The following is a 56,712-nucleotide window of genomic DNA, read 5'->3' as shown; positions in this document are numbered from 1 at the left end:
CCATCGTGTTCATCAGCCATGACATGAACGTGGTGCGTTACCTGTGCGACCGGGTGGCGGTGATGTATCTGGGCGAGATCGTCGAGCTGAACGACAGCGCCCGGCTGTTCGCGGCCCCCGCCCATCCCTACACCCGCGCCCTGATCGCGGCGGTGCCCGATCTGCGCGCCCCGGCCGCGGGTGGCGCCCCGATCCGCGGCGAAGTGCCCGATCCCTTCGCCGTCATCCCCGGCTGCCGCTTCGCGCCGCGCTGTCCGCTTGCCGATACCGCCTGCGCGGCGGTGCAGGCGCTCCATCCGGTGCCGCCCGCGGGGCTGGTGCGCTGCTGCAAGGCCTGAACCCCGAAACCGCCCGAGAATTTCCGAAAACGAAAGCGATATCATGTTCTTCCCTGACTCCCCCGACTGGACCCAGCGTTGCGAGGCCCTGGTTCAGCGCCTGATCGGACGGTTCAGCCCCGAGGGGCTCGACCCGGCCGCCTTCGGTCTGGTGGCGCTGCGCGAAGGGGCGAGCCCCGCGGGGTTCGCGCATCGCGGCGACTGGCGCTGTTACCCGTGCAGTCTGGTCAAGGCGTTCCACCTCGTCCATGTGCTCAACCGCATCGAGGCCGGCGCCATCGCCGAGCATGACGATCTGATCCGCGCGATGCACGACATGATCACCTGGTCGTCGAACACCGCGACGAATTACATCATCGACCTGATCACCGGCACCACCGGCGACACGCTGCTCGATCCGGCGGAATTCGCTGAGTGGCGCGACCGGCGCGAGGGGCTGAACCGCTTCTTCCTGGCGCTCGGCTGGGGCGAATTCGCGGGCTGCAACATCACGCAAAAGCTGATGGACGACACCCGTTACGGCCGCGAGGCGCAATATGCCGGCCGCGACGGGCATTACCTGAACGCGCTGACGCCCTTGGCCGCCGCGCGGCTGTTTTCCGAGCTGTTCACCGGCGCGGTGCCGCTTTCCGACGGCGCGCGCGCCCGCGCTCAGGCGCATCTGCTGCGCGACCGGGCGTCGGAAAACGCCGCGCTGCCGCATTTCCAGGTGGCCGATTACCTCGGCGGCGGAATGCCCCCCGAGGCCACGATCTGGAGCAAGGCCGGCCGCAATTCCTGGACCGGCGATCCGCGCGCGTCCTACTACAAGCACGACCTGATCCGCGTCGCGATGCCGGGGCAGGCGCCGGTGACGCTGTGCCTGATGACGCAGGGCAAGACGATCTGCGAGGACCGGCCGGACCTGTTCCCGCAGATCGGCGCCGAGATCGCGGCGGCGCTTCTCGACTGAGCCGTTCAGGCGCCCGGCGGGCCGTCTGCCGGGCGCTCATGGCGAAACAGCCGCGCGATCTGGCGGCCGATGTCCTCGGGGCTCAGCCGCCCGGCGCGATACCAGCCCGAGACATTGTTCAGAAGCGTCAGCAGCAGCAGCCGATAAACGTCGCGGTCGATGTCGTCGGCCAGCGGAAGATCGGCGATCAGCCGGGCATAGATCGCCTCGATCGCGTCGCGCTGCGGCACCAGCCGGGCGCGGACCTCGGCGGGCAGGACGCGCATCTCGTTCATCATCGGCATGGTCAGCGACTGCGGATCGAGCTGGATTTCCAGCATCGTGACACAGGCGAGGGTCAGCCGCTCCCACGGGTCGCTTGCCCCGGCAATGGCCGCGGTCAGACGGCGCGCACCCATCCGCAGCGCGATCTCGTGGATGCGCACGAACAGCTCTTCCTTCGAGCGGATGTAGTAGTAAAGCGAGCCCCCGAGCAGCCCGACCTTCTCGCCGATGTCGCGCACCGATGTCGCGGCATAACCCTTTTCGGCAAACAGGGCGGCGGCGGCCTCCAGCACTTCGCGGTGCCGTTCGGTGATCTCCTCATCGCCGAGGTCCAGCCGGTAATCAGCGGAAATCGCATGGGATTCCGGGGAAGGCCCCGGGGAAGGGCGGGGGGGCTTGGTCATCGGCGTCTCTCCGGGTTCGGGCCCCTGTGTAGCCTGTCGCGGCCGAAAGCGGAACCCGGCGCGGAAATAGTGTTTGTAAAATGTAACGAGCGTTTGGTAGGCTCCGAGTCGCGGAGCGCCGTGAGGAGACGGCACCGCCCGGGGAGGACAGATGACAGACATTCGCAAGGCCGTCGTGATCGGCGCCGGCGTCATGGGTGCGGGCATCGCCGCGCATCTCGCCAATGCCGGCACCGAGGTGGTGCTTCTCGACATAGACGCCGAGCGCGCCCGCGCCGGCATCGCCCGCCAGCTCGCCGCCGGCGGCTTCATGCAGGCCGATTTCGCCGCCCGCGTGCGGCCCGGCGCGACCGATGACGACATCGGCCTGATCGCGGATGCCGACTGGATCGTCGAGGCAGTGGCGGAGCGGCTGGACATCAAGCAGGGCCTCTATCGTGCGATCGAGGCGCGGCGCCGGCCGGGCTCCATCGTGTCATCGAACACCTCGACGATCCCACTCGCGGCGCTGGTGGCGGGCCTGCCCGAGACCTTCGCGCGCGATTTTCTCATCACGCATTTCTTCAACCCGCCGCGGCGGATGCGGCTTCTGGAGCTGGTCTCCGGCCCGGTGACGCGCGCCGATGCGGTGGCGACGCTGGCGCAGTTCGGCGCGGTGTCGCTTGGCAAGCAGGTGGTGCGCTGCAACGACACGCCGGGCTTCATCGCCAACCGGATCGGCAATTACTGGATGGTGCTGGCGCAGAACGAGGCCATCGCGCGCGGTCTGGCGCCCGAGGATGCCGATGCCGTCCTCGGCCGTCCGTTCGGCATTCCGCCCACGGGCATCTTCGGGCTGCTCGATCTGGTCGGGATCGACCTGATGCCGATGGTGCTGCGCTCGTTGCAGGCGGCGCTGCCGGCGACGGACCCGATCAATGCCTGCGAGGCGGAACCGGCGCTGATCGCGCAGATGATCGCGGCCGGCCGCACCGGGCGCAAGGCGGGGGCGGGGTTCACCCGGCTCTCGGCCGACCGGCGCAGCCGCGAGACGCTGGATCTGACGACCGGCGCCTATCGCCCGGCGCGCCCGGCGGCCACCCTGCCCGCAAGCGATCCGCGCGCGTTGATGGACAGCGACACGCCGCTTGGCGCCTATGCGGCCGCGGTGATGGTGCGCACGCTCGGCTATGCCGCCGCGCTCGTCCCCGAGATCGCCGATACCCCCGATGCCGTCGATGCCGCGATGCGCACCGGCTACGGCTGGCGCGAGGGGCCGTTCGAGATGATCGACCGCCTCGGCGCCGGCTGGCTGGCGGAGCGTCTGTCGGGGCATCTGGACACCGTGCCGCCCTATCTGCGCCTCGCCGCGACGGCGGGCGGGTTCTACGGCACCGAGGCCGGGCGCCGCACCGTTCTGTTGCCCGACGGGCAGCGCCGCGCGCTTGCCCTCCCCGAGGGCGAGATCACGCTTGCCGCGCTGTCGCTCGCCCGTCCGCCCGTCGCCCGCTGGGAGGCGGGGGCGCTGTGGGATCTGGGCGAGGGCGTCGCGGGGTTCGAGATCCGCAGCAAGGCGAATGCCATCGGCGAAACGGTTCTCGATGCGATCGGGGCCGCGCTCGACCGGGTGGGGGGCGATTTCGCGGCGCTGGTGATCGGCTCGGATGCGGCGGCGTTCAGCGTCGGCGCGGATCTGCGCGCGGTGCTGGCGATGGCCGACGATCCGGCGCAGGTCCGGGATTTCATCGCGCGCGGTCAGAACGTGCTGATGCGGCTGCGTCAGGCGCCCGTGCCGGTGGTCGCGGCGGCGGCCGGCCCCGCCCTTGGCGGCGGCTGCGAGATCTGCCTGCATTCGGATGCCGTTCAGGCCCATGCCGAGCTGTCGATGGGCCTTGTCGAGGCGAAGGTCGGGCTGGTTCCGGCCTGGGGCGGCAGCACGACGGTGTTGCACCGCACCGGCGACGCCGCGCAGGCGCTGCGCCTGCTGATCGGGGCGCAGGCCTCGGGCAGCGCCTTCGGGGCGCGTCCGGTGCTGTTGCGCCCGACCGACGCCATCACCATGAACCGCGACCGGCTGCTTGCCGATGCGCGCGCCCGCGCGCTGGCCCTCGTGCCGGGCTACCGCCCGCCGGCCGCATCCGCGCCCCTGCCCGCGACAGAGCGGGGCGCGCTGCAAACCGTGCTCGACGGGCTGGAGCTTGCCCCCCACGACCGCCGCATCGGCGCGGCACTGATCGACATTCTCGCACCCGGCGGCTCGGAGGAGGAGCTGCGGGCGCGCGAACGCGAGGCCTTCGTCGGGCTGATCGCGATGCCCGCCACGCGCGAGCGGATGCAGCACATGCTCGCCACCGGCAAGCCGCTGCGCAACTGAGAATTGCATAAGGGAGGAGACCCCATGCTTGGACAGATGATGACCACGCCGTTGCTGATTTCGGCGATCCTGCGGCACGCCGAGGCCTTTCACGGCGATGCCGAGATCGTCTCGCGCAGCGTCGAGGGCCCGGTGCACCGCTACACCTATGCCGAGATGGCCGGGCGCGCGAAGCAGGTGGCGAATGCGCTCGCCGGGCTGGGGCTTGCCCCGGGCGACCGGGTGGGCACGCTGGCGTGGAACGGCTATCGCCATGTCGAACTCTATTACGGCGTCTCGGGGGCGGGGATGGTGTGCCACACCATCAACCCGCGCCTGTTCCAAGACCAGATCGAGTTCATCATCCGCGATGCCGGCGACAAGGTGCTGTTCGCCGATCTGACCTTCGTGCCGATCCTCGAAAGCCTGGCCGAGACGCTGCGCGGCCTGAAGGCGGTGGTGATCCTGACCGACCGGGCGCATATGCCGGCCTCGGACAAGCTCGATCTGATCTGTTACGAAGAGCTGATCGGCGCCGCGCCGGCATCCTTCGACTGGCCCGAGATCGACGAGAACACCGCCTCGGGGCTGTGCTATACCTCGGGCACCTCGGGGGCGCCGAAGGGGGTGCTTTACAGCCACCGCTCCAGCGTGCTGCACGCGATGTCCTCGGCGATGCCGGACGTGCTGGGGATCTCGGCGCGCGATACGATCTGCCCGGTGGTGCCGATGTTCCACGTCAACGCCTGGGGCATCCCCTATTCGGCGCTGATCACCGGTGCGAAACTGGTGCTGCCGGGGGCGAAGCTCGACGGTGCCAGCCTGCACGAGCTGTTCGAAACCGAGGGCGTCACCGTCACCGCGGGCGTGCCCACGGTGTGGATGGGGCTGCTCGACTGGATCGACGCGCATGGGGCGCATTTCACCACGCTGCGTCAGGCGGTGATCGGCGGATCCGCCCCGGCGCCGGCGCTGATCACGCGCTTCGGCGACAAGGGGGTGACGGTGCGCCAGGCCTGGGGCATGACCGAGACAAGCCCGATCGGGCTGACCTGCACCCTCAAGCCGCGCCACGACGCCCTGCCCGAGCCCGAGCGCCTCGCCCTTCAGGCGAAGCAGGGCCGCCCGGTCTTCGGCATGGAATTCCGCATCGAGGGCCCGGACGGCCAGGAGGTTCCGCGCGACGGCACCAGCTGCGGCGCGATGCTGGTGCGCGGCCCCTGGGTGGCCGCGTCCTACTTCAACGCCGAACCCGGGGCGGCGCATCAGGGCGGCTGGTTCGACACCGGCGACGTGGTGACGATGGACGCCGACGGCTATGTCCAGATCGTCGACCGCACCAAGGATGTGGTGAAATCGGGCGGCGAATGGATCAGCTCGATCGAACTCGAGAACATCGCCCAGGCCCATCCCGCGATTCAGGAAGCCGCCGTCGTCGCCCGCCCCGATCCGAAATGGAGCGAGCGCCCCGTCCTCGTCGTGCAGCTGCGCCCCGGCGCCACGCTCACCCGCGGCGAGATGCAGGCCTTCTACGCCGACAAGACCTCGAAATGGAGCATCCCGGACGATGTGGTGATCGTCGACGCGCTGCCCCATACCGCGACGGGCAAGTTGCTGAAGATGAAGATCCGCGACATGGTGCGCGAGCGCTTCGCCGAGAAGGAGGGCGAGGGGATCTTCGGCTGACCCCACGCGCCCCGGCGCCCTCCGCTTCCCGCGCGCCGCGAGACCGGCGCGCCTTTCCCCTCCCCCGAAAACCGAACCGCCGGAGGCATCCTCGACGATGCCCCCGGCGCCTTTCCTTTCGATTCGCCTTAAATATCCCGGGGGTGAGGGCCGCGAGGCCCGAGGGGGCAGAGCCCCCTCCCTTTCCCCCATATGCGAAGCGGAACCCCCGTCAGCCCGCCTTCGCGCCCACCAGATCCAGCGCGACATCGACGATCATATCCTCCTGCCCGCCGACCATCCTGCGCCGGCCAAGCTCGATCAGGATCTCGCGCGCGTCGATGTCGTAAAGTTTCGAGGCCGTCTCGGCATGGCGCAGGAAGCTCGAATAGACCCCGGCATAGCCGAGCGACATGCTCTCGCGGTCGACCCGCACGGGGCGGTCCTGCAGCGGCCGCACCAGATCGTCGGCGGCATCCATCAGCCCATACAGATCGCAGCCGGTCGCGATCCCCATCCGGTCGAGCACCGCGATCAGCGCTTCGAGCGGCGCATTCCCCGCCCCCGCGCCCATCCCGGCAAGCGAGGCATCGACCCGCACCGCCCCCGCCTCGATCCCCGCGACCGCATTCGCCACCCCGAGCGTCAGGTTGTGATGGGTGTGAACGCCGATCTCGGTCTCGGGGCGCAGCCCCGCCCGCAGCACGGCGACGCGCTCGGCATATTGCGCGGGCAGCAGCGCGCCGGCCGAATCCGTCACATAGACGCATTCGGCGCCATAGCTTTCCATCAGCTTCGCCTGCTCCAGAAGCTGTTCCGGCCCGGCCATATGCGCCATCATCAGAAAGCCCACGGTGTCCATGCCAAGGGCGCGCGCCGCCTCGATATGCTGGCGCGAGACATCGGCCTCGGTGCAATGCGTGGCGACGCGGACCGAGCGCGCTCCGGCGGCATGGGCCTCTTTCAGGTCATGCACGGTGCCGATGCCGGGGATCAGCAGGACGGTGGGCACCGCATGGGTGCAGACCTCGGCCACCGCGGCGATCCATTCGGCATCGTCATGGGCGCCGAAACCATAGGTGAAGGTCGATCCTGCCAGCCCGTCGCCATGGGTGATCTCGATCGCGTCGACATGCGCGGCATCGAGGGCGCGGGCGATCTCGCGCGCCTGATCGAGGCTGTAGCGATGCCGGATCGCGTGCATCCCGTCGCGCAGCGTGACGTCCTGGACATAGATCTTGTCGGGGTTCGGGCGGGTCATTCCGCGGCCTCCTGTGCAAGGGTTCGCGCGGCCCAGTGATCGGCACTGACGAGGGCCGCGGATGTCATGATGTCGAGGTTGCCGGCATAGGCGGGCAGGTAATGCGCCGCCCCCTCGACCTCGAGGAAGATCGTGGTCTTCAGCCCGCTCACCGCGCCGATGCCGGGCACGCGCACCGGGGCATTGTCGCCGATCCGCTCGAACTGGACCCGCTGTTTCAGCCGGTAGCCCGGCACATAGGCCTGCACCCGCGCCGCCATCTCGGCGACCGAGGCCTCGATCGCCTCGGGGGTGGCGCCTTGCGACAGCACGATCACCGTGTCGCGCATCATCAGCGGCGGATCGGCCGGGTTGAGGATGATGATCGCCCGGCCGCGCTCCGCCCCGCCCAGAAGCTCGATCGCCTTCGAGGTGGTTTCGGTGAATTCGTCGATATTGGCGCGGGTGCCGGGGCCGGCGGATTTCGACGAGATCGAGGCGACGATCTCGCCATAGATCGTGCGCGTCGAGACCCGCGCGACCGCATGAACCATCGGGATCGTCGCCTGACCGCCACAGGTGACCATGTTGACGTTCGGCTCGTCGATGTTGGCGTCGCCGTTGATCGCCGGAATGGTGAACGGGCCGATCGCGGCCGGGGTCAGGTCGATCACCTTCTTGCCGTCGGCGCGCAGGATCGCGTCATTGTGCCGGTGCGCGCCCGCCGAGGTGGCGTCGAACACCACCTGGATCTCCTTGTAGACCGGCAGCCGGGTCAGCCCCTCGATGCCCTCGGCGGTGGTGGCGATGCCCATCCGCGCCGCCCGCGCCAGCCCGTCCGAGGCCGGGTCGATCCCCACCATCGCGCCCATTTCCAGATTTTTCGAATTGCGCATGATCTTGATCATCAGATCCGAGCCGATATTGCCCGATCCGATGATGGCGCATTTCACCTTTGACATGCTCTTGCGTCCTTTCCTCAGGCGGCCACCGCAACCAGGCGGCCGAGTTTGTCGTTGTCCTCCAGCAGTTCCGTGCTGGGGCCGTCGTGAACGATCCGTCCGCGGTCGAGCACCATCGCCCGCGCCGTCATCGACAGCGCGAGGCGGGCGTGCTGCTCGACCACGATCACCGAAAGCCCGCTCTCGGCGATCAGCCGCCGGATCACCGCGGCCAGATCGTGCACGATGATCGGGGCCAGCCCCTCCATCGGCTCGTCGAGCAGCAGAAGCCGCGGATTGGTCATCAGCGCGCGGGCGATGGCGACCATCTGCTGCTCGCCCCCCGAAAGCTGGTTGCCCATGTTGGCGCGCCGCTCGGCGAGGCGGGGGAAGATGTCGTAGACGCGCGCAAGGTCGAACGGCCCCCTGCGCGCCACGGTGGTCAGATGTTCCTCCACGCTCAGCGAGGGGAACATCGCGCGCTCCTGCGGCACCCAGCCGATGCCGGCGCGGGCGCGGCGAAACGGCGGCGCGGCGGTGATGTCGGCGCCCGCGAAGCGCAGCCGCCCGCCCTGGCGCCGCGTCAGCCCGATGAGCGAGCGGATCAGCGTCGACTTGCCCACCCCGTTGCGGCCGAGAAGCGCCAGGCTTTCGCCCGGGCGCAGCGCGAAGCCGATATCGTTCAGCACGCGTGCCTCGCCATAGCCCGCGCACAGCCCTTCGACGGACAGAAGATCAGGCATCCTCGCCCTCCCCCAGATAGACCTCGCGCACGCGCGGGTCGGACATCACCCGATCGGGCGCGCCTTCGGTCAGCACGCGCCCGGCGACCAGAACCGTGATCCGGTCCGCGAACCGGCGCACCAGCTCCATGTCGTGTTCGATGAACAGGATCGACACGTCGGAGGGGAGCGCCGCGATGACCGAGAAGATCTCGGTGCTTTCGCCGGCGGGGATGCCGGCGGCCGGTTCGTCGAGCAGCAGGATCCGCGGTTTCGTGGCCAGCGCGAGCGCGATCTCCACCAGCCGTTGCTTGCCATAGGCGAGGGTGCGCACCGCCTCGCCCGCCTGCGCCCCGAGGCCGAGATCGCGGATCAGATCCATCGCCTCGGGGATCTCGGCGCGGTAGGTCTTCAGCGGCCGATACCAGTTCAGCGTCTCGCGCCGGCGTTCGAGGATGGCGAGCAGCACGCTTTCCAGCACCGTCAGCCCCGGAAACAGGGTGTTGATCTGGAAGGTGCGGGCGATGCCGCGCGCGACGCGCGCCTCCTGCGGCAGGTGGGTGATTTCCTCGCCGTTCAGCCAGACCGAGCCCGCGCTTGGCGTCAGAACCCCGGTCAGCATGTTGATGAAGGTGGTCTTGCCCGCGCCGTTCGGCCCGATCAGCGCGTGACGCGCGCCCACCGGCAGGCGGAAGTCGATGTCGCTGTTGGCCGCGAAGCTGCCCCAGCGACGCCCGAGCCCGCGGGTTTCGAGCGCGATGCCCGCTTCGGGAGACAGGATAGAGGTGTCCTTCATCGCGATCCCCTCCCGAACCGGCCGCGCAGCGCGGGCAGGCGGAACAGCGCGCCCACGATGCCGCCGCGCGCGAACAGCACCGCCGCCATCAGCATCGCGCCCATCCAGAACTCCCAGTAAACCGGGTTCAGATCGGCGAGATATTCCCTGGCGATCATGAACAGCGCCGTGCCGATCAGCGCGCCATACAGCCGCCCCGACCCGCCGAGCACCAGCATCACCAGGAAATCCGCCGCCCGCGTGACCGACAGCGCATCGACGCCGACGAATTGCGTGGTCTGCGCCAGCAGCCCGCCCGCGATCCCGGCGATGCCCGCCGAGAAGGTGAAGGCGATGCGCAGCCGCCCGTCGACCGAAGCGCCGAGCGCGGGCATCCGCGCGCTGCCCTCGCGGATCGCGGCGAGCGACAGCCCGTAGGGCGAGGACACCACGAAGCGCAGATAGACGAAGACCGCGAGGCAGACCGCATAGGCATACCACCACGCCGTCCGGCCGTAGAAATCGAAGGCGAACAGCCCGAGGATCGGGTCCATCCCGATCCCCGACAGCCCGTCGACGCCGCCGGTGACGGCGCTCGCCTGATTGGCGATCTCATAGACCACCAGCCCGATGCCGAGGGTTACCATCAGCCGCGTCAGATCCTTGCCGCGCACGACGAGGAAACTCGACACGAAGCCCGCGACGAGCGCCACCGCCCCGGCGGCGAGAAGCCCGCTCAGCGGTTCGCGCCAGCCATGCACCGCCAGCAGCCCCGCGGTATAGGCGCCGATGCCGAAGAACGCCGCATGGCCGAGCGAGACGATCCCCGCATAGCCCAGCACCAGATCGAGGCCGAGCACCGCGACCGCGTAGGTCATGATAGTCACCCCGAGCGCGAGGTGATCGGGGAACAGGAAATAGGCCGCGGCCGGCAACAGCCAGACGAACAGCTCGAACGCGCGGGGGCGGGGGCTCGCCAGCCGGGCGATGGCGGCGGGCTCCGGCGCCGCGGCGCGGGGGGTCACGACAGTCGCGTCGGTCATGCGCGCCTCCTGACGAGGATGGAAAGGGGCAGACGGGACAGGCTCGGCCGGCCGAGGCCCAGCCCCTTCGGGAAGGCCAGCAACAGCACGATCATCAGCACGTAGATGATGAAGGCGCCGGCCTGCGGCAGGTAATATTTCCCCGCCACGTCGCACACCCCGAGAAGCATCGACGCGACGAGCGGCCCCGACAGCGTGCCGGCCCCGCCGACCACCACCACGAGCAGGAAATAGACCATGTATTTCAGCGCGAAACCCGGATCGAGGCCAAGCACCTCGACCCCGAGCGCGCCGCCAAGCCCCGCCATCCCGGTGCCGAGGCCGAAGCACAGGCTGAACACCAGCCCGACGTTCAGCCCGAGGCCCTCGGCCGCGTCGCGGTTGTCGACGGCGGCGCGCACCTGGGCGCCGAAGCGGGTGCGCGTCATCAGCAGCCCGAGGCCCGCGCTCAGCACCACCACGGCGCCGATCAGGAACAGCCGGTAGCGGCCGAGGTCGACCCCCATCACCTGAACCTGCCCCTGAAGCGCGGCGGGCAGGCTCACGCTCTGCTGCGCCGAGCCGAACAGATAGGTCGCCGCCGCGATCGAGGAGAACACGAACCCCACCGTGAACAGCACCTGATCGAGATGCGAGGCGCGGTAGAGATGGCGAAACAGCACCCGCTCGGCGATCAGCCCGGCAAGGCCCGCCACCGCGAAGGCCAAGGGCAGCGTCGCGAGGAACGGCATCCCGAACCGGTGCGAGAACCACACGCTCGCATAGCCGCCGATCATCGCGAAGGCACCATGCGCGAGGTTGATGAAATTCATCAGCCCCATGGTGATCGACAGCCCGATGCTGACGAGGAACAACAAGCTGCCATAGGCGAGCCCGTCGAAGAGAAGGCCGGGAAGAGCGTTCATCCGGCCCTCCTAATGCGCGGCCGCGGTATCGCGGCTTTCGGGGAATTCGTGGATCTCGACGTTCATCAGCCGCTCGCCCACGCGCTCGACCTTGCGGACATAGACGGTCTGAACGATGTCGCGGGTCGCGGCGTCGATCCGGATCGGGCCGCGCGGGCTTTCGAAGCTCGCGCCCGCGAGCGCGCCCGCCAGCGCCGGGCCGGAGGCATCGCCCCCCGTCTTCTCGAGCCCGAGATACAGCGCCGCCATCCCGTCATAAGCCGAGACCGACAGGAAATTCGGCCATTTGTCCTGCGGGTAGTCGGCGAGGTAGCTGGCGACGAATTCGGTGTTCATCGCCGAGGGATGTGCCATCGAGTAATGCCCCGTCGTCACCACCCCGAGGCCCGCGTCCCCGGTCTGCATGATCGTCAGCTCGTCGGTCAGATCGCCGGTGCCGAGCATGGTGATCCCCTGCGCGGCGAGGCCGCGCTGGTCGAATTCCTTGATGAAGCCGATCGCGGCCTCGCCGGGGGGCAGCCAGGCGAAGACGGCATCGGGCTTCGCGTCCTTGATGCGCTGCACGAAGGGGGCGAAATCGGGGTTCTGCGCCGGCACCCGGAGCGAGCCCGAGACCTTGCCGCCCCCGGCCTCGACGCCGCGGATGAAGGCCGCCTCGGCATCGTGGCCGGCGGTGACATCGGCGACGACGGTATAGATCGAGCGGAAGCCCTGCCCGGCGGCATAGCGCCCGGCGGGTTCGGTGATCTGCGGCAGGGTCTGGCCGACGCGGATCATGTAGGGGCTGGCCGCGGTGATCCCCGAGGACGAGGCGTTCATCACGATCATCGCCTTGCGCGCCTCTTTCGCCATCGGTGCCGCCGCCATCGCCGAGGCGGTGAAGGTGAAGCCCGCCAGCACATCCACCTTGTCGCGCACGATCAGGTCCTGCACCGCGCGCCGCGCCCGGTCGGGGGCGATGCCGCCGTCGTCCTTGACGACCAGTTCGATGGTCTTGCCGGCCACGCTGGTGCCGTGCTGCTTCAGAAACAGCGCGATGCCGTTCTGCATCTGCCGGCCGTATTGGCTGAACGGGCCCGACAGCGGCAGCAGCACGCCGACCTTGACGGTATCGGCAGCGGCGGCTGCGGGGCCGGCACTCGGCATCGCGGCGAGGGTAGCGATGGCGGTGCAACCCGCCAGGAACGAACGTCGGATCATGTGAACCTCCCCTTCATGATCTGGTGACGGACGGGCGCGGCGTCCTCCCCACCGCGCCAGTCCTGAATTTTCGGGGCCCGGATCGTGCGGGCCCGCAGCCTCAGGCGGGGCCGAAGCTCGCCCGGACCGAGCCGAGCCCGGCGATCTCGGCCTCGACCCTGTCGCCGGGCCGAATGGGCGCCATCGGGCCGAGCGCGCCGGTCAGGATCAGATCCCCCGCACCGAGCGGCGTGCCGAGGGCCGCCATCTTGCGCGCAAGCCACAGCGCCGCGTTCAGCGGATGGCCGAGGCAGGCCGCGCCCGTGCCCGTCGACACCTCGGTGCCGTTGCAGCGCATCGTCATCGGCAGCAGTTTCAGATCGAGCCCGGTCAGCGGCACCGGCACCCCACCCAGCACCACCATGCTCGACGAGGCATTGTCGGCCACCGTATCGTTGAACCGGATGTCCCAGTTCGCGATGCGCGAGCCCACCACCTCGATCGCCGGCAGGGCGAAATCGACGGCGCGGATCAGCTCGATCAGCGTGGTATCGGGGCGGGGCAGGGCGGTCTTCAGCACCAGCGCCACCTCGGCCTCGGCCTTGGGCTGCATCAGCCGGGCGAAGGGAATTTCCTCGTCGTCGCCATAGAGGGTATCGGCGAAGATCGCGCCGAAATCCGGCTGATCGACGCCGAGCTGCGCCTGCACCGCCTTCGCGGTCAGCCCGATCTTGCGCCCGATCACCCGCCGGCCCAGGGCGATCTGATGGTCGATGTTCGCCTGCTGCACGGCATAGGCGGTGGCGCCGCCGTCATCGGGCATCCGCGGGCGCAGCGGCGCGACGGCGATGCCGCTTTCCTCGGCGGTGCGCAGTTCGGCGGCAAGGGTGGCGACAAGGGTGGCGTCGGTCATCTGGGGTCTCCGGTCGGGCAAGAGGTCAGGGGTCATTCCGCGGCCACGAGGCCGGCGGCGGCGGTGGCGGGCGTGGCAAGCGGCACGCTGCCCGCCTCGGCCCGCGGCCAGCCAAGCGCCCGGGCGAGGGCTTGCGAGGTTTCGCTCACCGCAAGCGGCGTCGAGGTCGCGCCGACCACCCGGTCGGGGCGCAGGAACACCACCGAGTCGGGCTGCGCGCCGAACCAGTCCTTCAGCCGGCCCTGCACATCGCCGAGCTGCACCACCCCCTCCATCGGGTCGGTGCGGAAGCCGAGTTCCGGGTCCGGCGCGGCGCCGAGCTGCACCTCGGGCTTGACGCAGACGAACACCGCGCCAAGCGCGCGCCACATCGCCAGCTGCGCGGGCTTCATGTATTGCACCGGGTTCGCCCCCCAGGCGAGGATCGCGAAATTCGGCCCGATGACATCGTCGAGCCGCTTCACCTCGCCCGCGATGGTGCAGACCTTCGGCTGGATGAACAGCTTGCCGACGGGGCTGGTCTCGGGGTGGCCGGGGGCGGGCACGATGGCGCCGGCGCGGAACCGCGGCATCGGCTTGAACCGCATCTCGAGCAGGTAGCGCTTGACCGACGGCACCAGGTTCAGCACCCGCGTCAGCCCGTCGCGCAGCGTGTTCAGCACCGGCCAGGGCGGGTTGAACACCTTGCCCACCAGCACCGACAGGTCGATCATCGCCTTGGCGTGGTCGCGCCGCTCGGCCTGATAGGTATCGAGAAGCGCCTCGCCGAGCGCGCCCTTCACCACCATCGCGAGCTTCCATCCGAGGTTCGCCGCGTCGCGGATGCCGCTGTTGTAGCCCTGGCCCTGCCACACCGGCATGATATGGGCCGCGTCGCCCGCCAGCAGCACCCGCCCGACGCGGAACCGGCTCGCGAGGCGGGCGTTGTGGTTGTAGATGCGCTGGCGGATGATCTTCGCCTCTTCCGGCCGGTCGAGCACCCGGCCCAGCATCTCGCGCATCACCTCGGGGCGGCTGAAATGGCTTTCGTCCTCGCCCTTCAGCACCATGAATTCGAACCGGCGCACCCCGTGCGGCAGCGCGGCCGAGACATAGGCGCGCCGGTTGTCCGAGCCGAGATAGATGTTCGGCGTGCCGATCGGGTCATTCTCGACGTCGATCACGATCCACTGGTTCGGCGCGGTCTCGCCGTCGAAGCTCAGCCCGAGGGCGCCGCGCACCGGGCTGCTGCCGCCATCGGCGCCGACCATGTAATCGGCTTCGACGACATAGCGCCCCTCGGGGCCCTCAAGGGTGGCGCGCACCGCCGAGGCATCCTGTTCCAGCGCGACGAAGCGGGTGGAGAACCGCGCCTCCACCTGCGGGAAGCGCGACAGCCCCTCGAACAGGATGCGGTCGGCCTGCGGCTGGATGAAGGCATTGCGCCGCGGCCAGCCGAATTCATCGGTGCGCGGCTCGATCGAGGCCCAGCACCGCCCCGAGGCGGTCAGGAACCGCATCCAGTGCATCGGCGTGGTATGCGGCACGATCCGGTCGGCAAGGCCGATGCCCTGCATGGTGCGCAGCGCCTCGTCGTCGATGCCGATGGCGCGGGGGTAGTCGATCAGTTTCGGCAGCGCCTCGATCAGCAGGGTGCGCACGCCCTGGCCGCCAAGCGTATTGGCAAGCGTCAGCCCCACGGGGCCGGCGCCGACGATCAGCACCTGGGTGCGATGGACCGGCAGGGCGGCAGTCTGAGAAGCGTTCGGGGGCGTGGAATGGGGCAGGTTCGCGGACGACATGGCTGGAATCCTGAATTTTCTGAAAATCTGGACAAGCCGGGCGTGAGGCACGACAGGACCGTCGTTCGCCGCGCACTGTGGGGCGAACCGGGCCGCCGGATGCCGGCGTCAGGCAGGGATGGAACGGGAAGGGGCGGCGGCGCTCAGGCGGAGCCGCCGGGGCGCCGGGGCGCGGGACATGCCGCTGCGATATGACCGTTCGTCATGGGGGTCTCCTCCTCGATGGTGGGGCGCGAAGCGGCCTCCGTCCCGCCGCGTCACGCTGCAACCAGCTAGCAACGGTCTTGCCAAACAGACAATCGGCATGTCAGCTTTGTGCACATAGTGCACGAAATGACAGAGGACGGGCCCATGTCGGACGAGGGAGAGTCGCCTTACAAGACGGTGCAGGGCCTCAGCCGCGGGCTGGCGGTGCTGCGCGCGCTGAACCAGGCGGAAGGCGGATGGGCGAGTGTGCGAGAGCTGAGCCTCGCCACCGGCATTCACCGCACCACGGTGCGCAGGCTGTTGGAAACATTGCAAAACGAGGGGGTCTTGCGGCGTTCGACCTCGGATGACAGTTACCGGCTGACCCATGAGGTGAAGGCGCTGAGCGAGGGGTTCCTCGAAGAGGAATGGATCTCGCAATATGCCGCGCCGGTGCTGGGCGAGCTGATGCACAAGGTGGTCTGGCCGTCGGATTTCGCCACGCTCGACGGTATCGCGATGCGGGTGCGCGAGACGACGCATCGTTACAGCCCGCTGTCGTTTCACAAGGTCACGGTGCGCCGGCGGCTGGTGCTGAGCCAGACCGCGATGGGACGGGCCTATCTGGCCTTCTGCCCCGAGGCGGAGCGGGCGGAGCTTCTCGACCGGCTGCAGGCCGGGGGCGAGCCGATGGTGCAGGGCGAGGGCCGCGCGGCGTTCGAGACGCTGCTCGATCAGACCCGCGAGGCGGGCCATGCCTTCAACAACGGCGAATGGGCGAACGAGCGCAAGATCCTCGCGCTGGCGGTGCCGGTGTTCCATGCCGGCCGGGTCGCGGGCTGCATCAATGTGGTGACGCTGCGCTCGGCCCTGACGCTGAGCGAGGCACGCCGCAAGTATCTGGCGCCGCTCCATGCCGCGGCGCGCAAGATCGAGGGCTATCTGGATCAGGCCTGAAGGCGCCGTGGGAACGAGGGGGGAAAATGGCGAAGGGGGCGGTCTCCCGCCCCCCGGTTCCGGTTTCGTCGGCGCGATCAGCCGGCCGCGACCAGCTTCGGGCGCGGATGCTGCGGCAGATACAGCCCGGCGCACCCCGTGGTGTCGCGCCCGCGCGAGCCGGGGCGGGTGTCGATCGGATCGCCATACCAGGTCATGCCTTCGGGGAAGGCCTCGGGCTGCCATTCGATCGCTTCCCAATCCGGGTCGAAGATCAGATAGCCGCCGGCGTAGATCTCGACCCGGTGGTCCGAGCCGGGATCGTGGATGTAAAGATACATCGCCTGCCCGATGCCATGCTTGCCCGGCCCGACGCCATAGGAGACATCGAGGTCGCGCAGCGTGTCGGCCGCGCTCAGCACGTCCGAGAAATCCTGCAGGTTGAACGCGACATGGTGCAACTGCGCGGTCTTGCCGGCGGCATTCGCCACCATCGCAAGGTCGTGCACCTGCGGCGTCACCGACATCCACGAGGCCAGCACGGTATCGCGCCGGTCGGCCAGATGGGCGAATTCGCGGCGCTTGAACCCCAGCGTGTCGCGCACCCACCGCTCGGCCTGATTGATCGTGTCGGGCGAGGTCTGGACGTTGAAATGGTCGATCCGCCGCACCCCGAGCCCGCGCCGCTTCGAGCTGTTCGACGGCAGACGCGAGCGCATCGCCTCGGGCGCGAGGGGCTTTTCCATGTCGTAATACAGTTCGAACGGATGCTGGCTGCCGGGCACGAGGAAACGCACCGCGGTGCCGCGGCCGCGCTCGGTGCCGGCGGGGACTTCGAGGGTCTCGATGCCCTGACGGGCGAGTTCCTCTGCGAACAGCTCCACGTCCTGCGGGCGCTTCACCCGGAAGCTGAAGGCGTTGACGATGTTCTCGTCCTGCTCGGTCAGCACCAGCGAGTGGTGGCCAAGCTCCTGATAACACCGCAGATACGAGACATTGCCGTCGCGCTCGACCTCTTCCATCCCGAGGGTGTCGCGGAAGAAGAACAGCGACTTTTCGAGGTCGCGGGTGCCGAGGTTGACGGTGCCGCACTGGGCGATCTGCGGGCCGGGGTCGAAACGGTCGGAAAAGCGGGTCATGGGGTCCTCCTCATCTGGCGGCGGCCGGGCATGGGGGCGCGGCCGGCCGGCCGCGGCAGGGCGGCGGCCGCCGTCCCTGAACGGCGCGTCGGGTCTTTGTTCGGGGTGCGGCGAGCGAACCGGACGGTTCCGGCCTCCCTGATCGCCACGACCCTGTGCTAGCAAGCCGGCCGGTTCGCGGGCAACTGCGGCGTGGCATCGGTGCACCTGGTGCACAGCGCCTTGCCGGGCGGGCGGCGCGACAGCGTGCATTTGCTGGCCCGGCCGGGCCTCTGCGGTCGAACGGTGCACCTGGTGCACGCTCCGGACGGCGGGTTTGCCACCGCTCGCGCGGCGGCGCTAGCTGGAACCCGAGCGGCAGGAGGAGAGCCGCACCCCACCGCCATCGCGCGCCGGTATCCGCAGGGCCGGATACAACCGCCCGCGCGCTGGCCCATCGAGGAGACCCGGATGAACCAGACCGCCCCCCATCGTGATTTCACCGAAGCGACCACCAGCCAGTTCTTCACCCTGCGCGAGGGCGAGACCGAGCTGCGGCTGCATTACAACGACTGCAACCCCGGCGAGGCCGCCGAGGCGGTGGTGATGCTGCACGGCTCGGGCCCCGGGGCGACGGGCTGGGCGAATTTCAACCGCAACATCGCGCCGCTGACCGCGGCCGGCTATCGGGTGATCTTGCTCGACTGTCCGGGCTGGGGGCAGAGCGACAGCATCGTCAACGCCGGCTCCCGCTCCGAGCTGAACGCGCGGATGCTGAAGGGGCTGGTCGATCGCCTCGGCCTCGATCGGGTGCATGTGATCGGCAATTCGATGGGCGGGCACAGCGCGGTGGCCTTTGCGCTCGCCTGGCCCGAGCGGGTCGGCAAGCTGATCCTGATGGGCGGCGGCACCGGGGGCGTCAGCTCTTTCGTGCCGATGCCGACCGAGGGGATCAAGCTGATCGGCGCGCTTTACCGCGATCCGACGATCGAGAACCTGCGCCGGATGATGAACGTCTTCGTCTACGATCCCGGCGATCTGACCGAAGAGCTGTTCGAGGCCCGTCTCGCCAATCTTCTGGCGCGGCGCGACCATCTGGAGAATTTCGTCAAGAGCTCGGCCGCCAATCCGAAGCAGTTCCCCGATGTCGGTCACCGTCTGGCCGAAATCGCGGCCGAGACGCTGATCGTATGGGGCCGCAACGACCGTTTCGTTCCGATGGAGGTCGGGTTGCGGCTGGTGGCGGGGATCCCGAACTCGCAGCTGCACGTGTTCAACAACTGCGGCCACTGGGTGCAGTGGGAGCACCACGAGACCTTCAACCGCCTGGTGCTGGATTTCCTGACGCACTGAGCGGTGGAAGAAGCCCGCCCGCGCAGCCCTTCCCGAAAGGGGCGCGGACGGGTTTTTCCGTCTGCGGCGCGCCCCCGGAAAAACTTATCGCTGCGATAGCTCTGGCCTATTTGCGCGCCCTGTCCGGATCGCGGAATGATTTCCCCGTCCGCGGGTGCAAGGCGCCGCCTCGCCCCGTGAAAACAAAAGAAGATCTTCGACCGACAAGGGGGAATTTCATGAAACGCATTCTGGCGGCCGTCGTCGCGAGTTTTCTGGCCGTGGCACCGGCTCTGGCCGATCCGGTCGCCGGCGGGCGGGCGAATGTCGTCATCCAGCCCGAACCGCCGAGCCTGATGCTCGGCCTCGTGCAGAACGCTCCGGCCCAGCAGGTGGCGGGCAACATCTACGAAGGGTTGCTGCGCTACGACACCAAACTGAACCCGATGCCCTCGCTGGCGAAAAGCTGGGAGGTTTCGGACGACGGGCTGACCTATACCTTCCACCTCCAGCACGGGGTGAAGTGGCACGACGGACAGCCGTTCTCGGCCGATGACGTGGTGTTCAGCGCCGACGTGTTCCTGCGCAAGACCCATCCGCGGTTCCGCGCCGTCCTTGATCACGTCGAGAGCATCACCGCCCCCGACGCCGATACCGTGGTGTTCCGGCTGAAATCGCCCTTCGGTCCGTTCCTGAACAGTTTCGAGGTCGGCTCGATGCCGATCGTGCCGAAGCACATCTACGAAGGCACCGATTTCGCCACCAACCCGGCCAACAACACCCCCATCGGCACCGGCCCGTTCAAGTTCGCCGAATGGGTCAAGGGCTCTTATATCAAGCTGGTGAAGAACCCCGATTACTGGGATCAGGGCAAGCCGTACCTCGATGAGGTTTACTGGCACGTGATCCCCGATGCCGCCTCGCGCGCGGTGGCCTACGAGACCGGACAGGTCGACATCCTGCCCGCCGGCTCGATCGAGAATTTCGACATCGACCGGGTGAAGGAGCTGCCCGATACCTGCATCACCCAGTCCGGCTGGGAGTTCTTCGGCCCGCAGTCCTGGGTGTGGCTGAACAACCGTCAGGGCCCGACCGCAAGCAAGGAATTCCGTCAGGCGATCATGTATGCGCTCGACCGCGAATTCATCCGCGATTCGCTGTTCAACGGTCTCGGGCAGATCCCGAACGGGCCCTTCGCCGGCTCCACGCGCTACAACGACACCGATCTGAAGCCCTGGCCCTACGATCCGAAGAAGGCGAAGGAGCTGGTCAAGGCCTCGGGCTACAAGGGCGAGGTGCTGAAGCTCGTGCCGATGCCCTATGGCGAGACCTGGATGCGCCTCGCCGAGGTCATCAAGCAGAACCTCGCCGATGTCGGGATCAAGGTCGAGATCGTCTCGACCGACGTGGCGGGCTGGAATCAGCATCTGTCGGACTGGGATTTCGATCTGTCGACGACCTATCTGTATCAGTATGGCGATCCGGCGCTCGGCGTCTCGCGCAGCTACGTGTCGGGCAACATCAAGAAGGGTTCGCCCTGGAACAACGTCGAGGGTTATTCCAACCCGAAGGTCGACGCGCTGTTCGACAAGGGCGCGGGCACCGTCGATCCGGCCGAACGCAAGGCCGCCTATGACGAGGTGCAGAAGATCCTCGTCGATGACGTGCCCAACGCCTGGCTTCTCGACATGGGGATGCCGACGATCAGCCGCTGCTCGGTCAAGGATCTCGTCACCACGGGCATCGGCCTGAACGACGGGTTCAAGAACGCCTGGATCCAGAAGTGACCCCGTTCCCCGGTGCGCCTGCCGCGCGCCGGGGACTTTCATGCGCGGAACGACATTCATGAAGATCGCTACCCGTATCGCCGCCCGGCTGGCCAAGGCAGCCGTGGTGCTGCTGGCCATTCTGGTGCTGAATTTCCTGCTGATCCATGCCGCGCCGGGCGATCCGGCGGTGGTGATGGCCGGCGAGGCCGGGGCCACCGACGACGTGTTCCTGGCGCAGCTGCGCGAGAAATTCGGCCTCGATCAGCCGCTTTACATGCAGCTTGGCAAATATGTCTGGGATGTGCTGCATCTCGATCTCGGCTTTTCCTATCGCCAGCAGATGCCGGTGTTCGATCTGCTGATGGACCGGCTTCCGGCCACGCTCTTGCTGACCGGATCGGCCTTCGCGGTGTCGCTGATCCTCGGCGTCGCGGCGGGGGTGCTGGCGGCGTCGCGGGTGGGCAAGTGGTCCGACACGCTGATCTCCACGGTGGCGCTGCTGTTTTACGCCACGCCGCTGTTCTGGGCGGCGCTGATGGGGGTGCTGCTGTTCTCGGTGGTGCTGGGCTGGCTGCCGCCCTTCGGCTACGAGACGGTTGGGTCGGGCTTCACGGGGATGCGCCGCGCGCTCGACATCGCGCAGCATCTGGCGCTGCCGGCGCTGTCGCTCGGTCTGTTCTTCATGGCGGTCTATTCGCGCATGACCCGGGCCTCGATGCTCGAGGTGGCGCAGCTCGATTTCGTCAAGACCGCGCGCGCGAAGGGGCTGTCGCGCGGCGTGATCGAGCGGCGTCATATCCTGCGCAACGCGCTGTTGCCGATCGTGACGCTGGCGGGGTTGCAGGCCGGCCAGCTGGTCGGCGGCGCGGTGCTGACCGAAACCGTCTTCGCCTGGCCCGGCATCGGCCGGCTGATGTTCGAGGCGCTGACACAGCGCGATTACAACGTGCTGCTCGGGGTGTTCTTCGTCTCGGCGGCGATGGTGATCGTGTTCAACCTGATCACCGATCTGATCTACGGGATCGTCGATCCCCGGATCCGCGCGCAGTGACCGCGGCGCAGTGACAGGGCAAGGAGATTTGCGATGAAAGATTTCTGGCACCGTTTCCGCGCCAACAAGGGCGGGATCGTCGGTCTGGTGCTGCTGGCGGCGATCGTGGCGGTCGCGCTGCTGGCGCCGATGCTGTTTCCGGGCAACCCGTGGAAGATGGTGGCACGCCCCTTCGTGCCGCCGTTCGAGGGGATGAAATTCCCGCTCGGCACCGATACGGTCGGGCGCAACGTGGCGGCGGGGCTTGCCTATGGCGGGCGGGTGTCGCTGCTGGTGGGGCTGGTCTCGACGCTCGCCGCGCTGCTGATCGGCATCCCGGTGGGGGCGCTCGCGGGCTATTTCGGCGGCCGCATCGACGACCTTCTGATGCGCGTGACCGAGTTCTTCCAGACCGTGCCGAGCTTCGCCCTCGCCATCGTGATCGTGGCGATCTTCCAGCCCTCGGTGGTGTCGATCACGCTTGCCATCGGCATCGTGTCCTGGCCGCCGGTGGCGCGGCTGGTGCGCGGCGAGGTGATGTCGCTGCGCCAGCGCGAATATATCGAGGCGGCGATCTTGCAGGGCCTGTCGACGCCGGCGATCATCTTGCGCCAGATCCTGCCCAACGCGGTCTCGCCGATCATCGTGATGGCCTCGCTGATGGTGGCCTCGGCGATCTTGCTGGAAAGCTCGCTGTCGTTTCTGGGGCTGGGCGATCCCAACCTGATGAGCTGGGGTTACATGATCGGCGCGGCGCGCACGGTGATCCGTCAGGCGTGGTGGCTGTCGCTGTTCCCGGGCGTGGCGATCGTGCTGACGGTGCTGGCGCTGAACCTGATCGGCGAAAGCCTGAATGACGCGCTGAACCCGCGCCTGTCGCGCCGGAGGAGCTGAGATGGACACCAATCCCACCCTGAGCATCGAGCATCTGACCGTCGATCTGCCCGAGGGCGCCGACCGGCCGCACGCGATCCGCGACGTCTCGTTGCAGCTGTGGCCGGGGCGCACGCTTTGCATCGTGGGCGAATCCGGCTCTGGCAAGTCGATGTCGGCGAATGCGGTCATGGGGCTGTTGCCCAAGGGCGTGAGCGTCGGCGCCGGCCGCATCCTGTTCGGCGGCCGCGACATCACCCATCTGAGCGAGGCGCAGTATCAGGACCTTCGCGGTCAGGGCATCGCGATGATCTTCCAGGAGCCGATGACCGCGCTCAACCCGCTGATGCGGATCGGCGCGCAGATCGCCGAGGTGTTCGAGGCCCACGGCCGCCTCGCGCCGTCCGAACGCGCGGCGCGGGCGCTGCACTTGCTGCGCGAGGTCGGCATCCCCGATCCCGAGCGCGCCCAGTTCGCCTATCCGTTCCAGCTCTCGGGCGGGCAGCGGCAGCGCGTGGTGATCGCGATGGCGCTGGCGCTGGAGCCGCGGGTGCTGATCGCGGATGAGCCGACGACCGCCCTCGATGTCACCACGCAGGCGCAGATCCTGCGCCTCATCAAGGACCTGCAGACCCGTCACGGGATGGCGGTGATGTTCGTCACCCATGATTTCGGCGTCGTGGCCGAGATCGCCGATGACGTCGCGGTGATCGAACTGGGCGAGCTGGTCGAGCAGGGCCCGGCCGAAAAGGTGCTGAAGGCGCCCGATCACCCCTATACCCGACGGCTGATCGCCGCGATCCCGACGGTCGAGTTCCGCGACGAACCGGCGCGCGCGGTGCCGCTGCTGCGGGTGCGCGATCTGGTCAAGGAATTCCGCACCGGGGCGCGGGTGGTGAAGGCGTCGGATCACGTCACGCTCGATCTGATGCGGGGCGAGACGCTGGGGATCGTGGGCGAATCCGGTTCCGGCAAGTCGACGCTCGGGCGCGCGATCGTGCAGCTCGTCAAACCCGATTCCGGCACGATCGAGATGGACGGCAAGGATATCTCGCATCTTCAGGGGCCGGCGCTGCGCGCGCATCGCAAGCGCATCCAGATGATCTTTCAAGATCCCTATGCCTCGCTCAATCCGCGCGCGCGCATCGGCCGCATCCTGACCGAGGGCCCCATCGCCCACGGCCGCCCCCGCGCCGAGGCCGAGGCCCGCGCGCGCGAGCTGCTGGCCCTCGTCGGGCTGAAGGACTCGGCGATGGAGCGTTTCCCGCACGAATTCTCGGGCGGTCAGCGCCAGCGCATCGGCATCGCCCGGGCGCTCGCGCTCGAACCCGAGATCATCGTCGCCGACGAGGCGGTCTCGGCGCTCGATGTCTCGGTTCAGGCGCAGGTGCTCGATCTGCTCGAGGATCTGAAGCGGCGGCTCGGTCTGACCTTGCTGTTCGTCACCCACGATCTGCGCGTCGCGGGCAAGATCTGCGACCGGATCGCGGTGATGCAGAAGGGGCGCGTGGTCGAGCTCGGATCCGTCGAACAGGTGTTCCGCCACCCGCGCGAGGCCTATACGCGCAGCCTGCTCGATGCCGCGCCGGGGCTGGAGGTGCAGCCATGAGCGATCTTCTGGCCGATCTGGCGCAGATCGTCGGCGCGGGTCATGTGCTGACGGGGGCGGAAACCGCGCCCTGGGACAGCGACTGGACCGGGCATTACCGCGGGGCGCCGCTGGCCGTGGTGCGCCCGGCCGACCGCGACGAGGTGGCGGCGGTGCTGCGCCTCGCGGCCGCGCAGGGCGTGGCGGTGGTGCCGGTTTCGGGCAACACCGGGCTGAACGGCGGGGCGCTCGGCGCGGGGGCGATCGCGCTGTCGCTCGGGCGGCTGAACCGGCTGCGCGAGATCCGCGCGGACGCGCGCATCGCGGTGGTCGAGGCCGGGGTGATCGTCGATGCGCTGAACGCGGCCGCGGCGGAACAGGGGCTGATGTTCCCGCTGTCCTTCGGTGCCTCGGGCTCGGCGATGATCGGCGGGGTGCTGTCGACCAATGCGGGCGGGGCGAATGTGCTGCGCTACGGCAATACCCGCGATCTGTGTCTCGGCGTCGAGGTGGTTCTGGCCGACGGCCGGGTGATGGATCTGATGACGGCGCTGCACAAGAACAACGCCGGCTTCGATCTGCGCGATCTGGTGATCGGCGCCGAGGGGCAGCTCGGCATCATCACCGCGGCGGTGCTGAAGCTGCATCCGCTGCCGGCGACGGTGGTCACCGCGATGGTGGCGATGGAGACGCTCGATCCCGCCTCGGGGCTGCTGAACGCGTTGCAGGATGCCTCGGGCAATGCCGTCGTCGCCTTCGAGTTCATGCCGCGCAGCTTCGTCGAGGGCTATCTGGAGATCGCCCCCGACAGCCGCGAACCCTTCGACGCCCCCCATCCCGTCAACCTGCTGGTCGAGCTTGCCGCGCCGCAGCCGGGCGAGGGGCCGGGCGCGGCGCTCGAATCCGTGCTGGCGGCGGCGATGGAGGCGGGCACCGTCACCGATGCGGTGATCGCCCAGAACGAGACGCAGCGGCGCCAGATGTGGGCCCGGCGCGAGGCGGCGGCGGAAATCTCGTTCCGCCGGAACCCGGTGATCGACACCGACATTGCCGTGCCGCGCGACCTGGTGGCGGACTACCTGCGCCGGATCGGGCCGCGTCTTCAGGCCCGCGATCCGGGCTGCGGGCTGATGTCGGTGGCGCATCTGGGCGACGGCAACATCCATTACACCTGCTATCCGACGCGCGACGACCCCGCCCTGATGGCCGATCTGCGCGCCGAGATCGACGCGCTGGCGATGGAGCTGAACGGCACCTTCTCGGCCGAGCACGGGGTGGGGCTGTCGAAGCTCGCCCCGATGGCGCGATACAAGGATCCGGTGGCGCTCGACGTGATGCGGGCGATCAAGGCGGCGCTGGACCCGCAGGGCATTCTCAATCCCGGCAAGACGCTTCCCCCCGCCGGGGCCAACAGGACAGGAGACTGACATGAAGGTCTTTTTCGACGAACGCCAGCGGCTGCACGATCCGCGCTTCCGGTTGCAGGACGGCAAGGTGGTGCTGAACCCCGACCGCCCCGACCGCGTGGCAGAGCTGTTGCGCGGCGCCCGGGCGGCGGGCCTGACGCCCGAGCCGAGCACCGATCACGGGATGGCGCCGCTCGCCGCGCTGCACACGCCGCGCTATCTGTCGTTCCTGCGCACGATCTATGACCGCCGGCTGGCCGAAGTGCCGGACCTCGCCGAGGTCGTGCCGGGCCGCATCGTCCCCGAGCGCGCCCGGGTCTACGGCTGGCAGACCGAGGCGCAGATCGGTTACCACAACACCGATACCTCCTGCCCGATCTCGGCGAAAAGCTGGGATGCGATCTACTGGTCGGCACAGACCGCGCTCAGCGGCGCCGACGAAATCCTGTCGGGCGCGCGCCGCGCCTATGCGCTGTCGCGCCCCTCGGGCCATCATGCCTATCGTGAGGTCGCGGGCGGGTTCTGCTTCCTCAACAACAGCGGCATCGCGGCGGAATATCTGCGCGCGCGCGGCCATCGCCCGGCGATCCTCGACATCGACGTGCATCACGGCAACGGCACGCAGGGGATCTTCTACGAACGCGACGACGTGCTGACGATCTCGCTGCATGTCGATCCCGAACAGTTCTACCCGTATTATTCCGGCGGCGCGCAGGAATGCGGCGCGGCGGCGGGGATCGGCTACAACCTGAACCTGCCGCTCGCGCGCGGCACCGATACCGAGGGCTATCTGGCCGCGCTCGACCGCGCACTCGATCAGATCGCCTGTTTCGGGGCCTCGGTCGTGGTGGTGGCGCAGGGGCTCGACGCGCATGAGGACGATCCGTTCCACGGCCTCGGCGTGACCACGGCGGGGTTCGCACGCATCGGCCGCGCCATCGCGGGCCTCGGCCTGCCGGTGCTGAGCGTGCAGGAAGGCGGTTACATGCAGCCGGGCCTGCACGCCAATCTGACCAGCCTGCTCGAAGGGCTGCAATCGGCCTGACCGGCGTTCGGGTTCGGGCTGGCCGCGTCCGGGGCATTGCTCCGGGCGCGGCTTCTGGCTGCCTGCCTCATGAGATAACCTTTTCGCATCATAGGCATAGCCTGCACCTATTTGCACTCTGGCGGCGCCGGTGCTTGTCTTCGGGTGACGGAGAGACCCCCTCCCGCCCGCTGCCTGCGCAAGGTGGCGACATCCGAAATTCCGAGCCCGAAGTTCCGAGGAGGTTTCCATGAGCTTTTCCCCCGATGCCCGCATCGACCTCGACCGCTACTGGTCCACGATCGAGCGTTCGGCCGAGATCGGCCCCGGCCGCGAGGGCGGTCTTGCCCGGCTGACGCTCACCGACAGCGACCGCGAGATGCGCGACCAGTTCGTCGCCTGGTGCGAAGACGCGGGCCTCACCGTCGAGATCGACGAGATGGGCACGATCTTCGGCCGGCGCGAGGGCACCGATCCGACCCTGCCGCCGGTCATCGTCGGCAGCCACCTCGACACCCAGATCAACGGCGGCCGGTTCGACGGCATCGTCGGCGTCCTCGGCGGGCTCGAGGTGATCCGCACGCTCAACGATCTGGGCCATGTCACCCGCCGCCCCATCGTCGTCGCCGACTGGACCAACGAGGAGGGCGCGCGCTTCTCGCCGCCGATGGTGGCCTCGGGGGTGTTCGTGGGCCGCTATGACGTGCAATGGGCGCACGATCTGGTCTCGGACGACGGGGCGCGCTTCGGCGACGAACTCGCCCGCATCGGCTACCGGGGCACGAAGCCCTGCCGCGCCGAACCCGGCGAGGTCGACGCCTATTTCGAGTTGCACATCGAACAGGGCCCGATCCTCGACGCCGAGGGGCGCGAGGTCGGCGTGGTCACCGGCGGCTATCCGAGCTACGGCATCCGCGTGCGCTTCGACGGCGAGACCGCCCATACCGGCCCGACGCCGATGGACCTGCGCCACAATGCGCTGATCGCGGGCGCCCGCTTCCTGACCGCGGTCGATGACATCGGCTGGGAGTTCGCGGTGCTCGACGGCAAGGCCACCGGCTCGCGCCTCGCCGCCTGGCCGAACAAGCCCGGCATCCTGTCCGAGACCGCGCAATGCGTCGCCGACGTGCGCCACCCCGACCCGATCACCGCCCGCGTCATGGCCGAGAAGATGCGCCGCGCCGCGCATGAGGCAGGCGCGCGCGCCGGCTGCTCGGTCACGGTCGAAGACGAATGGGCCTGGGGCGGCGACATCTTCGATCACGCCATGGTCGACGGCATCCGCGCCGAGGCGATCCGCCAGCGCTGGAACTGGCGCGACATCGAGGCCCAGGCCGGCCATGACGCCTATCACATGGCGATGCGCTTCCCGACGGCGATGATCTTCACCCCCTGCAAGGGCGGCATCACCCACAACAACAACGAAAGCTGCACCCCCGAGGATCTGCGCGCCGGTGCCAACCTGCTGCTGCACGCCGTGGTGCAGCGCGCCGACCGCTGAGGCGCGGCGCTACATCATCTCCGGGTAAAGGGTCAGAAGTTCCTCGATCAGGTCGATGAACTTCTGCTCCGGCGCGGTGGGCGGATTGGCGGGGCTGTAGACGAGGAACACGTCCGCCCCGAGCGGCCGGTCGGTCAGCCGCAGCGGCCACAGCTGCCCCGCCATGCGCTCGCCGCTGACCGAGGGCGCGGGCAGGATGCCGATGCCCAGCCCGGAGACGATCATCCGCTGCACCTCCTCGAGGTCATGGCTCGATCCGCTGATCCGGCTGCCAAGGCCGAGCCCCTCGCGCAGCATGATCATCGGCTCCAGCCCCATGCCCTCGGTGGCGCAGCTGAAGGCAACGAAGGGCTCTTGCTGCAACTCGTGGGCGCTGACCTCGGTGCGGCCGTAAAGCGGATGCTCGGCGCCGCAGAAGATGCCGAATTCCTCGCGGAACAGATGCCGGCAGGTCAGATTTATCAGCGGCTTGGTCAGCAGGCAGATGCCTAGGCCCGCCTTCTCGGCACCGATCCGGCGCACCGTCTCGGCCGAGTTCTGCACCTCGATCCGCCAGGTGATCGAGGGGTGGCGCTGATGATACAGCCGCAGCGCCTCGTCGAGCAGCGGCGAATGCAGATGGCTGATGACGCTCAGTCGCAGCTCACCGAAGTCCTCGTCATTGCCGTCCTCGCTCAGCACGCCGATCCGGTCGACGGCGCGCAGAATCTCGGCGCATTCCTGATAGATCTTCTCGCCGCGCAGGGTCAGCGCGAAATGCCGGCTGCCGCGGAAGATCAGCTGACAGCCAAGCTGTTCTTCCAGCTTCTGCAACGCCAGACTGACCGAGGGCTGGCTCATGTTCAGCCGCTTCGCGGCGCGCGTCAGCCCCTTTTCCTCGGCGATGACGCAAAAGCTGCGCAGCAGGTTCCAGTTCAGATCGGATGTGACAAGTCGCTTGGGCATGGCAGGGATCCTCGTGTCTCGCCCCGTCCTAGCATGGATTTGCCGGGGCGACGTATAGGTTTTATCTATCTTTCAGATCGTCAGGAACGGCAAATGCCTCCTCAGCGGGCGATATCGCGAAATGATCCCGTCGTATCGCGCTGCGCGGCCGGCCTCCTCTGGCCGGACTATAGGGCAGGGCTATGGATGTCGCGCGCGCCCCGTTTCTTTCGATTCGCCGCAAATATCCCGGGGGTGAGGGCCGCAGGCCCGAGGGGGCAGAGCCCCCTCACCTTCCTTCCTGTGGGGCAGAGCCCCCCTTTTCTCCGAATTTCCGGCCGTGCCATGCGCCCGATTGACAACCTTTCCGCCGCGCGCGATGGTGCCCCCACGTCAGGGGAGTCCCGCCAAGGGGACTGAGAGGCTGACAGGGGGCAACCCCGGTGAAGCGACCCTTTGAACCTGACCCAGTTGACACTGGCGTAGGAAGACCGAAGGGTTCCCCCCGCATCCTCATCAGATGCGCGGTCCTTTCGGGCCGCGATGGCCCGCTGCGCCGATGGGCGTCAGGGCCGGACGGCCCCTTTCTGCCGATTGTTCATCCGGGTCTCATCGCGAGAGGAGACCGACATGAAGAACCAGACCACCCCCGCCGCCGGCAAACCGCATGGCATCACCACCGGCCCGCTGCCCGGATCGCGCAAGGTCCATGCCGCCGGCACGCTGCACCCCGTCCGCGTGCCGATGCGCGAGATTGCCGTGACCGGCGAGGCCCCTTTGACCGTCTATGACAGCTCGGGCCCCTATACCGATCCGACGGCCTCCATCGACATCGCGGCGGGCCTGCCCGACAGCCGCGGCGACTGGCAGCTCAACCGCGGCGACGTCGCCCCGGTCGCGGCGCGTCCGGTGCATCCGGCCGACAACGGCTTCGCCACCGGCACCCGTCTGACCCCCGCCTTCCCGCGTAGGGTCGAGCCGCTCCGCGCCACCGGCGGCCGCGCCGTCACCCAGCTCGCCTATGCCCGCGCCGGCATCGTCACCCCCGAGATGGAATTCGTCGCGATTCGCGAAAACGAGGGCCGCACCATTGCCCGCATCCGCGACGGCGAGGCCTTCGGCGCCGCGATCCCCGATCTCGTCACCCCCGAATTCGTCCGCGCCGAGATCGCCGCCGGCCGCGCCATCATCCCCGCGAACATCAACCACCGCGAGCTGGAACCGGTCATCATCGGGCGCAACTTCAAGGTGAAGATCAACGCCAACATCGGCAATTCGGCCGTCACCTCGGGGATGGAGGAAGAGGTCGAGAAGATGGTCTGGGCGATCCGCTGGGGCGCGGATACGGTGATGGACCTCTCGACCGGGCGCAACATCCACAACATCCGCGACTGGATCTTGCGCAACTCGCCGGTGCCGATCGGGACGGTGCCGCTCTATCAGGCGCTCGAGAAGGTCGGCGGCATCGCCGAGGACCTCACGTGGGAGATCTTCCGCGACACGCTGATCGAGCAGGCCGAGCAGGGGGTGGATTATTTCACCATCCACGCCGGGCTCAGGCTGCACATGATCCCGATGACCGCGCGCCGCGTCACCGGGATCGTCTCGCGCGGCGGCTCGATCATGGCGAAATGGTGCCTGACGCATCACCGCGAGAGCTTCCTTTACGAGCATTTCGACGAGATCTGCGACATCTGCCGCGCCTATGACGTGTCGTTCAGCCTGGGCGACGGGCTGCGGCCGGGCTCCATCGCCGACGCCAATGACGAGGCCCAGTTCGCCGAGCTGCGCACTCTGGGCGAGCTGACCAAGATCGCCTGGGCCAAGGATTGTCAGGTGATGATCGAGGGCCCCGGCCATGTGCCGATGCACAAGATCAAGGCCAACATGGACGAGCAGCTGAAGCACTGCCACGAGGCGCCGTTCTACACCCTCGGGCCGCTGACCACCGACATTGCGCCGGGCTACGATCACATCACCTCGGCGATCGGCGCGGCGATGATCGGCTGGTTCGGCACGGCGATGCTGTGCTACGTCACGCCGAAGGAACACCTCGGCCTGCCCGACCGCGACGACGTGAAGACCGGCGTGATCACCTACAAGCTCGCCGCCCATGCGGCCGACCTCGCCAAGGGCCACCCGGGCGCGCAGGCGCGTGACGATGCGCTCAGCCGGGCGCGGTTCGATTTCCGCTGGCAGGATCAGTTCAACCTCGGCCTCGATCCCGATACCGCCCGTTCGATGCACGACGAGACCCTGCCCGCCGAGGCCCACAAGGTGGCGCATTTCTGCTCGATGTGCGGGCCGAAGTTCTGCTCGATGAAGATCAGTCAGGACATCCGCGCCGAGGCCGAGAAGCGCGCCGGCATGGAACAGATGGCCGACCGCTTCCGCGCCGCGGGCGAGATCTACATCCCGGCCGAAGAAGCGGAGGCGGCGAAATGATCTCGGTTCTGGGATCGGGGGTGGCGGGGCTGTGCGCCGCCACCGCGCTGACCGAGGCCGGCCACGCCGTCGAGCTGATCGCGCCCGGGGATGCGCCCGCGCCCGCCTCGCGGCTGGCGGGGGGGATGCTCGCGCCGTTCTGCGAGGGCGAGGCCGCGCCCGAAACCATCGTCGTTCAGGGTCAGGCCGCCATCGGCTGGTGGCGCGAGCATACGCAAAGCTTCGTCGCCAGGGGCACGCTGGTCGTGGCGCCGCCGCGCGACAGCGCTGAAATCGACCGTTTCGCCCGCGCGACGCGGGCGCATCGTCTGGTGGTGCCGGGCGAGATCGAACCGGATCTGGCCGGGCGCTTCTCGCGCGGGTTGTTTTTCGACACCGAAGCCCATGTCACGCCGCGCCGGGCGCTGGTTGAGCTGCGCGAGGGGCTGATCGCGCGCGGGGTGCGGGTGCATGGCGGCGCGCCCTCGGGGCGGCTGACCGTCGATTGCCGCGGGCTCGCCTCGGCCGATTGTCTTGCCGATCTGCGCGGCGTGCGCGGCGAGATGGTCGAGCTGTTCACCCGAGAGGTGCATCTCTCGCGCCCGGTGCGGCTCTTGCATCCGCGGTTTCCCTGCTACGTCGTGCCGCGCGGCGAGGGGCTGTTCATGCTCGGCGCGACGATGGTCGAGACGGCGGACGCCGGCCCGATCACCGCGCGCGCCGCGATGGAGCTGCTGTCCGCCGCCTATACCCTGCACCCGGCGTTTGCCGAGGCGGAGATCGTCGCCACCGGCTCGGGCCTGCGCCCGTCGTTTCCCGACAACATCCCGCGCCTGCGCCGCGAGGGCGACCGCATCCACATGAACGGCATGTATCGCCACGGCTTCCTGATGGCGCCGGTGCTGGCGATGGAGCTCGTGCGGATGATCGGAGGCATGGATGCAGGAGGCGGCGATGCAGATTGAACTGAACGGCACCCGCATCGAGACCGAGGCCCCCACGCTCGCCGCGCTGATCGCCGAGCGCGGGCTTGACCCCGCGGCGGTGGCGACCGCGCTCGATGGCGCTTTCGTCGCCCGTGCGGCGCGCGCGGGCGCGCCCCTGATCCCCGGCGCCCGCGTCGAGGTCCTCTCCCCCATGCAAGGCGGTTAGCCATGTTCTACGATGTCGATCTGCACAGCCGGCTGATGCTCGGCACGGCGCAATATCCGTCCCCCGCGGTCCTCGCCGCGGCGATAGAGGCCTCGGGCGCCGAGGTGATCACCGTCTCGCTGCGCCGCGAGGGCGCGGCGGGCCAGGCGTTTCGCGACCTCCTGCGCCAGAGCGGGCGGCGCATCCTGCCCAACACCGCCGGTTGCCACACCGCGCGCGAGGCGGTGACCACCGCGCAGATGGCGCGCGAGCTGTTCGGCACCCGCTGGATCAAGCTCGAGGTCATCGGCCATGCCGACACGCTGCAACCCGATCCCTTCGCGCTGCTCGAGGCGGCCCGCATCCTGTGCGCCGAGGGGTTCGAGGTCTTCCCCTACACCACCGAGGATCTGATCCTCGGCGAGCGGCTGATCGAGGCGGGCTGTCGCGTGCTGATGCCCTGGGGCGCGCCCATCGGCTCGGGTCAGGGGCTGCGCCACGAAGAGGCGCTGCGCAGCTATCGGGCGCATTTCGCGGGCGTTCCGGTGGTGATCGACGCCGGCATCGGCGCGCCGAGCCAGGCCGCCCGCGCGATGGAAATGGGCTTCGACGCGGTGTTGCTGAACACCGCCGTCGCACGCGCGACCGATCCCGTGGCCATGGCGCGCGCCTTCGGCACCGCCATCGCGGCCGGGCGGATGGCGTTCGAGGCCGGGCTGATGCCGCGCCGCGACATGGCCGTCGCCTCGACCCCGGCACTTGGTCTGGCCGATCTGGGCCCCGCGGATCTGGGGGAGGCGCTGGCATGATGGACCGCTTTTACCTGATCGTCGGCGATGTCAGCCGGATGGTTCCGCTGCTGCCTCTCGGGGTGAAGCTCGTTCAGCTGCGGCTGAAGGATCTGCCCGAGGCAGAGCTGCGCCGCCAGATCGCCGAGGCGAAGGCGCTGTGCGCCCGCTACGGCGCGCAGCTGGTGGTGAACGATCACTGGCAGATCGCCTGCGATCTCGGCTGCGATTTCGTCCATCTCGGGCAAGAGGACATGGACGCGGCCGATCTGCCCGCGCTCGCCCGCCGGGGCGTGCGTTACGGTCTTTCGACCCATGACGATGCGGAGCTGGAGCGTGCCCTTGCGGCCCGGCCCGCCTATGTCGCGCTCGGCCCGGTCTGGCCGACGCTGCTGAAGAAGATGAAATGGGCGCCGCAGGGGCTCGACAAGGTGCGGGACTGGAAGCGCCGCGCCGGGTCTGTGCCGCTCGTCGGCATCGGCGGTCTGACGCCCGCGCGCCTGCCCGCGCTGTTCGCCGCCGGTGCCGACAGTGCGGCCGTCGTCACCGACATCCAGCAGGCCGCCGACCCGGTGGCGCGCTGCCGCGAATGGATCGCCGCGACCCGCCCCGCACAGGTGCGCCCATGACCCGTTATGACCGCCAGACCGTCCTGCCCGAGGTCGGCGCCGAAGGGCAGCGCCGACTGGCGGCGGCGCGGGTGCTGGTCGTCGGGGCGGGGGGGCTCGGCTCCACCGTGCTGCCGCTGCTGGCGGGCGCGGGCGTCGGGCATCTGCGCATCGTCGATCACGACCGTGTCGAGGAGCACAACCTCCACCGCCAGACGCTGTACGAGATGGCCGACATCGGCCGCCCGAAAGCCGAGGTCGCGGCCGAAGCGCTCCGCCGCCGCAACCCCGAGATCGCGGTTTCGGCGTTGATCGCGCGGCTCGATCCGGTTCTCGCGCGGGCCGAGGTCGCCGCGGCCGATCTGGTGATCGACGCCGCCGACAGTTTCGCGGTCAGCTACGCGCTTTCGGATGTCTGCGAGGCGCAGGGCAAGCCCCTGATAACGGCCTCGGTTTCCGGCCGGCAGGGCTATGCGGGCGGGTTCTGCGCCGGGGCGCCGGGGCTGCGCGCGCTGTTTCCCGATCTGCCGATGCAGGCCCCCGATTGCGCCGGTGGCGGCGTGATGGGGCCGGCGGTCGCGATGCTCGGCGCGGTTCAGGCGCAGATGGCGCTTTCGGTGCTGCTCGGTCTCCGGCCCTCGGCGCTTGGCCAGATGCTGCGGCTCGATCTGGCAAGCTGGCATGCCTCGGGCTTCCGGTTCGACACCGCCCCCGCGCCCGAAGATCCCGGCCCCGAGGTTCTGGCGCTGTCCGAGATCGCGGCGGACGATCTGGTCGTCGACCTGCGTCACGACACCGCGGCCCCCGATCCCGCGCCCGCGCAGCGGGTGGTGTTCCTGTGCCGCACCGGGCTGCGCGCGTGGCGCGCGGCGCGCGCGCTGCAAGCGGCCGGGCACGCCCGCGTCGCCATCGTCGGGGACGGGGAATGAAGACGGTTCTGTTCGTCGGCGGGCTCGATTCCTCGGGCGGGGCGGGGCTGCTGCGCGATTGCGCCGCGGCGGCGGAATTCGGTGTGCGCACCAAGATCGCGGCGACGGCGGTGACCGCGCAGACCGACGGCGCGCTGAGTGCGCTTTACCCGGTGCCCGGTCCCGTCGTCGCGCGCCAGATCGAGGCTGCGGGCGCGGTCGATGCGGTCAAGGTCGGGATGCTGTCGATGGCGGGTGTGGTCTCGGCGCTCGACGGGGCGCTGAGCCGATATGCCGGGCCGGTGGTGCTCGATCCGGTGCTCGCCGCGTCTTCGGGGGCGTCGCTGCTGACCCTCGGCGGTATCGCGTTGCTGGTCGAGCGGGTGTTGCCGCGCGTCACCTTGCTGACCCCGAACCGGCCCGAGCTTGCGGTTCTGGCCTCGGCGCTTGGCGTTTCAGGCGCGGCGGAGGCCGAGATCGTCGCCGCGATCATGGCGCGCGGCACGGCGGCGGTTCTGGTGAAGGGCGGTCACGACAGCACGCCCGCACGCTGCGAGGACCGGCTGTATCTGCGTGCCTCCGCCGATCCCCTGCGCTTCGAAGGCCCGCGCCATCCGCTGTCGCTGCGCGGCACCGGCTGTCATCTGGCCTCGGCCATCGCCTCGGCGCTGGCCCTCGGGGCGGATCTGCCGGAGGCGGTGCGGCAGGGGCGGGCGAGCCTTGAGCGGCGGTTCCGCACCGAGATGGCCTCGCGGGCGGCCTGAGCGCCGCCCGCCGCCGGTGTCACTCGATCCGGCACAGCGCCGCGCCGAAGCCCACGGTGCTGCCCGCGCTCGCGACATGGCTCAGCCGGCCGGCGCGATGCGCCTCGATCGAGGTTTCCATCTTCATCGCCTCGATCACCGCGACGACATCGCCCGCGGCGACCTCGGCCCCGTCGGCGATCTTCCACAGCGTCAGCGTGCCCGCGACCGGGGCTGTCAGCGTCTCGGCCCCGGCGGGGGCCTGCGCGGCGACCTCGGCCGCGACCTGACCGGCCGGCGCCATGGCGAGAACGCCCGCGGGCAGGCCCAGCTCGTGGCGCTTGCCGTCGATCTCCACCGCGAAACGCAGCATCGGCGCGGCATCAGTGGGCGCCACGCGCTCATGTGCGGTGACCGAGGCCGCCAGCGTCTCGGCGAAATCGGTCTCGATCCAGCGGGTGTGAACGCGGAAATCGCCCTCGGGCGCGCGGAAATCGTCGGATGCCAGCACCGCACGGTCGAAGGGCAGGACGGAAGCCACGCCCTCGATGCGGAACTCGGCCAGCGCGCGGGCGGCGCGCTCCAGCGCCTCGGCCCGTGTCGCGCCGGTCACGATCAGTTTCGCCATCAGCGAATCGAAGCTCGCCGGCACGGTCGAACCCTGCCGCACGCCGCTGTCCACCCGAACGCCCGGACCCGAGGGGGCATCCCAGGCCTCGATCGGGCCCGGCGTCGGCAGGAAGCCGCGCGCCGGATCCTCGGCGTTGATGCGGAATTCTATCGCATGGCCGCGCGGCGCGGGCACGGAATCGTCGCTCAGCCGCGCGCCCTCGGCCACGCGGATCATCGCGCGCACGAGGTCGATGCCGGTGGTTTCCTCGGTCACGGGATGTTCGACCTGAAGCCGGGTGTTGACTTCGAGGAACGAGATCGTGCCGTTCGAGGACAGCAGATATTCGACCGTGCCCGCGCCCGAATAGCCGGCCGCGGCGCAGATCGCGCGTGCCGAATCCTGAATGCGGTGGCGCTGCTCGTCGGTCATGAAGGGGGCCGGCGCCTCCTCGACCAGCTTCTGGTTGCGGCGCTGCAACGAACAGTCGCGCGTGCCGATCACCTTCACCGTGCCGTGCCGGTCGGCGAGGATCTGCGCCTCGATATGGCGCGGCCGGTCGAGGAACTGCTCGATGAAGCATTCGCCGCGGCCGAAGGCGGCCTCGGCCTCGCGGGTGGCGGCGGCGAAGAGCTCCTCGACCTCATCGAGTTTCCACGCGACGCGCATGCCGCGCCCGCCGCCGCCGAAGGCCGCCTTGATAACGATGGGCAGGGGATGGCGGCGGGCGAAGGCCAGCGCCTCGGCGGCGGTCGCGACCGGGCCGGGGGTGCCCGCGACGAGCGGCGCGCCCACCGATTGCGCGATGCGCCGCGCCTCGATCTTGTCGCCGAGCGCCTCGATCACCTTCGGATCGGGGCCGACCCAGATCAGCCCGGCGTCGATCACGGCCTGCGCGAAATCGGCGCGTTCGGAGAGGAAGCCATAGCCCGGATGGACGGCATCGGCGCCCGCGGTCCGCGCGATTTCGACGATCTTCGCGCCGTTCAGATAGCTTTCGGCCGGCCGTTCGCCGCCAAGCGCGAAGGCCTGATCGGCCATGCGCACGAACAGCGCGTCGCGGTCGCTGTCGGCATAGACGGCGACGGTCTCGATCCCCTCGTCGCGGCACGCCCGGATCACCCGCACGGCGATCTCGCCGCGGTTGGCGATCAGGAGGCGGCGGATCGGGGTCAGGTCGGAGGGCTGGAACAGGGTCATTTGCGGGCCTCGGGAAGGATGGGGGTAAAGGCTTCGCCTGCGACGAAGCGGATGCGGGCGCCGGGCGGGATCTGCCCGGCGAGGCCGAGCGCCTCGGGGCGCAGCGTGGCGATGACCGGATAGCCGCCGGTCAGCGGGTGGTCGGCCAGAAACAGCACCGGCTGGCCGGCGTGGGGGATCTGGATCGCGCCGGTCTCGGTGCCCTCGGAGGGGAGTTCGCGCGCGTCCGGGCGGGTCAGCGCCTCGCCCTCCAGACGAATGCCGACGCGCGAACTGGCGGGGGTGACCAGCCAGTCCTGGGCGAGGAAATGCGCGATCTCGGCTTCGGTGAACCAGTCGGCGCGCGGGCCGAGGGTGACGGGGAGCGCCACGACCGCCCCCGCGCCGGGCAGCGCCGGGCCGGGTTCGGGCTCGCTGACGGCGGAGGCCGGACGATGGGCGAGGGCGAGGCGCGCCCCCGCCGTCACCGCAGCCGGGCCGACGCCCGCGAGCGTATCGGTGGACGCAGACCCCAGCACCGGCGCCACGGCATAACCGCCGCGCAGGGCCAGATAGCTGCGCATCCCGGCCTCGGGCGGGGCAATGCCGATCTCATCGCCCGGATCGAGGGCGAAGGGCGTGCCCTCGGCCAGCGTGCGACCGTCGAGCGTGATCCGCCCGGCGCCGGTGAGGGCGAGAACCATCGCCTCCCCGGCGCGCAGCCGCACCGGGCCTAGGGTGATTTCAAGCGCCGCCTCGCCCGGCCGGTTGCCGACCGCGCGGTTCGCCCGGTGCAGCGCTTCGAGGTCGAGCGCGCCAGAGCCCGAGACCCCCTGTCCGGTATGGCCCTTGCGGCCCTCGTCCTGAAACAGCATCGGGAAGGGCGCGGCGAGGACGCTCAGCCCGCCTTCGGTCAGGGGGGCGGTGACGGGCGCGGGGATCGCGGCGGAGGGGTGGACCTCGGCGGTGCGGGCGACGAAGCGGCAGCGCACGCCCGGGCGCAGGATCGCCGCCGGATCGCGGCTCAGATCCCACATCGGCACCTCGGTGCGCCCGATCAGCTGCCAGCCGCCGGGCGAATCCTTCGGGTAGATGCCGCAAAACCGCCCGGCGAGCGCGATGGAACCGGCGGGCAGGCGCGTGCGCGGCATCTGCCGGCGCGGCAGATCGAAACGCGCATCGTCGCAGGTCATATAGGCGAACCCGGGGGCGAAGCCGCAAAACGCCACCTGCCAGGTGGTGGCCTGATGGGCGGCGATGACCTCGGCCACGCTCAGCCCCATGTGGCGCGCGACATCGGCGAGGTCTTCGCCGTCGTAAAGCGCCGGAAGCTCCACCGTCTCGGTCGAGCGCGCGGCGGGTTTCGTGCCGGGGGCGGGGGCGCGGGCCATGACCTCGGCGGCGAGTGCGGCGTCTGCCGCGATGCCGGCTTCGGTGCGCAGCATCAGCGTGCGGGCGGCGGGCACGATCTCAGCCACGCCCGGAACCGGGCTCGCCTGAAGCGCGTCGAAGAGCGCGAGCGCCGCTTCGAGATCGTCGAGTTCGACCAGCAGCGCGCGCGGGCCGACGGGAAGGAAACGCATCGCCATCGCCTCAGACCTGCCAGTGGGTGTCGGGGATGTCGGTGACGAACATGTAGCCCGGCGCATGGGTGATCGCGAAGGGCGGTTTCGAGGCCATCACCGCCGCCTGAGGGGTGACGCCGCAGGCCCAGAACACCGGGATCTCGCCCGCGCGGATCTCGACCGGATCGCCGAAATCGGGGCGGGAGAGGTCGGCGATGCCAAGCGCCTCGGGCGCGCCGATATGGACGGGGGCGCCATGCACCGCGGGCGTGCGGCCCGAGATCATCGCGGCCTCGGCGACCCGGTCGGCCGGGATCGGCCGCATCGAGACGACCATCTGCCCGTGCAGCCGCCCGGCCGGACGGCAGGCGCGGTTGGTCAGATACATCGGCACGTTGCAGCCTTGCTCGATATGGCGCACGGAGATGCCGGCCTGCTGGAGCGGCGTTTCGAAGGTGAAGGAACAGCCGATCAGGAAGGTGACGAGGTCGGGAAGCTCCGCCCAATGGGCGGTGGCGTCGGTGGTCTCTTCGCTGAGCACGCCGTCGCGCCAGATCCGATAGGCCGGGATGTCGGTGCGCAGATCGGCGCCCTCGGCCAGCGCGGTCACATGGCTGCCCGGATCGGTCACGTCGAGGACCGGGCAGGGCTTCGGGTTGCGCTGCGCGTAAAGCAGGAAATCCCACGCCCAGTCCTTCGGCAGCGAGATCATGTTGCACTGGGTGAAGCCGGGCGCGACGCCGGCGGTGGGGGCCGACAGCCCCTGACGATAGGCGAGCCGCGCGGCGCGCGCGGTGGCAAGATCGGGCAGCAGGGTCATGCGCGGCGCTCCGTGAAGGACAGGATCTCGACGCCGTTCTCGACCAGGATGTCGCGGATGCCGCTCGCCATCGCCACGGCGCCGGCGCTGTCGCCATGCACGCAGATGCTGTCGGCGTGGAGCTTCAGGCTCGATCCGTCGATGGCCTCGATGGTGCCTTCGGTCGCCAGACGCAGCATCCGGCGCGCGACGGCCTCGGGGTCGTGCAGCACCGCACCCGGCTCGCGGCGCGAGACCAGCGTGCCCTGAGGGGTATAGGCGCGGTCGCCGAAGGCCTCGGCCACGGTGGCGAGGCCGGCCTCGGATGCCTGCGTCAGGATCGGCGCCCCGGCGAGGCCCATCAGGATCAGGGCGGGGTCGATCTCGCGGATCGCTTCGATCACCGCGGCGCCCTGACGGGCATCGGAGGCGATGGTGTTATACAGCGCGCCATGCGGTTTGACATAGCTGACGCGGGTGCCGGCGGCGCGGCACAGGCCCTGCAACGCGCCGATCTGATAGATCACGTCGGCGGTCAGCTCGGCCGCGGTGACGTCCATCGGCCGGCGGCCGAAACCGACGCGGTCGGGATAGGAGACATGCGCGCCGATGGCGACGCCGCGCGCGGCCGCCTCGCGCAGGGTGGCGAGGATGGATTTCGGATCGCCCGCATGGAAGCCGCAGGCGACATTCGCAGAGCTGACGATGCCCAGCATCGCTTCGTCGTCGCCCATGGTCCAGGCGCCGTAACCTTCGCCAAGGTCGCTGTTGAGGTCAATTCTCGCGGTCATCGTGCTCTCCTGCGCAGAGATGTGGAAAAGGGCGGGCCCGAAGGCCCGGCCCGGGATCGTTGCAGGGGCTTCAGAGCCCGATGAAGGCGAAGATCGTGCCGACCGACTTGTAGCCCATATACCAGGTCAGTGCACAGACCAGCGCGCTGAGCGCCAGCAGCCCGCGGTTGAACCGGTGCCCGCCCATCAGATCCGAGCGCGCGAAGCCGACATAGGTGAAGATCGTCAGACCGATCGGCAGGATCAGCCCGTTGAAGCCGCCGACGAACACCAGAATCGCCGCCGGCGCCGCGCCCATCGTCAGATAAACCGCGAGCGAGAGCGCGATGAACACCACGGTGGCGATGTTGCGGGTGCGCTCGGTCATCTTGCCGAAGACGTTGAGGAAGCTGACCGAGGTATAGGCCGCACCCACCACCGAGGTGATCGCCGCCGCCCACAGGATCACGCCGAAGATCCGCAGACCCCAGTCGCCGAGCACCGCCGCGAAGGCCTGCGCGGCCGGGTTGGCGGCCTTGCCCGAGAGATCGAGCGTCACGCCCGAGGCGACGACGCCGAGGATCGCGAGGAACAGCACGAAGCGCATCACGCCGGTGACCGCGATGCCGGTCAGCGCGGCGCGGGTGACCTCGGGCAGGATCTTCTCGCCGACGAGGCCCTTGTCGAGCAGCCGGTGCGCGCCCGAATAGGTGATGTAGCCGCCCACGGTGCCGCCGACGATGGTGGTGATGGTGGCGAAATCGACATTGCCCGGCATCACGGCCTGACGCAGTGCCTCGCCGACCGGCGGGTGCGAGACGAAGGCGACGATCAGTGTCATCGCGATCATCAGGATCCCGAGCCCGATCAGCGCGCGGTCGAGCAAAAGCCCCGCCCGGCGCGACAGGAACACCCCGATGGCCAGCAGCGCCGAGATTGCGCCGCCGATCTTCGGATCGAGGCCGAACATCGCGTTCATGCCCAGCCCGGCACCGGCGATGTTGCCGATGTTGAAGGCAAGCCCGCCCGCGACGATCATCACCGCGAGCAGATAGCCCGCGCCCGGGATCGCGGCATTCGCGGTCTCCGACGCGTTCTTGCCGGTCAGCGCGGTGATGCGCCAGATGTTCAGCTGCACCACGAAGTCGATGATGATCGAGGCGAGGATGGCGAAGGCGAAAGCCGAGCCGAGCTTCGCGGTGAAGGTCGCGGTCTGGGTGATGAAGCCCGGCCCGATGGCCGAGGTCGCCATCAGGAAGATCGCCGCGAGGAAGCCGCCCCGGAGGGCGGATTGCGCGGCGGTGGGGGACGATGCGCTCTCGGCCATCGGTCGTTCTCCTGTCGTGAAAGGGGGCGGGCGGCGCCCGCGGATTGTGGTGACAGCGCTAGCGATCCCGCAGTGAGATTACAATTCTAAGTGTATTGTTGAACAATTATGACAGTATCATCCATATATTTGCCAAAGCGCAAGGCGTCTGTCACGGGCCAAGCCCAAAATATCGGCAGTTTTGAAACAGGCCGACGGGATCGCAGGAGGGGATTCGTCCGGGGACGAGGGGGAATTCGGCCGACCGCATCTTGCTGCCGGGGGCGGGCTCGGTCATGATCGCGCGAGACCCGAGGAGCCTGTCTTGTCCGCCGAAACCGACCTTTCTCCCATCCTGCCGTCCGGTCTGGTCCCCAGCCTGGCAGAGCAGACCGCCGCACGGCTGCGCGAAAGCATCCTGAGCGGCGAGATCGGCCCCGGCGAACGGTTGTCCGAGGCGCGTCTGGCGGCGACGCTCGCGGTGTCGCGCAACACGCTGCGCGAGGTGTTCCGCCTGCTCACCCGCGAGGGGCTGTTGCATCACGAGCCGAACCGCGGCGTTTTCGTCGCGACGCCCTCGATGGCCTCGATCCTCGACATCTTTCGGGTCCGGCGGATGATCGAGGTGCCGGCGCTGGCTCAGGCCTGGCCGCGCCATGAGGGGATCGCGCGGATGCGCACGGCGGTCGAGCGCGCCGAGGCGCTGGCCGGGGTCGCCGACTGGCGTGCCGTCGGCACCGAAAACATCGCCTTTCACAACGCCATCGTCGCGCTGACCGACAGCCCGCGCCTGATCGCCTTCCACCGTCAGATCGCGGTCGAGCTGCGGCTGACCTTCGGCCTTCTCGACAGCCCCGAGATGCTGCACGCCCCCTATATCGCGCTCAACCGCGAGATCGTGGACCGTGCGGGGGCGGGCGACACGGCGGGGGCGGCGGTGCTTCTGGGCCATTATCTCGACCAGTCGGAGCGCACGATCATGGCCGCCTTCGCCCGCCTTGCCTGAGCGGCCCGGCCGGGTTCGACGTTCCGTTTTCCCCCACGTCCCGAGCGAATTCTTCCGGGCTCGCACCTCAGGGGTGCGTCTTGCGTGACAGCGCGGTTTCACAGCTGAAATGTGCGAAATCCCGCCACCATGGCGGAGCTTTTGGCGCTTCAGTGCCGGTCCGGGACGTTTCACACGCGGCCGGCCGGCCCTTCCGGGGTTTACCTGCCGGAATAATTTTCCTATCAACCGTCCGTGATGCCCCGTGATCGGGGCGTGTTATCCCGACCACAGGAGGTTCGAATGAAACTGCTTTCTCTCAGGACGCTTGCCGGGGCGGTTCTCGCCGTCGGCATGATGGCGCAGGGCGCGCTTGCGCAGGAAATGCACTTCTTCCGGATCGGCACCGGCGGCACGGCCGGCACCTATTACCCGATCGGCGGTCTGATCGCGAATGCGATCTCGAACCCGCCGGGCTCGCGTCCCTGCGATCAGGGCGGTTCGTGCGGCGTCCCGGGCCTGATCGCGACCGCGGTCGCCTCGAACGGGTCGGTGGGTAACGTCAACGCCATCGCCGGCGGCTCGCTCGAAGCCGGGTTCAGCCAGTCCGACGTTGCCTACTGGGCGCAGACCGGCACCGGCCTGTGGGACGGCAAGACCCCGGTCGAGAAGCTGCGCCTGATCGCCAACCTCTACCCCGAGAGCATCCATCTGATCGCCCGCAAGGACGCCGGGATCAAGACTGTCGCCGATCTGAAGGGCAAGAAGGTCTCGCTCGACGAGCCGGGCTCGGGCACGCTGGTCGACGCGAAGATCATCCTCTCGGCCTTCGGTCTGAGCGAAAAGGACGTGAAGCCCGAATATCTGAAGCCCGATCAGGCCGCCGACCGGATGCGCGATGGCGCGATGGACGCGTTCTTCTTCGTCGGCGGCTACCCGGCCGGCGCGATCGCCGAACTCGCCAGCCAGCATGACGTGACCATCGTCCCGATCGCCGGGCCGGAGATCGACAAGCTGCGCAAGGATTACAGCTTCTTCGCAGACGACATGATCCCGGCCGGCACCTACAAGGGCCAGACCGCCGACGTGCCGACGATTTCGGTGGGTGCGCAGCTGGTGACCTCGGCCGATCAGCCCGACGAACTCGTCTATGAGATCGTCAAGGCGCTGTTCAACCCGAACACCCAGAAGCTGCTGGCCGCCGGCCACGTCAAGGGCAAGATGATCACCCTCGACAACGCGGTGAAGGGGGCGGGCATCCCGTTCCACGCCGGCGCCGAGAAGTTCTACAAAGAAGCCGGCAAGCTGCAGTAATCCGGCCGAGCTATCGCGACGGGGGCGGTTCCATACGGGAACCCGCCCCCGTTTTCCGTTTCCGCATCTTCCGCACCGTTGCGAGGGCCCATGACAGAAACCACACCCCGCCATCTCAGCGACGCCGACCTGAAGGCGCTCGAAGAGGAATTCGACCCCGAAGCCCGGTTCCGCACCGTGACCCGCCCGGTGGCGATCCTGTCGGGCACGATCCTGTTCCTGCTGTCGTGCTATCATTTCTACACCGCCGGCTTCGGCATCCCGCGCGCGACGACGCATCGCGGGCTGCACATGGGCGTGTCGCTGTTCCTGATCTATCTCAGCTTCTCGGCCTTCGCCTCGGGGCGGGACAAGACGCCGCGCTTCGCGATCCTCGGGCTGCCGGTGCTGGACTGGGTGCTCGGCATCGCCGCCGCGGTCAGCAGCTTCTACGTCCCCTGGATCTATGACCAGCTCGCCTTCCGCGTCGGCAACCCGCTGCCCATCGATGTCATCATGGGCACCGTGCTGCTGATCACGCTGCTGGAGGCGGTGCGCCGCTCGATGGGCTGGCCGCTGCCGGTGATCGCGCTGCTGTTCATCGCTTACGCCTATTTCGGCAAGAGTATGCCGGGCATCTTCGTGCATCCCGGCGCCGACTGGCCGACGATCATCAACCACCTGTATCTGACGTCCCAGGGCATCTACGGCACCGCACTCGGGGTGATCGCGACCTATGTGTTCCACTTCGTGCTGTTCGGCGTGATGGCGCAGCGCATCGGGCTCGGCCAGCTGTTCATCGACCTCGCGACCGCGCTGACCGGGCGCTTCGCCGGCGGCCCGGCAAAGGTGTCGGTGGTGTCCTCGGCACTGCTCGGCTCGATCTCGGGCTCGTCCATCGCGAATACGGTGACGACGGGCGCACTGACCATCCCGGCGATGATCAAGATCGGCTTTCGCAAGCATTTCGCCGCCGCGGTCGAGGCCGCTTCCTCGACCGGCGGGCAGATCACGCCGCCGGTGATGGGCGCGGTCGCCTTCCTGATGGTCGAATACCTCAGCCTGCCGCTGCGCACGATCCTGATCGCCGCCATCGTCCCGGCCTTCATGCACTTCTTCGGCGTTCTGGTGCAGGTCCATCTCGAGGCGAAGCGCCTCGGCATCCGCGGCCTGCGCCAGGAAGAGCTGCCGAAGGCCCTCAAGGTGCTGCGCGAGGGGTGGCTGTCGACGATCCCGCTGATCCTGCTCGTGTGGATGCTGATGTCGGGGCGCACGCCGTTCCTGTCGGCGTTCTGGGCGATCGCGTCCTGCATCGCGGTCTACGTGATCCAGCGGGTGATGGCCTCGGGGCTGAAGGACGGTCTGATCGAGACCGCCCGCGGCGTGTTCGACGGCTTCGTCACGGGCGCGCGCCAGTCGCTGTCGGTGACGGCGGCGGCGGCGCTGGTGGGCGTGGTCATCGGTGTGGTCACGCTGACCGGCGTCGGCTTCAAGGTGGCGTTCATGGTCACCTCGATGGCGCAGCAATGGGCGGCCTCGGTCTATCAGGCGCTCAGCTTCCTGCCGTTCGAGTTGTTCTCGATGCACACGCTGGCGCTGCTGTTCACGCTTCTGCTGACGGCCATCGTCTGCGTGCTGATGGGCTGCGGCATCCCGACGACGGCGAATTACATCATCATGGTGGCGGTCGCGGCGCCGGTTCTGGGCATGATGCAGGTGCAGCCGCTGGTGGCGCATTTCTTCGTGTTCTACTACGGCGTCCTCGCCGATGTGACACCGCCCGTCGCGCTCGCGGCCTATGCGGCCTCGGGCATCGCCGGGGCGAACGCGTTCAAGGCCGGCAACACCGCCTTCCGCCTGTCGATGGGCAAGGCGCTGGTGCCGTTCATGTTCGTGTTCTCGCCCTCGCTTCTCTTGGTGACGGACGGCTTCACCATCCAGTCCTTCGCGCTCGCCTTCACCGGGGCGGTGTTCGGCATCGTCTCGCTCTCGGCGGCGATCACCAACTGGCTGCGCGGCCCCCTGTGGGTGATCGAGCGCATCGCGCTCGTCTTCGCGGCCTTCCTGATGATCGCGCCCGAGCTTTACTCGACGCTGATCGGTCTCGCGATCCTCGCGGCGATCGCGCTGCGCCAGACGCTCGCGGGTAGTGGCAACAGCCCGGCCGCCCCCGCCGCCGCCTGACACGCGGCAAGGGCAAAGAAACCGCAACGCCCCCCGGTTCCGCACCGGGGGGCGTTTCTCGTTCCGGGCGCCGCCCTTTTCTCATTCATCTTTCCGAAAATATCCCGGGGGAGTCCGGCCAGCGGCCGGACGGGGGCAGAGCCCCCTCGACCTCAGTCCCGGGTGCCCTCAGCCCTCGGCGATCTCGCGCTCCGGTTCCCCGGCCATATGCTCCTCGAAGGCGCGCAGGCGCTTGTAGATCGACAGCAGTTCCACGATCGTGGGCCAGGACGTCACCAGATACTGGAACGATCCCCGCACCTGATCGAACACGTTCAGCACCTGGTTCATCAGACCGAGCGTAACCTTCCCCGCCACGATCGACGGAATCAGGATCAGCGTGCCGTAAACATTGTCCGCCTGCAGATACAGCACCCGCGCGACGTTGAAATACAGGTAATGGAAATACAGCCGGAAGTAACTTTTCCGGACATTGGCGAACAGTTCGGCCACGGTCGGCGGCAGGGCGCGTCCGGGGTCGTCCTCGCCATAGACCAGTTCCTTGCGATAGGCGGCCTCGACCTTCTGGTTGTTGAATTCGAGCCCCGGCAGCCGGATCCCCACCAGCGCCAGCAGCCCCGTGCCGAACACCGACCACACCACCGCCGCCCAGACCAGCGCATGGGGCACCTCGCCGATGATCGGCAGCGTGGTGATCACCTTCGAGAAGCTGAACAGCACCGGCAGGAAGGCGATCAGCGTCATGACCGCGCTGACCAGCTGGATGCCCAGCCCCTCGACCGTCGAGGCAAAGCGCATCGTGTCTTCCTGAATGCGCTGCGAGGCGCCCTCGACATGGCGCAGGACCGGCCAGCGGGCCATGAAATATTCGTTCATCGCGGTGCGCCAGCGGAAGATGTAATGGCTGACGAAGAACTGGTTCAGCACGCTCAGCGCCACGGCGAAGAAGGCGATGGCGACAAAGGTGCCGATGCCTTCGTAAAGCGCGCGGGCGGGCACCGCGCCGGCCTCGGTCATCGCCTTCTGGATCAGGTCGTAATAAGGGCCATACCAGGCGTTGATCGCCACGCTGATCTCGACCGATATATAGGTGGTGAAGATGATCAGCGCTGTCCCGAGGATCGACCACGCCTGCCAGCGATGCGGGCTGACGATGGCCCAGAAGGCGAAGAACAGCCCCGTCGCCGTCAGGTAATAGGCGTCGAACCACAGGAAATCCGGCGTCCAGAACCGCGATATGCCGACCACCTCGTCGGCGCCGATGCTGCTGTCGAGGCCGAACCGCGCCGGCAGCCCGCGCATGAGCCCATACCAAAGCCCGATCGACACGGCGATCCACAGCGCCGCGCTCAGCGCGAAGAGGCCGGGGCGGGGAAAGAACGATCTGAACATCTGGGCACCTGTCTCGCAATCCGGTCAGGCCGGGTCCGGGCGAAGCTACGTCACGGCGCGGGCGGCCTCAATCGCGGCCGGGGGGCGATGAAGCGCTCGTGATGGGGCGTGTGTGCAGTTTCGCCTTGGCAAACGTTATACAATAACATAACAGACATCCCCACGCGCCGGCCCCGGGGGACGGTGCAACCGAAAGGGGAACCGGATGCAACGGATGAACACGGCGAGGGTCAGCGCGGCGTCGGGGGGCGATCCGCTGCTCGCGGGGGTGGGGGGGCGGCTCGCTCTGGCGGCGGTGCTGGCCGGGCTGCTGTGGGCGGGGCTGTGGGGCCTCGGGCAGGGCGCGGCGGGCTCCGCTCCCGCCGCGACGGAGATCGCACGATGATCGCCTTCGACGACCTCACCCTCGCCTATGACCGCGAGCCGGCGGTGCATCACCTCACCGGCCGGATCGACCGCGGATCGCTGATCGCGCTGGTCGGGCCGAACGGGGCGGGCAAGACGACGCTCATTCGCGCCATCGCCGGCGAGCCCATCGCCAGCGCCGAGGGCGGTCTCCGCGTCGACACCCGCCGCATCGGCTGGCTGCCGCAGCAGGCCGAGATCGACCGCGCCTTCCCGATCGACGTGACGGGCTTCGTGGCGATGGGACTGTGGGCGAAGATCGGCGCTTTCGGCGCGCTCGGCCGCAAGGGCCGCGCCCAGGTCGCCGAGGCGCTCGCCGCCGTCGGTCTGCCGGGCTTCGGCGCGCGGCCGCTGAGCGCGCTTTCGGGCGGGCAGATGCAGCGCGTTCTGTTCGCCCGGCTGATGCTGCAAGACGCCGAACTGTGCCTTCTGGACGAGCCTTTCGCCGCCGTCGACGCCCGCACCACCGAGGAGCTGACCGCGCTTTTGCTGCGCTGGCAGGCCGAGGGGCGCACCGTCGTCGCGGTGATGCACGACCTTGACCTCGTGCGCCGCACCTTCCCCGAGGCGCTGCTGATCGCGCGCGAGAAGATCGCCCAAGGTCCGGCCCGCGAGGTGCTGAGCGAGGCGAACCTCGCCCGCGCGCGCCTCGTTCTGGCCTCCGACACCGCGCGGCGGAGGGATGCGGCATGAGCCTGTTGTCCAGCTTCTTCGATTACGCCTTCATGCAGCGCGCGGCGCTTGGCTGCGCGGCGATCTCGGTCAGCGCGGCGCCGGTCGGCTGCTTCCTGACGCTGCGCCGGATGAGCCTGATGGGCGATGCGATGTCGCACGCGATCCTTCCCGGCGTCGCGGTGGGGTTCCTGGTCTCGGGGCTGTCGCTCGGGGCGATGACGGTCGGCGGCATCGTCGCGGGCGTGATCGTCGCGATGCTGACGGGCGCCGTCACCCGGCTGACCGGGCAGCGCGAGGACGCCTCGCTCGCCGCCTTCTACCTGATCTCGCTGGCGCTCGGGGTGCTGCTGGTTTCGCTGAGGGGATCGAGCGTCGATCTGATGCATATCCTGTTCGGCTCGGTGCTCGCGCTCGACGACGGGGCGCTGAGGCTGCTGTGCGCGACGGCGACGGTGACGTTGCTGGTGCTCGCGCTGATCTGGCGGCCGCTGGTCCTCGAATGCGTCGATCCGGGGTTTCTGCGCCTCGTCAGCCGCTGGAGCGGGCCGGTGCATTTCGTCTTCCTCGGCCTCGTGGTGGTGAACCTCGTCGCGGGGTTCCAGGCGCTCGGCACGCTGATGTCGGTGGGGATGATGATCCTGCCCGGCCTCGCCGCCCGGTTCTGGAGCCATCGCCTCGGCACGATGACGGTGCTCGCGGTGCTGATCGGGCTCGCCTCCTCGGCCGCGGGGCTCCTCGGCTCGTTCCACTGGGGATTGCCATCGGGGCCGGCGATCACCCTCTCGGCCGGGGCGATCTACCTGATTTCGCTGATCTTCGGACGCGCGGGCGGCATCGTGCCGCGGCTGCGTCCGGGTAAACATTTCCACAACTGAAAGGATACTCCCATGCAGACACGTCGTTCCCTGATCGGTTCGATCCTCGGTTCCGCCGCGCTGACGCTGGTGCTGGCCGGGGGCGCGCTGGCGGCCGAGCCGGTGAAGGTGGTCGCGACCTTCTCGGTCATCGGCGATCTGGTGCATCAGGTGGGGGGCGATCATGTCACCGTCACCACGCTGGTGCCGGTCGATGGCGATGCCCATGTCTATCAGCCGACGCCCGAGGACGCGAAGGCGCTGGCGGCGGCGAAGCTCGTCTTCGTCAACGGGCTGCACATGGAGGGCTGGATGGATCGTCTGGTCTCGGCCTCGGGCACGAAGGCCTCGGTGGTGACGGTTTCGCAAGGCGTCAAGCCGCTCGAATTCACCCGCGAGGAGGCCGAGGAAGCCGGGGAGAACAACGGTCACCACCATCACATCGAGGACCCCCACGCCTGGCAGAGCGTGCCGAACGCCGAAATCTACGTCGCCAACATCGCCGCCGCGCTGGAAAAGGCCGATCCGGCGAATGCCGGGGCCTACAAGGCCAATGCCGCCGCCTATGAGGCGAAGCTCAAGGCGCTCGACGCCCATATCCGCGAGGTCGTGGCGACGATCCCCGAGGCCAACCGCACCGTCATCACCTCGCATGATGCCTTCGGCTATTTCGGCCATGCCTACGGGCTGACCTTCGAGGCGCCCGAAGGCCTGTCGACCGACTCCGAGGCCTCGGCCCAGGATGTGGCGAAGCTGATCGACCAGATCCGCACCGAGAAAACTCCGGCGATTTTCATGGAGAACATCACCGACCCGCGCCTGATCGAGCAGATCGCGCGCGAGACCGGCACGAAGATCGGCGGCACGGTCTATTCCGATGCGCTTTCGCCCGCCGACGGCCCGGCGCCGACCTATCTCGACATGATGAACAACAACATCTCGATGTTCGCAGCCGCACTGAAGTGACCCAAAAGCGCATTCTTTTCATGTGAATGCACCCACGGGGGGCGGCCTGCGCCCCCCGATCCGCGCGGAATACGGTAGAATATTATTCTCTTTCGCGATGATAATTCGCCTTTTCCCTTTCATTGAGGCGGCCCGTCCTCCCGGACTAGGTTGGGGCCTCACAGAAGGGACGTTCCGATGTCGATGACCATCGCCCATATGAGCCGGCGCTTCGGCGCAACGGAGGTGCTGCGCGGCATCGACCTGACGGTCGCGCGCGGCGAGCTGGTGGCGCTTCTGGGCCCGTCGGGATCGGGCAAGACGACGCTGCTGAAGATCATCGCCGGGCTCGACTGGCCCGATGCCGGCACCCTTGAGGTGAATGGCGAGGACTGGCTGCCGAAGCGTGCGCAAGAGCGCCGGATCGGCTTCGTGTTCCAGCACTACGCGCTGTTCGCGCATATGACGGTGGCCGAGAATATCGCCTTCGGGCTGACGGTGCTGCCGCGCGCGACCCGCCCCTCGCCGCGCCAGATCGCCGACAAGGTTCAGGAACTGCTCGGCTTTCTGCAGATCCCGCAGCTTGCCGGGCGCTATCCGGCAGAGCTGTCGGGCGGTCAGCGCCAGCGCGTCGCGCTTGGCCGGGCGATGGCGATCTCGCCGCAACTGTTGCTGCTCGACGAACCGTTCGGCGCGCTCGATGCGCAGGTGCGGCGCGATCTGCGGCGCTGGCTGCGCGAGGTGCTGGTGCAGGCCGGAACGACCACCGTCTTCGTGACCCACGATCAGGAAGAGGCCTTCGAACTCGCTGACCGCGTGGTGGTGATGGGCGCCGGCCGGATCGAGCAGACCGGCTCTCCCGAGGAGATCCACGACCATCCCGCCTCGCCCTTCGTGGCGCGGTTCCTGGGCATGACGGTCGAGCTGCCGGTGACGCTTCGTGCCGGGCGGGCCGAGGCACCGGGGATCGACGCCTCGGCGCTGGCGCGGGTGGCGATGGCCGACGGTGCCGCGACGTTGTTCCTGCGCCCGTCCGACATCACCCCCGTGCCCGACCCGGAGGGGCGCTTCACGATCCGCACGATCGCCTCGACCGGGGCGATGCTGCGGCTGCTGCTGACCGACGGCGCCGGCGGGACCGAGGTCGAGATCGAGATCCCCCGCCGCCTCGCCCCCGCGGGGCTGGCCGAGGGCGGGCATGTGCGCCTGCGCCCCGAGGCCGGGCGGCTGTTCGCCCGCACCGAACCGCTTTCCCAATCCGCTGCCGGAGCCTTTGCCACGGCACATGACCCCGATGCCGGTCGCCAGACCGCTCTCAGCAAGGAATTCACCAGATGAAACACCGTATCGTTGCCGCCGCGCTGGCCCTCGGGCTGGCCTTCCCGGCCATGGCCTCGGCACAGGACAAGATCCTCAACGTCTCCTATGACATCTCGCGCGAGCTGTTCCAGCAGATCAACCCCGCCTTCGCGAAGGCGTGGAAGGAGCAGACCGGCCGCGACGTGAGCGTCGATCAGTCTCATGCCGGTTCGTCGAAGCAGGCGCGCGCCATCCTCGAAGGGCTGCCGGCCGATGTGGTGACCTTCAATCAGGTGACCGACATCGACGTTCTGGCGAATGGCGGTCTGGTCGACAAGACCTGGCGCGAGGCCTTCCCGAACAACGCCTCGCCTTACTATTCGCTGCCGTCCTTCCTGGTGCGCAAGGGCAATCCCAAGGCGATCAAGGATTGGGACGATCTGGTGCGCGCCGATGTGAAGGTGATCTTCCCGAACCCCAAGACCTCGGGGAACGCGCGCTATACCTATCTCGCCGCCTATGCCTATGCGCTGGAAAAATACGGCCATGACGACGCGAAGGCGCAGGACTTCGTGAAGAAGCTGTTCGCCAACGTTCCGGTGTTCGAGACCGGCGGGCGCGCCGCGACCACCACTTTCGCCGAGAAGGACATCGGCGACGTGCTGGTGACCTTCGAGGCGGAGACCGGCGGTATCTCGGCGCTTTATGCCGACAAGGGGTTCGAGCGCGTCACCCCCTCGATCAGCGTTCTGGCGGAATTCCCGGTGGCGGTGGTCAGCGAGAACGCGAAGAAGGCGAAAAGCGAAGAGGTCTCGAAAGCCTATCTGAACTTCCTTTACGCCCCCGAAGGTCAGCGCATCCTGGCGCGGAACTATTACCGGGTGAACGATCCGGCGGTGAAGGCCGAGTTCGCCGACCGTTTCCCCGAGGTGAAGCTGGTCACCGTCGAGGACGAGTTCGGCGGCTGGGACAAGCTCAACAAGACCCATTTCGCCGAGGGCGGGATCCTCGACAAGCTGTTCGCGAACCAGTGAACATGACGGCGATGGCACGGGCATGAGCAGCCTTGCGAACATTGACGCGGGCGCATCGGCACGGCCGGTGCGTCACAAGCGCGTGCTGCCCGGCTTCGGGCTGACGATGGGCGTCACGCTCAGCTATGTGTGCGTGATCGTGCTGTTGCCGGTGATCGCGCTGGTGCTGAAGGGGGCCGAGATCGGCCCGGAACGGTTCTGGGCCATCGTCACCGCGCCGCGCACCTTCGCCGCGCTGCGCCTGACGCTGAGCGCCGCGGCGATGGCGACGGTGTTCAACGCGCTTTACGGGCTGTTGATGGCCTGGGTTCTGGTGCGCTGCGAATTCCCCGGCAAGCGGATCGTCGATGCGCTGATGGACATTCCCTTCGCGCTGCCCACCGCGGTCGCGGGTCTTGCGCTTTCGGCGCTGTTCGCGGGCAATGGCTGGTATGGGGCGATCCTCGAACCGATGGGGATCAAGGTCGTCTATACGATCTGGGGCGTTGCGCTGGCGATGTCGTTCACCTCGATCCCGTTCGTCGTGCGCACGGTGCAGCCGGTGCTCGAGGATCTCGATCCGCAATACGAGCAGGCGGCGGCGACGCTCGGGGCCTCGTCCTTCACGATCTTCCGCAAGGTGGTGTTCCCGGCGATCCTGCCGGCCTTTATGACCGGGGTCACGCTCAGCTTCGCGCGCTCGCTCGGGGAATTCGGGGCCGTGGTCTTCATCGCCGGCAACCTGCCGATGCAGACCGAGATCGCCTCGCTCCTCGCGGTGATCCGGCTGGAGGAATACGATTACAACGGCGCCTCGGCGATCGCGCTGGTGCTGCTGGCGATCGCGCTGGTGCTGCTCGGGGTGTCGAACCTGCTGCAGGCGCGGGCGCTGCGCTACAAGGGGGCGACGGCATGAGCACGACCGGGACATCCGCGCCGGGGGCGCTGGCACCGCGGCCGCGCCGGGGGGTGGAACGCGCGCTGATCGGCCTTGCGCTGGTGCTGACGGCGGGCTTTGTGCTGGTGCCGCTGCTGTATATCTTCGCGCGGGCCTTCGGGGCGGGGTGGGGGGCGTTCGCGCACAACGTCCTCGATCCCGGGACGCTGCACGCCATCGGGCTGACAGCGCTGGTCGCGGTGATCGTCGTGCCGGTCAACATGGCCTTCGGCATCGCCGCCGCCTGGGCCATCGCGCGGTTCCGCTTTCCGGGACGCAAGGCGCTGCTGACGCTGATCGAGATCCCGTTCTCGATTTCGCCGATCATCGCGGGCATCTGCTATCTGCTGCTTTACGGCCGCAACGGGCTGGTCGGGCCCTGGCTCATGGCGCTCGACCTCAAGGTGCTGTTCGCGCTGCCGGGGATCGTGCTGGTGACGCTGTTCGTGACCGCGCCTTTCGTGATGCGCGAGGTGCTGCCGCTGATGCAGGCGCAGGGATCGGAGCAGGAAGAGGCGGCGGTGACGCTCGGGGCTTCGGGCTGGCAGATATTCCGGCGGGTGACGCTGCCGAACATCCGGTGGGCGCTGCTTTACGGCGCGGTGCTGTGCGGCGCGCGCGCGGTCGGAGAGTTCGGCGCCGTCTCGGTGGTGTCGGGGATGATCCGCGGCCAGACCATGACATTGCCGCTGCAGATCGAGCTTCTGTTCAACGATCTGAACATCGTCGGCGCCTTCGCGGCGGCGGCTGTGCTGACGCTTCTGGCGCTGGTGGTGCTGGTGCTGAAGGCCGCGATGGAGGCGCGCCGGCGCTGAGCGTGCCGCGCCCGGCTCAGTCCGCGTCGCTGTCCAGCCGGCCGAGGATGCGCAGCGCGTTCGCCTCGATCAGTGCCGCGAGGTGGCGCAGCGTCGCCGCGTCTGCGCCGGGGCTCGCTTCCAGCCGGCGCAGGGTTGCCGGCCCGTTCGCGACGATGCGGTCCACCATCGCCGCCACCCGCAACCGCATCTGGCGCGGGTTCAGCCCGGCTTCGGCGGCGATCGCATCCCAGTGCCGGCCCGCGATATCGCCGGGCTTGCGCTTCCGGCCGGCGATGTTCTGGGCGAAATACTGGTTCACCCAGGGCCAGGCCAGCACCGTCGAGACATCGTAAAGCGGCGCCATCCGAACCGCATCGCCCGGCCCCAGAAGCAGCGAGTAATTCTTCGCATGGGCATCGGTATTCGCGACGAGAATGTTGAAGATCAGCTGGTCGATCAGACGCGCCCGCGCGCCCGCGGGCAGGGTCGCGGGGCTGTCGAAGCGCGCCTGCCAGCCCGCTCCGCCCACCCCCAGCAGATCGGCGACCGAGGGGCCGGGCAGCGTGCCACGCTGATACTTGCGCCCCGGCAGCACCCCGAGCGCCTGCGCCAGATCCTCCTGATGACGGCGCAGGATCTGCCCGTCGCGGCCCGGCGCACGGTCGTATCGCGCGACGATCAGCGCGCTGCGGTTGCCCGCCGTCACGATATCGGCCTGCGCCGCCTCGATGCCGATGGCATGGGCGAGGGCCAGACAATAGGCCTCGTTCTCGACGATGCCGGGCAGATGCGGGTTGTCGGGCTTCACGATCACCGTCGAGGGCGCGCCGTTGCGCGGGATCGCCAGCCGGTCGCCCGCCCCCGGCAGGCCGAGCTTCGGCCCGCCATCCGGGCCCAGCACCGCCAGCGCCGATTTCCGTTGCCCGCCGGCCAGCGACAGCCGCACCCCGTCCTCGCCGATCAGGAAGGGGCGCTCGGCCAGATCGTCGAAATGCCGTGCCAGCGCCGCGGCCGGATCGGGGCGGGCGTAATGATCGCTCAGGGCCGTCCAGCGCCAGGCGGCGCGCTCGGACGGGGCGTCGAAGGACAGCGCGCCCGCGGTATCGCCACCGATCTCGCGCAGGATCGCCAGACTGTCGGCCCGCGCCAGACCCAGCCGCCCGGCGAGCGTGCCGAGCTGCGCCTCCTCGGGCAACAGGTTGGCGATCCACGGTGCGATCCGCGCGTCCGGATGGCTGTCGCGCCCGAGCGGCAGCGTCAGCGAGACGGCAAACGCCCCCCCGGCACCTTGCCAGCGCGGATCGTAGCGAAACGTCAGCCGCCCGTCCGGCGCGACCGCGATCGTGCCCAGTTCGAACCGGTCGTAGAAGACGGCGACCCCGGTCACAGCGCATCGCCCAGATCGTAGCCCGCTTCGGGGGCCGGGGCGGGCGGCTGCGGGCCGGCCAGCGCCTCGGCCCTCAGCCCGAGGGCGTCGAACACCCGCTGATAGGATGACAACCGGGTATCGCGCCGGCCGTTTTCCAGATCCGACAACGTGGCGACCGCGACCCCGCTGAGCAGCGACAGATCGGCCAGCCGCAGCGCCTGACGGTGCCGCTCGGCGCGGATGATCTGGCCGAGGCGGGCGGCCAGCGTCTCGCTGGCCGAGGCGGTTGAGGGCAGAGGCGTTTCTGACATATTGGAAATATGGCAGTCGCGGGGCGGCGAAGTCAAGGAATTTCCAATATGTTGGAAACCATCGCCCGGGGCTGCCCTTGTCGTTTTTGCGCAAGACAGGTGGCGCGATTGCGGCTTAGACCACGGTCGCGGGACGCCGGCACCAGGCCGCGTCCGCAGACAGGCGTGGGCAGGTGTCGGGAGGACATCGGAAATGACAGGCGGATTGGCAAGGCGCAGCGCGACAGCCGTGGGCGGACGGTTTCTGGCAGGAGCGGCGCTTGCCGCGGCGCTCGCCGCTT

At 68.8% G+C, this 56,712-nt stretch carries 51 protein-coding genes (1 of these 51 only partly in view); 31 read left to right on the top strand and 20 right to left on the bottom strand.

Going from position 1 to position 56,712, the window contains the following annotated elements; all coding sequences use genetic code 11:
- Both CG50_RS10760 and CG50_RS10755 read left to right on the top strand, forming a co-directional pair.
- Positions 1-338: the 3' portion of an ABC transporter ATP-binding protein gene (locus tag CG50_RS10760; RefSeq protein WP_036638087.1), read on the top strand. It extends 613 nt beyond the left edge of the window; the window shows 338 of its 951 coding nt (coding positions 614-951); its start codon lies off the left edge, out of view; its stop codon occupies positions 336-338.
- 43 nt (positions 339-381) lie between these two features.
- Entirely contained in the window at positions 382-1,290 is a 909-nt protein-coding gene (locus CG50_RS10755) for a serine hydrolase (RefSeq protein ID WP_036638084.1), read from the top strand.
- A 5-nt stretch (positions 1,291-1,295) separates the two neighbouring features.
- Here the strand turns inward: CG50_RS10755 and CG50_RS10750 are convergent, their stop codons facing one another.
- Positions 1,296-1,958 (bottom strand): TetR/AcrR family transcriptional regulator, encoded by a 663-nt coding sequence (locus CG50_RS10750; RefSeq protein WP_081880387.1) that lies wholly within the window; start codon positions 1,956-1,958, stop codon positions 1,296-1,298.
- A gap of 151 nt (positions 1,959-2,109) precedes the next feature.
- On the opposite strand from CG50_RS10750, the gene CG50_RS10745 reads away from it, so the two are divergent.
- Together CG50_RS10745 and CG50_RS10740 are read left to right on the top strand one after the other, a co-directional pair.
- Positions 2,110-4,311 carry a 3-hydroxyacyl-CoA dehydrogenase/enoyl-CoA hydratase family protein gene (locus CG50_RS10745; RefSeq protein WP_036638081.1) on the top strand — a complete coding sequence of 734 codons (2,202 nt, stop codon included), beginning with the start codon at positions 2,110-2,112 and terminating at the stop codon, positions 4,309-4,311.
- 24 nt (positions 4,312-4,335) lie between these two features.
- Positions 4,336-5,976 carry a long-chain-fatty-acid--CoA ligase gene (locus CG50_RS10740; RefSeq protein WP_036638079.1) on the top strand — a complete coding sequence of 547 codons (1,641 nt, stop codon included), beginning with the start codon at positions 4,336-4,338 and terminating at the stop codon, positions 5,974-5,976.
- A 211-nt stretch (positions 5,977-6,187) separates the two neighbouring features.
- Here CG50_RS10740 and dmpG read toward each other — a convergent pair whose 3' ends face one another.
- The 9 genes from dmpG to CG50_RS10695 form a co-directional block, all read right to left on the bottom strand.
- Positions 6,188-7,216, bottom strand: a complete 1,029-nt coding sequence (gene dmpG, locus CG50_RS10735; RefSeq protein WP_036638077.1) for a 4-hydroxy-2-oxovalerate aldolase — start codon at positions 7,214-7,216, stop codon at positions 6,188-6,190.
- Positions 7,213-8,157 carry an acetaldehyde dehydrogenase (acetylating) gene (locus CG50_RS10730; RefSeq protein WP_036638075.1) on the bottom strand — a complete coding sequence of 315 codons (945 nt, stop codon included), beginning with the start codon at positions 8,155-8,157 and terminating at the stop codon, positions 7,213-7,215. The genes dmpG and CG50_RS10730 overlap by 4 nt, the downstream gene beginning before the upstream one ends.
- Before the next feature lie 17 nt (positions 8,158-8,174).
- Positions 8,175-8,879: an ABC transporter ATP-binding protein gene (locus CG50_RS10725; protein ID WP_036638073.1), complete on the bottom strand. Its 705-nt coding sequence runs from the start codon at positions 8,877-8,879 to the stop codon at positions 8,175-8,177.
- Positions 8,872-9,654 carry an ABC transporter ATP-binding protein gene (locus CG50_RS10720; RefSeq protein WP_036638071.1) on the bottom strand — a complete coding sequence of 261 codons (783 nt, stop codon included), beginning with the start codon at positions 9,652-9,654 and terminating at the stop codon, positions 8,872-8,874. The genes CG50_RS10725 and CG50_RS10720 overlap by 8 nt, the downstream gene beginning before the upstream one ends.
- Positions 9,651-10,676, bottom strand: coding sequence for a branched-chain amino acid ABC transporter permease (locus tag CG50_RS10715; protein ID WP_051909899.1), 1,026 nt, complete (start codon positions 10,674-10,676; stop codon positions 9,651-9,653). The genes CG50_RS10720 and CG50_RS10715 overlap by 4 nt, the downstream gene beginning before the upstream one ends.
- Complete coding sequence (locus tag CG50_RS10710; protein ID WP_051909897.1) at positions 10,673-11,581, bottom strand: branched-chain amino acid ABC transporter permease; 909 nt, start codon at positions 11,579-11,581, stop codon at positions 10,673-10,675. Before CG50_RS10710 ends, CG50_RS10715 begins: the two co-directional genes overlap by 4 nt.
- A 9-nt stretch (positions 11,582-11,590) precedes the next feature.
- Entirely contained in the window at positions 11,591-12,781 is a 1,191-nt protein-coding gene (locus CG50_RS10705) for an ABC transporter substrate-binding protein (protein ID WP_036638070.1), read from the bottom strand.
- A gap of 100 nt (positions 12,782-12,881) precedes the next feature.
- Positions 12,882-13,673, bottom strand: coding sequence for a 2-keto-4-pentenoate hydratase (mhpD, locus tag CG50_RS10700; RefSeq protein ID WP_036638067.1), 792 nt, complete (start codon positions 13,671-13,673; stop codon positions 12,882-12,884).
- A gap of 32 nt (positions 13,674-13,705) precedes the next feature.
- Entirely contained in the window at positions 13,706-15,454 is a 1,749-nt protein-coding gene (locus CG50_RS10695) for a bifunctional 3-(3-hydroxy-phenyl)propionate/3-hydroxycinnamic acid hydroxylase (RefSeq protein ID WP_081880386.1), read from the bottom strand.
- Positions 15,455-15,805: 351 nt separating this feature from the next.
- Between CG50_RS10695 and CG50_RS10690 the strand changes: the two genes are divergently transcribed.
- Positions 15,806-16,597, top strand: a complete 792-nt coding sequence (locus tag CG50_RS10690) for a DNA-binding transcriptional regulator (protein ID WP_036638065.1) — start codon at positions 15,806-15,808, stop codon at positions 16,595-16,597.
- Between the two features lie 77 nt (positions 16,598-16,674).
- Here CG50_RS10690 and CG50_RS10685 read toward each other — a convergent pair whose 3' ends face one another.
- Complete coding sequence (locus tag CG50_RS10685; protein WP_036638063.1) at positions 16,675-17,715, bottom strand: VOC family protein; 1,041 nt, start codon at positions 17,713-17,715, stop codon at positions 16,675-16,677.
- Between the two features lie 450 nt (positions 17,716-18,165).
- Here CG50_RS10685 and CG50_RS10675 point away from each other — a divergent pair, with 450 nt between their 5' ends.
- From CG50_RS10675 to CG50_RS10640, 8 genes are all read left to right on the top strand, one after another.
- Positions 18,166-19,047, top strand: coding sequence for an alpha/beta fold hydrolase (locus tag CG50_RS10675; RefSeq protein WP_036638058.1), 882 nt, complete (start codon positions 18,166-18,168; stop codon positions 19,045-19,047).
- 218 nt (positions 19,048-19,265) lie between these two features.
- Positions 19,266-20,813: an ABC transporter substrate-binding protein gene (locus CG50_RS10670; protein WP_036638055.1), complete on the top strand. Its 1,548-nt coding sequence runs from the start codon at positions 19,266-19,268 to the stop codon at positions 20,811-20,813.
- 40 nt (positions 20,814-20,853) lie between these two features.
- Positions 20,854-21,846: an ABC transporter permease gene (locus tag CG50_RS10665; protein WP_245615689.1), complete on the top strand. Its 993-nt coding sequence runs from the start codon at positions 20,854-20,856 to the stop codon at positions 21,844-21,846.
- A 33-nt stretch (positions 21,847-21,879) separates the two neighbouring features.
- Positions 21,880-22,719 carry an ABC transporter permease gene (locus tag CG50_RS10660; protein ID WP_036638051.1) on the top strand — a complete coding sequence of 280 codons (840 nt, stop codon included), beginning with the start codon at positions 21,880-21,882 and terminating at the stop codon, positions 22,717-22,719.
- A 1-nt stretch (position 22,720) separates the two neighbouring features.
- Positions 22,721-24,307, top strand: coding sequence for an ABC transporter ATP-binding protein (locus tag CG50_RS10655; RefSeq protein ID WP_036638048.1), 1,587 nt, complete (start codon positions 22,721-22,723; stop codon positions 24,305-24,307).
- A complete protein-coding gene (locus CG50_RS10650; RefSeq protein ID WP_036638044.1) occupies positions 24,304-25,713 on the top strand; it encodes an FAD-binding oxidoreductase in 1,410 nt (469 codons plus the stop codon). The genes CG50_RS10655 and CG50_RS10650 overlap by 4 nt, the downstream gene beginning before the upstream one ends.
- Before the next feature lies 1 nt (position 25,714).
- Entirely contained in the window at positions 25,715-26,737 is a 1,023-nt protein-coding gene (locus tag CG50_RS10645) for a histone deacetylase family protein (protein WP_036638042.1), read from the top strand.
- A gap of 229 nt (positions 26,738-26,966) precedes the next feature.
- On the top strand, positions 26,967-28,217 hold the full coding sequence (locus tag CG50_RS10640; protein ID WP_036638040.1) for a Zn-dependent hydrolase: 1,251 nt from the start codon (positions 26,967-26,969) through the stop codon (positions 28,215-28,217).
- Between the two features lie 9 nt (positions 28,218-28,226).
- On the opposite strand, the gene CG50_RS10635 is transcribed toward CG50_RS10640, so the two are convergent.
- Positions 28,227-29,162: a LysR family transcriptional regulator gene (locus CG50_RS10635; protein WP_036638039.1), complete on the bottom strand. Its 936-nt coding sequence runs from the start codon at positions 29,160-29,162 to the stop codon at positions 28,227-28,229.
- 609 nt (positions 29,163-29,771) lie between these two features.
- Here CG50_RS10635 and thiC point away from each other — a divergent pair.
- Genes thiC through CG50_RS10600 form a run of 7 tightly spaced genes read left to right on the top strand, consistent with a single transcriptional unit; the run spans position 29,772 to position 35,764 of the window.
- A complete protein-coding gene (gene thiC, locus CG50_RS10630; RefSeq protein WP_036638038.1) occupies positions 29,772-31,586 on the top strand; it encodes a phosphomethylpyrimidine synthase ThiC in 1,815 nt (604 codons plus the stop codon).
- Positions 31,583-32,530 carry an FAD-dependent oxidoreductase gene (locus CG50_RS10625; protein WP_051909893.1) on the top strand — a complete coding sequence of 316 codons (948 nt, stop codon included), beginning with the start codon at positions 31,583-31,585 and terminating at the stop codon, positions 32,528-32,530. The genes thiC and CG50_RS10625 overlap by 4 nt, the downstream gene beginning before the upstream one ends.
- Positions 32,520-32,717, top strand: a complete 198-nt coding sequence (gene thiS, locus CG50_RS10620) for a sulfur carrier protein ThiS (RefSeq protein ID WP_036638129.1) — start codon at positions 32,520-32,522, stop codon at positions 32,715-32,717. The genes CG50_RS10625 and thiS overlap by 11 nt, the downstream gene beginning before the upstream one ends.
- A gap of 2 nt (positions 32,718-32,719) precedes the next feature.
- Positions 32,720-33,505, top strand: a complete 786-nt coding sequence (locus CG50_RS10615; RefSeq protein WP_036638036.1) for a thiazole synthase — start codon at positions 32,720-32,722, stop codon at positions 33,503-33,505.
- The gene (locus CG50_RS10610; RefSeq protein ID WP_036638035.1) at positions 33,505-34,113 is read left to right on the top strand and encodes a thiamine phosphate synthase; all 609 of its coding nucleotides are present in this window, start codon (positions 33,505-33,507) and stop codon (positions 34,111-34,113) included. The genes CG50_RS10615 and CG50_RS10610 overlap by 1 nt, the downstream gene beginning before the upstream one ends.
- A complete protein-coding gene (locus CG50_RS10605; RefSeq protein ID WP_036638034.1) occupies positions 34,110-35,021 on the top strand; it encodes a HesA/MoeB/ThiF family protein in 912 nt (303 codons plus the stop codon). The genes CG50_RS10610 and CG50_RS10605 overlap by 4 nt, the downstream gene beginning before the upstream one ends.
- Positions 35,018-35,764, top strand: coding sequence for a PfkB family carbohydrate kinase (locus CG50_RS10600; protein WP_036638026.1), 747 nt, complete (start codon positions 35,018-35,020; stop codon positions 35,762-35,764). Before CG50_RS10605 ends, CG50_RS10600 begins: the two co-directional genes overlap by 4 nt.
- Positions 35,765-35,783: 19 nt before the next feature.
- On the opposite strand, the gene CG50_RS10595 is transcribed toward CG50_RS10600, so the two are convergent.
- The 5 genes from CG50_RS10595 to CG50_RS10575 form a co-directional block, all read right to left on the bottom strand.
- Entirely contained in the window at positions 35,784-37,553 is a 1,770-nt protein-coding gene (locus CG50_RS10595) for an acetyl/propionyl/methylcrotonyl-CoA carboxylase subunit alpha (protein WP_081880385.1), read from the bottom strand.
- Entirely contained in the window at positions 37,550-39,115 is a 1,566-nt protein-coding gene (locus CG50_RS10590) for a 5-oxoprolinase subunit B/C family protein (protein ID WP_036638125.1), read from the bottom strand. The genes CG50_RS10595 and CG50_RS10590 overlap by 4 nt, the downstream gene beginning before the upstream one ends.
- Before the next feature lie 10 nt (positions 39,116-39,125).
- Positions 39,126-39,917, bottom strand: a complete 792-nt coding sequence (locus tag CG50_RS10585) for a putative hydro-lyase (protein ID WP_036638023.1) — start codon at positions 39,915-39,917, stop codon at positions 39,126-39,128.
- Positions 39,914-40,687 (bottom strand): LamB/YcsF family protein, encoded by a 774-nt coding sequence (locus CG50_RS10580; protein WP_036638020.1) that lies wholly within the window; start codon positions 40,685-40,687, stop codon positions 39,914-39,916. The genes CG50_RS10585 and CG50_RS10580 overlap by 4 nt, the downstream gene beginning before the upstream one ends.
- 70 nt (positions 40,688-40,757) lie before the next feature.
- Positions 40,758-41,993: an NRAMP family divalent metal transporter gene (locus tag CG50_RS10575; protein WP_036638010.1), complete on the bottom strand. Its 1,236-nt coding sequence runs from the start codon at positions 41,991-41,993 to the stop codon at positions 40,758-40,760.
- A gap of 304 nt (positions 41,994-42,297) precedes the next feature.
- Between CG50_RS10575 and CG50_RS10570 the strand changes: the two genes are divergently transcribed.
- The 3 genes from CG50_RS10570 to CG50_RS10560 all read left to right on the top strand — a co-directional run bounded on the left by CG50_RS10570 (position 42,298) and on the right by CG50_RS10560 (position 46,434).
- Positions 42,298-42,978, top strand: a complete 681-nt coding sequence (locus CG50_RS10570) for a GntR family transcriptional regulator (protein WP_036638007.1) — start codon at positions 42,298-42,300, stop codon at positions 42,976-42,978.
- Between the two features lie 282 nt (positions 42,979-43,260).
- A complete protein-coding gene (locus CG50_RS10565) occupies positions 43,261-44,271 on the top strand; it encodes a TAXI family TRAP transporter solute-binding subunit (protein ID WP_036638005.1) in 1,011 nt (336 codons plus the stop codon).
- A gap of 90 nt (positions 44,272-44,361) precedes the next feature.
- Positions 44,362-46,434: a TRAP transporter permease gene (locus tag CG50_RS10560; protein ID WP_036638003.1), complete on the top strand. Its 2,073-nt coding sequence runs from the start codon at positions 44,362-44,364 to the stop codon at positions 46,432-46,434.
- Between the two features lie 168 nt (positions 46,435-46,602).
- Here the strand turns inward: CG50_RS10560 and sbmA are convergent, their stop codons facing one another.
- Positions 46,603-47,826, bottom strand: a complete 1,224-nt coding sequence (sbmA, locus tag CG50_RS10555; protein ID WP_036638001.1) for a peptide antibiotic transporter SbmA — start codon at positions 47,824-47,826, stop codon at positions 46,603-46,605.
- Between the two features lie 205 nt (positions 47,827-48,031).
- Here sbmA and CG50_RS16845 point away from each other — a divergent pair, with 205 nt between their 5' ends.
- The 8 genes from CG50_RS16845 to cysW all read left to right on the top strand — a co-directional run bounded on the left by CG50_RS16845 (position 48,032) and on the right by cysW (position 54,769).
- Positions 48,032-48,211: a hypothetical protein gene (locus tag CG50_RS16845; protein ID WP_036637999.1), complete on the top strand. Its 180-nt coding sequence runs from the start codon at positions 48,032-48,034 to the stop codon at positions 48,209-48,211.
- Complete coding sequence (locus tag CG50_RS10545) at positions 48,208-48,924, top strand: metal ABC transporter ATP-binding protein (protein WP_036637997.1); 717 nt, start codon at positions 48,208-48,210, stop codon at positions 48,922-48,924. Before CG50_RS16845 ends, CG50_RS10545 begins: the two co-directional genes overlap by 4 nt.
- Positions 48,921-49,781, top strand: coding sequence for a metal ABC transporter permease (locus tag CG50_RS10540; protein ID WP_036637995.1), 861 nt, complete (start codon positions 48,921-48,923; stop codon positions 49,779-49,781). Before CG50_RS10545 ends, CG50_RS10540 begins: the two co-directional genes overlap by 4 nt.
- Positions 49,782-49,793: 12 nt before the next feature.
- Complete coding sequence (locus tag CG50_RS10535) at positions 49,794-50,726, top strand: metal ABC transporter substrate-binding protein (protein ID WP_036637993.1); 933 nt, start codon at positions 49,794-49,796, stop codon at positions 50,724-50,726.
- 177 nt (positions 50,727-50,903) lie between these two features.
- A complete protein-coding gene (locus CG50_RS10530; protein ID WP_081880384.1) occupies positions 50,904-52,043 on the top strand; it encodes a sulfate/molybdate ABC transporter ATP-binding protein in 1,140 nt (379 codons plus the stop codon).
- Positions 52,040-53,038, top strand: a complete 999-nt coding sequence (locus tag CG50_RS10525) for a sulfate ABC transporter substrate-binding protein (RefSeq protein WP_036637991.1) — start codon at positions 52,040-52,042, stop codon at positions 53,036-53,038. Before CG50_RS10530 ends, CG50_RS10525 begins: the two co-directional genes overlap by 4 nt.
- A 22-nt stretch (positions 53,039-53,060) precedes the next feature.
- The gene (cysT, locus tag CG50_RS10520; RefSeq protein WP_051909890.1) at positions 53,061-53,933 is read left to right on the top strand and encodes a sulfate ABC transporter permease subunit CysT; all 873 of its coding nucleotides are present in this window, start codon (positions 53,061-53,063) and stop codon (positions 53,931-53,933) included.
- Positions 53,930-54,769: a sulfate ABC transporter permease subunit CysW gene (cysW, locus tag CG50_RS10515; protein WP_036637988.1), complete on the top strand. Its 840-nt coding sequence runs from the start codon at positions 53,930-53,932 to the stop codon at positions 54,767-54,769. Before cysT ends, cysW begins: the two co-directional genes overlap by 4 nt.
- A 16-nt stretch (positions 54,770-54,785) precedes the next feature.
- On the opposite strand, the gene CG50_RS10510 is transcribed toward cysW, so the two are convergent.
- Together CG50_RS10510 and CG50_RS10505 are read right to left on the bottom strand one after the other, a co-directional pair.
- Positions 54,786-56,138 carry a type II toxin-antitoxin system HipA family toxin gene (locus CG50_RS10510; protein ID WP_036637986.1) on the bottom strand — a complete coding sequence of 451 codons (1,353 nt, stop codon included), beginning with the start codon at positions 56,136-56,138 and terminating at the stop codon, positions 54,786-54,788.
- Positions 56,135-56,431 (bottom strand): helix-turn-helix domain-containing protein, encoded by a 297-nt coding sequence (locus CG50_RS10505; RefSeq protein WP_036637984.1) that lies wholly within the window; start codon positions 56,429-56,431, stop codon positions 56,135-56,137. Before CG50_RS10505 ends, CG50_RS10510 begins: the two co-directional genes overlap by 4 nt.
- Positions 56,432-56,712: the final 281 nt, after the last annotated feature.

Origin of the sequence: Paenirhodobacter enshiensis, assembly GCF_000740785.1 — a bacterium.
Classification (GTDB): Bacteria; Pseudomonadota; Alphaproteobacteria; order Rhodobacterales; family Rhodobacteraceae; genus Rhodobacter; species Rhodobacter enshiensis.
Note: the sequence above shows the minus strand (reverse complement) of the source record. Positions and strands in the feature narration are given on the sequence as shown.

Coding starts and splice junctions, on each gene's coding strand:
- CG50_RS10755 (WP_036638084.1), top strand. CDS start 382: ATGTTCTTCCCTGACTCCCCCGACTGGACCCAGCGTTGCGAGGCCCTG.
- CG50_RS10750 (WP_081880387.1), bottom strand. CDS start 1,958: ATGACCAAGCCCCCCCGCCCTTCCCCGGGGCCTTCCCCGGAATCCCAT.
- CG50_RS10745 (WP_036638081.1), top strand. CDS start 2,110: ATGACAGACATTCGCAAGGCCGTCGTGATCGGCGCCGGCGTCATGGGT.
- CG50_RS10740 (WP_036638079.1), top strand. CDS start 4,336: ATGCTTGGACAGATGATGACCACGCCGTTGCTGATTTCGGCGATCCTG.
- dmpG (WP_036638077.1), bottom strand. CDS start 7,216: ATGACCCGCCCGAACCCCGACAAGATCTATGTCCAGGACGTCACGCTG.
- CG50_RS10730 (WP_036638075.1), bottom strand. CDS start 8,157: ATGTCAAAGGTGAAATGCGCCATCATCGGATCGGGCAATATCGGCTCG.
- CG50_RS10725 (WP_036638073.1), bottom strand. CDS start 8,879: ATGCCTGATCTTCTGTCCGTCGAAGGGCTGTGCGCGGGCTATGGCGAG.
- CG50_RS10720 (WP_036638071.1), bottom strand. CDS start 9,654: ATGAAGGACACCTCTATCCTGTCTCCCGAAGCGGGCATCGCGCTCGAA.
- CG50_RS10715 (WP_051909899.1), bottom strand. CDS start 10,676: ATGACCGACGCGACTGTCGTGACCCCCCGCGCCGCGGCGCCGGAGCCC.
- CG50_RS10710 (WP_051909897.1), bottom strand. CDS start 11,581: ATGAACGCTCTTCCCGGCCTTCTCTTCGACGGGCTCGCCTATGGCAGC.
- CG50_RS10705 (WP_036638070.1), bottom strand. CDS start 12,781: ATGATCCGACGTTCGTTCCTGGCGGGTTGCACCGCCATCGCTACCCTC.
- mhpD (WP_036638067.1), bottom strand. CDS start 13,673: ATGACCGACGCCACCCTTGTCGCCACCCTTGCCGCCGAACTGCGCACC.
- CG50_RS10695 (WP_081880386.1), bottom strand. CDS start 15,454: ATGTCGTCCGCGAACCTGCCCCATTCCACGCCCCCGAACGCTTCTCAG.
- CG50_RS10690 (WP_036638065.1), top strand. CDS start 15,806: ATGTCGGACGAGGGAGAGTCGCCTTACAAGACGGTGCAGGGCCTCAGC.
- CG50_RS10685 (WP_036638063.1), bottom strand. CDS start 17,715: ATGACCCGCTTTTCCGACCGTTTCGACCCCGGCCCGCAGATCGCCCAG.
- CG50_RS10675 (WP_036638058.1), top strand. CDS start 18,166: ATGAACCAGACCGCCCCCCATCGTGATTTCACCGAAGCGACCACCAGC.
- CG50_RS10670 (WP_036638055.1), top strand. CDS start 19,266: ATGAAACGCATTCTGGCGGCCGTCGTCGCGAGTTTTCTGGCCGTGGCA.
- CG50_RS10665 (WP_245615689.1), top strand. CDS start 20,854: ATGCGCGGAACGACATTCATGAAGATCGCTACCCGTATCGCCGCCCGG.
- CG50_RS10660 (WP_036638051.1), top strand. CDS start 21,880: ATGAAAGATTTCTGGCACCGTTTCCGCGCCAACAAGGGCGGGATCGTC.
- CG50_RS10655 (WP_036638048.1), top strand. CDS start 22,721: ATGGACACCAATCCCACCCTGAGCATCGAGCATCTGACCGTCGATCTG.
- CG50_RS10650 (WP_036638044.1), top strand. CDS start 24,304: ATGAGCGATCTTCTGGCCGATCTGGCGCAGATCGTCGGCGCGGGTCAT.
- CG50_RS10645 (WP_036638042.1), top strand. CDS start 25,715: ATGAAGGTCTTTTTCGACGAACGCCAGCGGCTGCACGATCCGCGCTTC.
- CG50_RS10640 (WP_036638040.1), top strand. CDS start 26,967: ATGAGCTTTTCCCCCGATGCCCGCATCGACCTCGACCGCTACTGGTCC.
- CG50_RS10635 (WP_036638039.1), bottom strand. CDS start 29,162: ATGCCCAAGCGACTTGTCACATCCGATCTGAACTGGAACCTGCTGCGC.
- thiC (WP_036638038.1), top strand. CDS start 29,772: ATGAAGAACCAGACCACCCCCGCCGCCGGCAAACCGCATGGCATCACC.
- CG50_RS10625 (WP_051909893.1), top strand. CDS start 31,583: ATGATCTCGGTTCTGGGATCGGGGGTGGCGGGGCTGTGCGCCGCCACC.
- thiS (WP_036638129.1), top strand. CDS start 32,520: ATGCAGATTGAACTGAACGGCACCCGCATCGAGACCGAGGCCCCCACG.
- CG50_RS10615 (WP_036638036.1), top strand. CDS start 32,720: ATGTTCTACGATGTCGATCTGCACAGCCGGCTGATGCTCGGCACGGCG.
- CG50_RS10610 (WP_036638035.1), top strand. CDS start 33,505: ATGGACCGCTTTTACCTGATCGTCGGCGATGTCAGCCGGATGGTTCCG.
- CG50_RS10605 (WP_036638034.1), top strand. CDS start 34,110: ATGACCCGTTATGACCGCCAGACCGTCCTGCCCGAGGTCGGCGCCGAA.
- CG50_RS10600 (WP_036638026.1), top strand. CDS start 35,018: ATGAAGACGGTTCTGTTCGTCGGCGGGCTCGATTCCTCGGGCGGGGCG.
- CG50_RS10595 (WP_081880385.1), bottom strand. CDS start 37,553: ATGACCCTGTTCCAGCCCTCCGACCTGACCCCGATCCGCCGCCTCCTG.
- CG50_RS10590 (WP_036638125.1), bottom strand. CDS start 39,115: ATGCGTTTCCTTCCCGTCGGCCCGCGCGCGCTGCTGGTCGAACTCGAC.
- CG50_RS10585 (WP_036638023.1), bottom strand. CDS start 39,917: ATGACCCTGCTGCCCGATCTTGCCACCGCGCGCGCCGCGCGGCTCGCC.
- CG50_RS10580 (WP_036638020.1), bottom strand. CDS start 40,687: ATGACCGCGAGAATTGACCTCAACAGCGACCTTGGCGAAGGTTACGGC.
- CG50_RS10575 (WP_036638010.1), bottom strand. CDS start 41,993: ATGGCCGAGAGCGCATCGTCCCCCACCGCCGCGCAATCCGCCCTCCGG.
- CG50_RS10565 (WP_036638005.1), top strand. CDS start 43,261: ATGAAACTGCTTTCTCTCAGGACGCTTGCCGGGGCGGTTCTCGCCGTC.
- CG50_RS10560 (WP_036638003.1), top strand. CDS start 44,362: ATGACAGAAACCACACCCCGCCATCTCAGCGACGCCGACCTGAAGGCG.
- sbmA (WP_036638001.1), bottom strand. CDS start 47,826: ATGTTCAGATCGTTCTTTCCCCGCCCCGGCCTCTTCGCGCTGAGCGCG.
- CG50_RS16845 (WP_036637999.1), top strand. CDS start 48,032: ATGCAACGGATGAACACGGCGAGGGTCAGCGCGGCGTCGGGGGGCGAT.
- CG50_RS10545 (WP_036637997.1), top strand. CDS start 48,208: ATGATCGCCTTCGACGACCTCACCCTCGCCTATGACCGCGAGCCGGCG.
- CG50_RS10540 (WP_036637995.1), top strand. CDS start 48,921: ATGAGCCTGTTGTCCAGCTTCTTCGATTACGCCTTCATGCAGCGCGCG.
- CG50_RS10535 (WP_036637993.1), top strand. CDS start 49,794: ATGCAGACACGTCGTTCCCTGATCGGTTCGATCCTCGGTTCCGCCGCG.
- CG50_RS10530 (WP_081880384.1), top strand. CDS start 50,904: ATGTCGATGACCATCGCCCATATGAGCCGGCGCTTCGGCGCAACGGAG.
- CG50_RS10525 (WP_036637991.1), top strand. CDS start 52,040: ATGAAACACCGTATCGTTGCCGCCGCGCTGGCCCTCGGGCTGGCCTTC.
- cysT (WP_051909890.1), top strand. CDS start 53,061: ATGAGCAGCCTTGCGAACATTGACGCGGGCGCATCGGCACGGCCGGTG.
- cysW (WP_036637988.1), top strand. CDS start 53,930: ATGAGCACGACCGGGACATCCGCGCCGGGGGCGCTGGCACCGCGGCCG.
- CG50_RS10505 (WP_036637984.1), bottom strand. CDS start 56,431: ATGTCAGAAACGCCTCTGCCCTCAACCGCCTCGGCCAGCGAGACGCTG.